The organism is Cytobacillus oceanisediminis, from assembly GCF_003182355.1.
Classification (GTDB): domain Bacteria; phylum Bacillota; class Bacilli; order Bacillales; family Cytobacillaceae; genus Cytobacillus; species Cytobacillus oceanisediminis_A.
Genome location: NZ_QGTW01000015.1, coordinates 1 through 57,504, shown reverse-complemented (window position 1 = coordinate 57,504; position 57,504 = coordinate 1). Strand labels below are relative to the sequence as shown.

Annotated in this window: 57 protein-coding genes, 1 rRNA gene, 4 pseudogenes and 2 riboswitches; of the genes and pseudogenes, 38 read left to right on the top strand and 24 right to left on the bottom strand. The window is 40.2% G+C overall.

All coding sequences use genetic code 11. From position 1 onward, the window contains the following. Positions 1-30: 30 nt before the first annotated feature. The 18 genes from DFO73_RS22805 to gvpU all read left to right on the top strand — a co-directional run bounded on the left by DFO73_RS22805 (position 31) and on the right by gvpU (position 13,297). Complete coding sequence (locus tag DFO73_RS22805; protein WP_110066999.1) at positions 31-1,140, top strand: alpha-hydroxy-acid oxidizing protein; 1,110 nt, start codon at positions 31-33, stop codon at positions 1,138-1,140. 341 nt (positions 1,141-1,481) lie between these two features. Continuing rightward, positions 1,482-1,598: riboswitch (TPP riboswitch) on the top strand. 116 nt (positions 1,599-1,714) lie between these two features. Further along, on the top strand, positions 1,715-2,203 hold the full coding sequence (thiW, locus tag DFO73_RS22795; protein ID WP_110066997.1) for an energy coupling factor transporter S component ThiW: 489 nt from the start codon (positions 1,715-1,717) through the stop codon (positions 2,201-2,203). Between the two features lie 252 nt (positions 2,204-2,455). Then, a riboswitch (TPP riboswitch) is annotated at positions 2,456-2,557 on the top strand. Between the two features lie 56 nt (positions 2,558-2,613). Then, positions 2,614-3,303 (top strand): thiaminase II, encoded by a 690-nt coding sequence (tenA, locus tag DFO73_RS22790; RefSeq protein WP_110066996.1) that lies wholly within the window; start codon positions 2,614-2,616, stop codon positions 3,301-3,303. A gap of 820 nt (positions 3,304-4,123) precedes the next feature. After that, on the top strand, positions 4,124-4,384 hold the full coding sequence (gvpA, locus tag DFO73_RS22780) for a gas vesicle structural protein GvpA (protein WP_110066995.1): 261 nt from the start codon (positions 4,124-4,126) through the stop codon (positions 4,382-4,384). 41 nt (positions 4,385-4,425) lie between these two features. After that, a complete protein-coding gene (locus DFO73_RS22775) occupies positions 4,426-4,959 on the top strand; it encodes a gas vesicle protein GvpP (protein WP_258309702.1) in 534 nt (177 codons plus the stop codon). Positions 4,960-4,995: 36 nt separating this feature from the next. After that, entirely contained in the window at positions 4,996-5,466 is a 471-nt protein-coding gene (gene gvpQ, locus DFO73_RS22770; RefSeq protein ID WP_110066994.1) for a gas vesicle protein GvpQ, read from the top strand. Between the two features lie 27 nt (positions 5,467-5,493). Continuing rightward, a complete protein-coding gene (gene gvpJ, locus DFO73_RS22765; protein WP_110066993.1) occupies positions 5,494-5,754 on the top strand; it encodes a gas vesicle protein GvpJ in 261 nt (86 codons plus the stop codon). Positions 5,755-5,822: 68 nt separating this feature from the next. Then, a complete protein-coding gene (gene gvpO, locus DFO73_RS22760; protein ID WP_110066992.1) occupies positions 5,823-6,089 on the top strand; it encodes a gas vesicle protein GvpO in 267 nt (88 codons plus the stop codon). Positions 6,090-6,114: 25 nt separating this feature from the next. Further along, positions 6,115-7,035, top strand: a complete 921-nt coding sequence (gene gvpN / locus DFO73_RS22755; protein WP_110066991.1) for a gas vesicle protein GvpN — start codon at positions 6,115-6,117, stop codon at positions 7,033-7,035. Positions 7,036-7,049: 14 nt separating this feature from the next. After that, a complete protein-coding gene (locus tag DFO73_RS22750; RefSeq protein WP_110066990.1) occupies positions 7,050-7,817 on the top strand; it encodes a GvpL/GvpF family gas vesicle protein in 768 nt (255 codons plus the stop codon). Further along, positions 7,817-8,071 carry a gas vesicle protein GvpG gene (locus tag DFO73_RS22745; protein ID WP_110066989.1) on the top strand — a complete coding sequence of 85 codons (255 nt, stop codon included), beginning with the start codon at positions 7,817-7,819 and terminating at the stop codon, positions 8,069-8,071. The genes DFO73_RS22750 and DFO73_RS22745 overlap by 1 nt, the downstream gene beginning before the upstream one ends. Before the next feature lie 13 nt (positions 8,072-8,084). Then, positions 8,085-8,891 carry a GvpL/GvpF family gas vesicle protein gene (locus tag DFO73_RS22740; RefSeq protein ID WP_110066988.1) on the top strand — a complete coding sequence of 269 codons (807 nt, stop codon included), beginning with the start codon at positions 8,085-8,087 and terminating at the stop codon, positions 8,889-8,891. A gap of 14 nt (positions 8,892-8,905) precedes the next feature. Beyond that, a complete protein-coding gene (locus DFO73_RS22735) occupies positions 8,906-9,187 on the top strand; it encodes a gas vesicle protein (RefSeq protein WP_110066987.1) in 282 nt (93 codons plus the stop codon). Continuing rightward, positions 9,147-9,431, top strand: coding sequence for a gas vesicle protein K (locus tag DFO73_RS22730; RefSeq protein ID WP_110066986.1), 285 nt, complete (start codon positions 9,147-9,149; stop codon positions 9,429-9,431). Before DFO73_RS22735 ends, DFO73_RS22730 begins: the two co-directional genes overlap by 41 nt. 25 nt (positions 9,432-9,456) lie before the next feature. Then, a complete protein-coding gene (gene gvpJ, locus DFO73_RS22725; protein WP_110066985.1) occupies positions 9,457-9,789 on the top strand; it encodes a gas vesicle protein in 333 nt (110 codons plus the stop codon). Between the two features lie 18 nt (positions 9,790-9,807). After that, entirely contained in the window at positions 9,808-10,413 is a 606-nt protein-coding gene (gene gvpT, locus DFO73_RS22720) for a YtxH domain-containing protein (RefSeq protein ID WP_110066984.1), read from the top strand. Positions 10,414-10,478: 65 nt separating this feature from the next. After that, the gene (gene gvpT / locus DFO73_RS22715) at positions 10,479-12,890 is read left to right on the top strand and encodes a YtxH domain-containing protein (RefSeq protein ID WP_110066983.1); all 2,412 of its coding nucleotides are present in this window, start codon (positions 10,479-10,481) and stop codon (positions 12,888-12,890) included. 2 nt (positions 12,891-12,892) lie between these two features. Further along, a complete protein-coding gene (gene gvpU / locus DFO73_RS22710; protein ID WP_110066982.1) occupies positions 12,893-13,297 on the top strand; it encodes a gas vesicle accessory protein GvpU in 405 nt (134 codons plus the stop codon). Positions 13,298-13,792: 495 nt separating this feature from the next. On the opposite strand, the gene DFO73_RS22705 is transcribed toward gvpU, so the two are convergent. The 9 genes from DFO73_RS22705 to DFO73_RS22665 all read right to left on the bottom strand — a co-directional run bounded on the left by DFO73_RS22705 (position 13,793) and on the right by DFO73_RS22665 (position 22,369). Then, positions 13,793-14,473 (bottom strand): type 1 glutamine amidotransferase domain-containing protein, encoded by a 681-nt coding sequence (locus DFO73_RS22705; RefSeq protein WP_110066981.1) that lies wholly within the window; start codon positions 14,471-14,473, stop codon positions 13,793-13,795. Positions 14,474-14,915: 442 nt separating this feature from the next. Continuing rightward, positions 14,916-15,632 carry a FixH family protein gene (locus tag DFO73_RS22700; protein WP_110066980.1) on the bottom strand — a complete coding sequence of 239 codons (717 nt, stop codon included), beginning with the start codon at positions 15,630-15,632 and terminating at the stop codon, positions 14,916-14,918. Between the two features lie 130 nt (positions 15,633-15,762). After that, positions 15,763-16,911, bottom strand: coding sequence for an MGDG synthase family glycosyltransferase (locus tag DFO73_RS22695; protein ID WP_110066979.1), 1,149 nt, complete (start codon positions 16,909-16,911; stop codon positions 15,763-15,765). 18 nt (positions 16,912-16,929) lie between these two features. Then, positions 16,930-17,517: a DedA family protein gene (locus tag DFO73_RS22690; protein WP_110066978.1), complete on the bottom strand. Its 588-nt coding sequence runs from the start codon at positions 17,515-17,517 to the stop codon at positions 16,930-16,932. A 6-nt stretch (positions 17,518-17,523) separates the two neighbouring features. Next, positions 17,524-18,318, bottom strand: a complete 795-nt coding sequence (locus tag DFO73_RS22685; RefSeq protein ID WP_258309700.1) for a polysaccharide deacetylase family protein — start codon at positions 18,316-18,318, stop codon at positions 17,524-17,526. Positions 18,319-18,411: 93 nt separating this feature from the next. Then, complete coding sequence (locus DFO73_RS22680; protein WP_110066977.1) at positions 18,412-19,419, bottom strand: FecCD family ABC transporter permease; 1,008 nt, start codon at positions 19,417-19,419, stop codon at positions 18,412-18,414. Then, positions 19,416-20,423, bottom strand: coding sequence for a FecCD family ABC transporter permease (locus DFO73_RS22675; protein ID WP_110066976.1), 1,008 nt, complete (start codon positions 20,421-20,423; stop codon positions 19,416-19,418). The genes DFO73_RS22680 and DFO73_RS22675 overlap by 4 nt, the downstream gene beginning before the upstream one ends. Before the next feature lie 223 nt (positions 20,424-20,646). Continuing rightward, complete coding sequence (locus DFO73_RS22670; protein WP_110066975.1) at positions 20,647-21,573, bottom strand: iron-hydroxamate ABC transporter substrate-binding protein; 927 nt, start codon at positions 21,571-21,573, stop codon at positions 20,647-20,649. After that, on the bottom strand, positions 21,524-22,369 hold the full coding sequence (locus tag DFO73_RS22665) for an ABC transporter ATP-binding protein (RefSeq protein WP_110066974.1): 846 nt from the start codon (positions 22,367-22,369) through the stop codon (positions 21,524-21,526). Before DFO73_RS22665 ends, DFO73_RS22670 begins: the two co-directional genes overlap by 50 nt. Before the next feature lie 209 nt (positions 22,370-22,578). On the opposite strand from DFO73_RS22665, the gene DFO73_RS22660 reads away from it, so the two are divergent. Further along, complete coding sequence (locus DFO73_RS22660; RefSeq protein ID WP_110066973.1) at positions 22,579-23,628, top strand: NAD(P)/FAD-dependent oxidoreductase; 1,050 nt, start codon at positions 22,579-22,581, stop codon at positions 23,626-23,628. A 188-nt stretch (positions 23,629-23,816) separates the two neighbouring features. Here the strand turns inward: DFO73_RS22660 and DFO73_RS22655 are convergent, their stop codons facing one another. The 3 genes from DFO73_RS22655 to DFO73_RS22645 form a co-directional block, all read right to left on the bottom strand. Next, on the bottom strand, positions 23,817-25,031 hold the full coding sequence (locus tag DFO73_RS22655; protein WP_110066972.1) for an MFS transporter: 1,215 nt from the start codon (positions 25,029-25,031) through the stop codon (positions 23,817-23,819). A 147-nt stretch (positions 25,032-25,178) separates the two neighbouring features. Further along, entirely contained in the window at positions 25,179-25,400 is a 222-nt protein-coding gene (locus DFO73_RS22650) for a hypothetical protein (protein WP_110066971.1), read from the bottom strand. Positions 25,401-25,800: 400 nt separating this feature from the next. After that, positions 25,801-27,534, bottom strand: coding sequence for an ABC transporter ATP-binding protein (locus DFO73_RS22645; protein WP_110066970.1), 1,734 nt, complete (start codon positions 27,532-27,534; stop codon positions 25,801-25,803). Between the two features lie 319 nt (positions 27,535-27,853). Between DFO73_RS22645 and DFO73_RS22640 the strand changes: the two genes are divergently transcribed. The 5 genes from DFO73_RS22640 to DFO73_RS22620 all read left to right on the top strand — a co-directional run bounded on the left by DFO73_RS22640 (position 27,854) and on the right by DFO73_RS22620 (position 32,869). Next, entirely contained in the window at positions 27,854-28,843 is a 990-nt protein-coding gene (locus tag DFO73_RS22640) for an SIS domain-containing protein (RefSeq protein ID WP_110066969.1), read from the top strand. 70 nt (positions 28,844-28,913) lie between these two features. Beyond that, a complete protein-coding gene (locus tag DFO73_RS22635) occupies positions 28,914-30,200 on the top strand; it encodes an ABC transporter substrate-binding protein (protein WP_110066968.1) in 1,287 nt (428 codons plus the stop codon). Positions 30,201-30,268: 68 nt separating this feature from the next. After that, on the top strand, positions 30,269-31,147 hold the full coding sequence (locus DFO73_RS22630) for a carbohydrate ABC transporter permease (RefSeq protein ID WP_110066967.1): 879 nt from the start codon (positions 30,269-30,271) through the stop codon (positions 31,145-31,147). Between the two features lie 46 nt (positions 31,148-31,193). Then, positions 31,194-32,033, top strand: coding sequence for a carbohydrate ABC transporter permease (locus DFO73_RS22625; RefSeq protein ID WP_375137344.1), 840 nt, complete (start codon positions 31,194-31,196; stop codon positions 32,031-32,033). 14 nt (positions 32,034-32,047) lie between these two features. Then, positions 32,048-32,869 (top strand): PfkB family carbohydrate kinase, encoded by an 822-nt coding sequence (locus DFO73_RS22620; RefSeq protein WP_110066965.1) that lies wholly within the window; start codon positions 32,048-32,050, stop codon positions 32,867-32,869. A gap of 44 nt (positions 32,870-32,913) precedes the next feature. Here the strand turns inward: DFO73_RS22620 and DFO73_RS22615 are convergent, their stop codons facing one another. Continuing rightward, complete coding sequence (locus DFO73_RS22615) at positions 32,914-33,642, bottom strand: UTRA domain-containing protein (protein WP_110066964.1); 729 nt, start codon at positions 33,640-33,642, stop codon at positions 32,914-32,916. Positions 33,643-33,827: 185 nt separating this feature from the next. Here DFO73_RS22615 and DFO73_RS22610 point away from each other — a divergent pair, with 185 nt between their 5' ends. The 4 genes and pseudogenes from DFO73_RS22610 to DFO73_RS22595 all read left to right on the top strand — a co-directional run. After that, entirely contained in the window at positions 33,828-34,445 is a 618-nt protein-coding gene (locus DFO73_RS22610) for a DUF3298 and DUF4163 domain-containing protein (RefSeq protein WP_181396107.1), read from the top strand. Positions 34,446-34,997: 552 nt separating this feature from the next. Next, a complete protein-coding gene (locus DFO73_RS22605) occupies positions 34,998-35,927 on the top strand; it encodes an L-lactate dehydrogenase (protein ID WP_110066963.1) in 930 nt (309 codons plus the stop codon). Between the two features lie 35 nt (positions 35,928-35,962). Continuing rightward, a complete protein-coding gene (locus DFO73_RS22600; protein ID WP_110066962.1) occupies positions 35,963-37,534 on the top strand; it encodes an L-lactate permease in 1,572 nt (523 codons plus the stop codon). 14 nt (positions 37,535-37,548) lie between these two features. Then, positions 37,549-37,626: pseudogene (locus tag DFO73_RS22595) on the top strand (23S rRNA (pseudouridine(1915)-N(3))-methyltransferase RlmH); the annotation flags it as partial. Between the two features lie 276 nt (positions 37,627-37,902). Here DFO73_RS22595 and DFO73_RS22590 read toward each other — a convergent pair. Further along, positions 37,903-38,385 carry a hypothetical protein gene (locus DFO73_RS22590; RefSeq protein ID WP_110066961.1) on the bottom strand — a complete coding sequence of 161 codons (483 nt, stop codon included), beginning with the start codon at positions 38,383-38,385 and terminating at the stop codon, positions 37,903-37,905. A gap of 372 nt (positions 38,386-38,757) precedes the next feature. Then, complete coding sequence (locus tag DFO73_RS22585) at positions 38,758-40,212, bottom strand: aminotransferase-like domain-containing protein (protein WP_110066960.1); 1,455 nt, start codon at positions 40,210-40,212, stop codon at positions 38,758-38,760. Between the two features lie 119 nt (positions 40,213-40,331). Here DFO73_RS22585 and DFO73_RS22580 point away from each other — a divergent pair, with 119 nt between their 5' ends. The 5 genes and pseudogenes from DFO73_RS22580 to DFO73_RS22560 all read left to right on the top strand — a co-directional run bounded on the left by DFO73_RS22580 (position 40,332) and on the right by DFO73_RS22560 (position 43,674). After that, positions 40,332-40,952 carry a LysE/ArgO family amino acid transporter gene (locus DFO73_RS22580; RefSeq protein ID WP_110066959.1) on the top strand — a complete coding sequence of 207 codons (621 nt, stop codon included), beginning with the start codon at positions 40,332-40,334 and terminating at the stop codon, positions 40,950-40,952. Positions 40,953-41,157: 205 nt separating this feature from the next. Then, positions 41,158-41,657 (top strand): annotated as a pseudogene (locus DFO73_RS29875) (hypothetical protein). Positions 41,658-41,725: 68 nt separating this feature from the next. Further along, positions 41,726-42,298 carry a bifunctional transcriptional activator/DNA repair enzyme AdaA gene (locus DFO73_RS22570; protein WP_110066958.1) on the top strand — a complete coding sequence of 191 codons (573 nt, stop codon included), beginning with the start codon at positions 41,726-41,728 and terminating at the stop codon, positions 42,296-42,298. Beyond that, the gene (locus DFO73_RS22565; RefSeq protein WP_110066957.1) at positions 42,285-43,202 is read left to right on the top strand and encodes a DNA-3-methyladenine glycosylase family protein; all 918 of its coding nucleotides are present in this window, start codon (positions 42,285-42,287) and stop codon (positions 43,200-43,202) included. Before DFO73_RS22570 ends, DFO73_RS22565 begins: the two co-directional genes overlap by 14 nt. Then, complete coding sequence (locus tag DFO73_RS22560) at positions 43,186-43,674, top strand: methylated-DNA--[protein]-cysteine S-methyltransferase (RefSeq protein ID WP_110066956.1); 489 nt, start codon at positions 43,186-43,188, stop codon at positions 43,672-43,674. The genes DFO73_RS22565 and DFO73_RS22560 overlap by 17 nt, the downstream gene beginning before the upstream one ends. Before the next feature lie 164 nt (positions 43,675-43,838). Here the strand turns inward: DFO73_RS22560 and DFO73_RS22555 are convergent. From DFO73_RS22555 to ahpC, 5 genes and pseudogenes are all read right to left on the bottom strand, one after another. Continuing rightward, a pseudogene (locus tag DFO73_RS22555) lies at positions 43,839-44,562 on the bottom strand (DUF421 domain-containing protein). A 57-nt stretch (positions 44,563-44,619) separates the two neighbouring features. Then, entirely contained in the window at positions 44,620-45,324 is a 705-nt protein-coding gene (locus DFO73_RS22550) for a DUF421 domain-containing protein (protein ID WP_110066955.1), read from the bottom strand. 316 nt (positions 45,325-45,640) lie between these two features. Beyond that, the gene (locus tag DFO73_RS22545; RefSeq protein ID WP_110066954.1) at positions 45,641-46,036 is read right to left on the bottom strand and encodes a (deoxy)nucleoside triphosphate pyrophosphohydrolase; all 396 of its coding nucleotides are present in this window, start codon (positions 46,034-46,036) and stop codon (positions 45,641-45,643) included. Between the two features lie 234 nt (positions 46,037-46,270). After that, positions 46,271-47,800: an alkyl hydroperoxide reductase subunit F gene (gene ahpF, locus DFO73_RS22540; protein WP_110066953.1), complete on the bottom strand. Its 1,530-nt coding sequence runs from the start codon at positions 47,798-47,800 to the stop codon at positions 46,271-46,273. Between the two features lie 14 nt (positions 47,801-47,814). Next, entirely contained in the window at positions 47,815-48,378 is a 564-nt protein-coding gene (gene ahpC / locus DFO73_RS22535; protein ID WP_110066952.1) for an alkyl hydroperoxide reductase subunit C, read from the bottom strand. Between the two features lie 763 nt (positions 48,379-49,141). Here ahpC and DFO73_RS22530 point away from each other — a divergent pair. Further along, complete coding sequence (locus DFO73_RS22530; protein WP_110066951.1) at positions 49,142-49,483, top strand: zinc ribbon domain-containing protein YjdM; 342 nt, start codon at positions 49,142-49,144, stop codon at positions 49,481-49,483. A gap of 51 nt (positions 49,484-49,534) precedes the next feature. Here DFO73_RS22530 and DFO73_RS22525 read toward each other — a convergent pair whose 3' ends face one another. Beyond that, entirely contained in the window at positions 49,535-49,987 is a 453-nt protein-coding gene (locus tag DFO73_RS22525) for a DUF305 domain-containing protein (RefSeq protein WP_110066950.1), read from the bottom strand. 407 nt (positions 49,988-50,394) lie between these two features. Between DFO73_RS22525 and DFO73_RS22515 the strand changes: the two genes are divergently transcribed. Beyond that, positions 50,395-52,023: an ATP-binding protein gene (locus DFO73_RS22515; RefSeq protein ID WP_110066948.1), complete on the top strand. Its 1,629-nt coding sequence runs from the start codon at positions 50,395-50,397 to the stop codon at positions 52,021-52,023. A 573-nt stretch (positions 52,024-52,596) separates the two neighbouring features. Here the strand turns inward: DFO73_RS22515 and DFO73_RS22510 are convergent. Next, positions 52,597-53,431: pseudogene (locus DFO73_RS22510) on the bottom strand (aldo/keto reductase). A 17-nt stretch (positions 53,432-53,448) separates the two neighbouring features. Then, complete coding sequence (locus DFO73_RS22505) at positions 53,449-54,645, bottom strand: MFS transporter (RefSeq protein WP_110066947.1); 1,197 nt, start codon at positions 54,643-54,645, stop codon at positions 53,449-53,451. 299 nt (positions 54,646-54,944) lie between these two features. Between DFO73_RS22505 and DFO73_RS22500 the strand changes: the two genes are divergently transcribed. Further along, on the top strand, positions 54,945-55,274 hold the full coding sequence (locus tag DFO73_RS22500) for a winged helix-turn-helix transcriptional regulator (protein WP_110066946.1): 330 nt from the start codon (positions 54,945-54,947) through the stop codon (positions 55,272-55,274). Between the two features lie 415 nt (positions 55,275-55,689). Here the strand turns inward: DFO73_RS22500 and DFO73_RS22495 are convergent, their stop codons facing one another. After that, positions 55,690-56,019, bottom strand: a complete 330-nt coding sequence (locus DFO73_RS22495; protein WP_110066945.1) for a hypothetical protein — start codon at positions 56,017-56,019, stop codon at positions 55,690-55,692. A 135-nt stretch (positions 56,020-56,154) separates the two neighbouring features. Between DFO73_RS22495 and DFO73_RS22490 the strand changes: the two genes are divergently transcribed. Together DFO73_RS22490 and DFO73_RS22485 are read left to right on the top strand one after the other, a co-directional pair. After that, positions 56,155-57,093 carry an alpha/beta hydrolase gene (locus DFO73_RS22490; protein WP_110066944.1) on the top strand — a complete coding sequence of 313 codons (939 nt, stop codon included), beginning with the start codon at positions 56,155-56,157 and terminating at the stop codon, positions 57,091-57,093. Positions 57,094-57,439: 346 nt separating this feature from the next. Then, positions 57,440-57,504 (top strand): 16S ribosomal RNA (locus tag DFO73_RS22485); the annotation flags it as partial.

Genomic DNA, 57,504 nt, shown 5'->3' with positions numbered 1-57,504 from the left:
AAATCTTAAGCGAGAGGCAGGACTGGAAAGATGGCAAAAGTAGAGAACATTAGCTTCGCAGAGAGTTTTCCGATTTCCTACACAGAGCTGGAAAAAGAAGCAGAGAAAAAGATGGGGACCGGCAGATTTGGGTATGTCCAATCAGGCGCGGGAGGGGAAGAAACACTGAGAAAGAATACAGAATCCTTTGCGAAATATTCAATTGTGCCAAGAATGCTCAGGGATGTTTCCGTACCGGATACAAGTGTTACACTTTTCGGGAAAACGTATCCTTATCCGATTTTTCTGGCGCCGATTGGGATGCAGCGGCTTGAACATGAAGAGGGGGAGATTGCTTCATCCAGGGCTGCGGCTGTTTACCATGTTCCTTTTATCCAGAGCACTGTTTCAAGCTATTCGATTGAAGAGATTGCTGCAGCAACAGGCAGCAGCCCGAAGTGGTTCCAGCTTTATTGGTCCAACCATGAAGAAACGGCCTTCAATATGGTGCGCCGGGCGGAGGAAGCCGGGTATGAAGCAATTGTCTTAACGGTCGATACAGTCATGATGGGATGGAGGGAAGCGGATCTCAGGAACAATTTTTCCCCATTAAAGCTTGGCTACGGAAAGGCCAACTATGAATCTGATCCGGTATTTATGAGCTCTCTTAAGGACGGCGATGTGGTTCAGGGAATTCTTGATAATATACACCATCCTACATTAAGCTGGGAGCATGTTGCGAGGTTAAAAGAGAAAACCAATTTACCGATTCTGTTAAAAGGCATTCTCCATCCGGAAGATGCGAAGCTGGCGGTTGACAAAGGGATAGACGGCATCATTGTTTCCAATCATGGCGGCAGGCAGCTGGACGGTGTAACGGCGGCAATTGATGCACTTGAACCGATTGCAAAGGCAGTCAATGGCCGAATTCCGGTGCTGTTTGACAGCGGCATCCGCCGGGGCTCAGATGCAGTAAAAGCGCTGGCCCTCGGGGCAGATGCAGTTTGCCTGGGAAGGCCGTATGTGTACGGCTTGGCTATTGGCGGACAGGCTGGCGTGGAAAAAGTGCTTGCTAATTTTATAGAAGAAACAAGGGTATCCCTTTCATTAGCCGGGGTTAGCAGCTTGAAGGAGATAGCTGGTTTAAAGCTAATAAGGTAGTCTCAATTAATAACTCCCTTGCGAAAAGGGGGCTATTTAATTAAAACAAGATGGTTGACAGAGAATCTGCTGATTGGACTGGAAGGCGCGAGAACCTTGAAAATGAAACGTATTTCCTTTGTACGGTGTTTATTCAAGGAGGCTTATTCAAAGTCCTGCGGGAGAAGATTCAAAGGGAGACTACGTTGGCGCAAGTAGCCGAGGATGCTCCCGGGACCGCCTGCGAAAAGCGAACGCCTGGAGCGGAATTCAACAGATAAGTTTAATCCTAAGCAAAAAGAATGATGACAGTACCGGAATATTTTGTTAAGCTTGAAGTAGCTTATCAAATTAAATATCTATGAAACTACTAGGGGTGCCCCGAATGTGCGGGCTGAGAGGGAAGCGCGATATAGCTTTCCGACTCTTAAAGACCTGATCTGGTTAATGCCAGCGGAGGGAAGTAGGCTTTGACGGTATGTCGCATCATTTATACTTAAACCAAGCCAGGTCCTTTCGCGGATCTGGCTTTTTTATTTTTACGTACTTCTCTTTGTGATAAGCGATCAGGCTGCCCTTAAGGAAGGAGGATAAATTGAACAGGACCCGTTTATTGACAACGATGGCTTTATTTGTGGCGATTGGAACCTTAGGATCTCATTTGCTATGGTTTCCGGCAGGAGTGGCAAAAGCCTATCCGGTCCAGCATGCGGTTAATGTGCTTGCCGCAGTAACACTTGGGCCGCTGCCGGCTGTGGGAGTGGCATTTATGATCGGCCTGATGCGGAACTTACTGGGGTTTGGTACGCTGCTTGCGTTTCCAGGCGGAATGATCGGTGCTTTCCTAGCTGGCGTGCTTTATTTAAAATTCGGCCGGAAAATCTGGGCTGCAGTTGGTGAAGTTGTGGGTACAGGCGTATTTGGTGCACTATTTGCTGTTCCATTTGCAAAGGTATTGATGGGAAGCACGGCTGGCGCATTCTTCTTTGTACCGCCATTTCTCGTCAGCAGCTTTACCGGTGCGGCAATCGGCTGGATGATTCTGACTAAAGTGAAGGAGAAGAATTTAGTGCAGAATATGTGAGGTTTTTTCAGGGTGGCGGCTGCTGAACTGGAGGGTTTGAAGCAGCTTCTTTGGGAAAAGCGATAAGAAGAGGTGGCAAAGATCTGGAATAAAGCAGCATCTCCAGCTTAAGCGAGTAGAAATGGCATCAAAGAGCAGGTATGAAGCAATTACTCCGGCATAAGCGAGAAGAAGTGGTATCTAAGCTCGCGAATGAAACAGTTTATTGGCAATAAGTAAAAAGAAACGGTATCAAATTTTAAATAACAATAAGAAAACTGCTAGGGGCGCTACGGCTGAGATAAGGAGTTTTTCCTTTGTCCCTTGGAACCTGATCTGGATAATGCCAGCGCAGGGAAGCGGTGAGGACCTCATTTTTTCCTCCATTGCTTTTTCCCCGGCAGCTTCTGAATTATAAGGAGGCTATCTTAATGTCTTTTACAGAAATTCTTCGCAAGGAAAATGATGATCTATTTCAGCTGATTTTTCAGCATCCATTTGTACAGGGAATCGGGAGAGGGGATGTGCCGAAGGAGGCGCTTGCCCATTATATCAAAGCGGATTATGAGTATTTGAATGCGTTTATGCACATCTATGGCATTGCAATCTCGAAGTCATCGGAGCGGAAGGATATTGCTTATTTCAACCAGCAAATTGAATTTGTGCTGAACAGCGAAATTCACCCCCACCATAATTTTTGCCAGCAGATTGGCGTGGATTACGAGGTGCTGCAGGGATTCCCGCTTCCTCCGACAGCAGACCATTATGTGAAGCATATGATGTACCATGCCCATACTGGCGGAATGGGCGAAATTCTGGCTGCACTATTGCCTTGCCCTTGGACTTATTGGGAAATCGGGCATGAGCTTATGAAACAGTATGAGCCTCAGGAGGACCATCCGTTTTACCCGTGGATTTCTTTTTATGCAAATTTAAGGGTTGAGACAGTTACCATAAATATGAGAAACCGTTTGGATGAGCTTGCGGAAGCGGCATCTCCGGAGGAAAGGCAGCGGATGAAGGATGCTTTCCGTAAAAGCTGCCAGCTGGAGCTGGGTTTCTGGGAAATGGCGTATACTTGTGAGGAGTGGCCAGAAGGCAACCCGGCTGTGGCACAATAAGAAGGGTGTGGAGGCTTATTTCGAAAACAGTTTCCAATTAGTACCGCCTGCTTCTGCTTTACCGCAGGGCAGGCGTTTTTTCAAAAATCCCATCTATAGTGTGCTGTAATTGGTGTTTTAAAAGAGGATAAGCTTCACTTCGGCTGAAAAAGGTGTGGAGTGTTATGGATTTTCTCTTAACTTTTTTGACTATAAAAAAGCCGCTACACTACCATCCAGGGCAGGATGGCGGCTTCATATTAATTTCGGTAAGATAATCAAATGGGTCCAAGGCTGAACGTGACGATTACAGCAGGTCTTGTTAGACAAATTCCACACCGGTACTGCTAAAATCCGTTGCAGCCGGAAAAATTAGTGACCCGCCGTTTCATGCTTGATGATATTTTGAAGGCTTATAATGTATTTCCAATACATCAAATGAAAAAACCATTAAAGGTATAAATTCCAACTTGAGGAGCAATTTATTTTGCTCCTCTTTTTATTTTGAAATATCGTCCGTGCAAATGTTAAAAAGTTAGATTGTGTTCGTTATTGTTTAACATCAATTAAGACAAAATCTCATGTTTATTCCATGTATCTATAATTTTTAGGAATAGTAATGAAATTGTAACAAATAGATGAAAAAGCGCTGGAAATGAAGCTCTAATCACTTTTCTAATATTACTAAGTGGCGTAAAGATGAAAAATTTCTTGAAATGAATGGGAATGATTAATTGAGCCCCGTTTAAGCGGGCACCGTGAAGGTATTTAAGTACTAAACCTAAAAAATATTTTTTAAGGAACCTCCCGTGCTATGAAAAAGTTGAAAGGAGACGGAGATATGAGTATTCAAAAAAGTACAGATAGCTCCAGCCTTGCAGAAGTAATAGACAGGATCTTAGATAAAGGAATCGTTATTGATGCATTTGTAAGAGTTTCGCTTGTCGGAATTGAAATACTGACTGTTGAAGCACGAGTCGTCATTGCCAGCGTCGATACATGGCTGCGTTATGCAGAGGCGGTTGGCTTATTAACAGATGAAGTACAAGAAGAAGGCCTTTTGAATAGAGGGCAAAATCAGAAACCGGAGTTCAGTATATAGTACCTAAGTTATGAAATCCATCAAAGAAATGAGGTAGGAAAATGGAAACGCAAGAAGCAAACAAAACAGTAAGTGAAAATGAGGAAAGTAACGGAAATATAGAAACAAATCAAAACAAAGAAACAAATCAAAACCAGGAAGTAAATCAGAGTAAGGAAGAAAATAAACCGCCGGAAAACACCAGTCAAACGCAAGAAAAAAAAGAAAGCTCTAATTATTCTATGAATCTGGCCATTATCGGCGGGGTTGTAGGAGCAGGAATAGGATTGCTTGCAAACCCAAAGACAAGCAAGAAATTCTTTCTTACTATAAGTGAGTCTGAATTTGCCAAAGTTGCAGGCCAGGAGTTTAGAAAAACAGCTCAGGAACTCCTTGCCGGACAGGCGCAAAACAGTGTTAAACATTTAGCTGAGGGTTATCTCAATAAAATTGAGGAAGGACTGCTTTCTCCTAAAAAGGAGAGTGGCGAAAATGGCGAGAAAAAGTATGAAGAAGTCAAGGAAGAGAACAAACACTTAAATGAGCGCCTGCAAAGAATTGAAAAAATGCTAAATGACCTGGTGGACACCAAGTAAGGCCAATTCCTTTTTCTATAAACCGGGGGTGACTGGATGGGCAATGGAGTAAGAAAAGTAGTTAAAAAGATTGCAAAAAGTGCGATTAAGAATGCCCCGGAGCCGCTGGAAGAAAAAGCAAATGAAGTAGTAGCAGAAAAAGCAAAAGAAAAATTCGTAGAGCATATTCAGAGCAAAGGGGAAGAATTTACCGAGAAGCTGGAGAATGCGAGAGACGATTTTGCAGATAAAGTCCACCATAAAGCAGGAGAAGCAAAAGAAAAAACCCAGGAGGTTTTGCTTTCAGCTAGAGAGAAGCTTGGGAAAGTCGTTGAAGCCGGGGAGAACTTCCAAAAGAAAGTATCTTCTGCAAATGAAGATGACGGCGAAAAGCGGAAAGTAAAGAGCGTCAAGAATATCAAAGGCGCAAGCAGCATAAAGACGTCAAAGGATATTAAGGGAGCTACTAAAATAAAGACTGCAGAAAATATTAAATCCTCGAATGACATAAAGACTATGGGTTCTTAAATGACATGGTGAAAGGAGAATACAGCAATGGCAGTTCAAAAAAGTACAGATAGTTCCAGCTTGGCGGAGGTTATTGACCGTATTCTGGATAAAGGAATTGTAATCGACGCATTTGTCAGGGTCTCAGTTGTTGGCATTGAAATTTTAACAGTTGAGGCAAGAGTGGTTATTGCCAGTGTGGATACATGGCTGCGTTATGCAGAGGCTGTCGGATTACTTAGTGATGAGGTGGAAGAAAACGGACTGCCACTTCAGCAAAATGACAGAAATGCACGCTTTAGTATTTAAAAGTACAAGAAACACAGCCGGGATTATTAAATCAATCCCGGCCTGTGATGCTTTAGCGGGAGGCAAGTATGGAAATTAAAAAAATTATCGGAAATGTTACTGAATTCTTTAATGAATATGTAGCCCCGGTTCATAAAATCACCTCGGTGGAAGAGAGTGAAAACAATGGCTGGAAGCTTACTGTGGAAGTGATAGAAGAAAAGGAATATATGAAAAAATACGCAAAAGATGAAATGTTGGGTGTCTACGATGTTTCTCTTAACAAGGAGAAGGAAGTCACTTCTTATAAGCGGCGGGATATCCGTTACAGAAGTGCAATTAATCAAGAAGTGTAGGACGGGGCACAGGGAGGAAAAAAGAGTGACAGTCTTAAAGAAACAGATCAGGAAGGATACTAAAGCCATCATACAAGACGAAAAGACAGAAGACTTGCTTTCCCGGTCATTGCAATATTTAAAAGCTGGGTACCCGGTCCACTTTACAGGTCCATCTGGAGCAGGAAAAACCTCTCTGGCAATAGCTCTTGCAAAGAGAAGAAAAAAACCTATCATGCTGATTCACGGAAACCATGAATTAAACAATAAGGATTTAATTGGTGATTTTACCGGATATACAAGCAAAAAGGTGGTCGACAATTATATTCGTTCAGTATACAAAAGAGACGAAAGTGTGACGGAGATTTGGAAAGACGGACGTTTGATGGAAGCAGTCAAGAATGGATACACCCTTGTTTATGATGAATTTACACGTTCGCGGCCAACTACGAATAATATCTTTTTATCCATATTAGAGGAAGGAATTCTTCCTTTGTACGGAACAAAATTGACTGAGCCTTTTGTACGCGTTCACCCGGACTTTGCTGTGATTTTCACAAGCAATCCCGAGGAGTATGCAGGTGTATATCAAACCCAGGATGCATTGCTGGATAGACTCATCACCATATTTATCGATCACAAAGACAGTGACCGCGAGGCAGAAGTTGTCTCGGAAAAATTGGATATTGACAAGAGTGAGGCTAAAGCAATTACGAGTCTTGTAGCCGATTTGCGCAAAGAATGCAAAGGTGATAGCGGGCCGAGCTTGCGGGCTTCATTAATGATTGTCAAGTTGGCCCAAGAAGAAGGAATTCCAATAGATGGGTCTCATTCAAGTTTTCAGCGGCTATGCATTGATATATTAGGCCACCAGGTAAGTCGATGCATAGAAGCGGATGAACCATTAAAAACGTCAGAAAAATTGATTATAGAAGCATGTAAAAACATGAAGGTTATTAGTGGATAAAGGAGAGTCTGAAAATGAGCCATAATGGACAATTGGGTATATATATTTTTTGCGGTATCCAGACAGAAGGGGACGAGAAGTTTGGCACTATCGAAATTGAAGGAGAGAAAAAAGAGTTATTTATGATTCCATATAAAGATGCAGCCATGGTAGCTGCCGAGGTTCCTATGAAAATTTATCATCCTAATAAAGATAATTTAATGATGCATCAAGACGCTGTGTCACTCGTGATGAAGCAGAATCAGACCGTAATACCTGTCAGTTTTGGGAATGTGTTTCATTCAAAGGAGGATGTTGGTGTACTGCTAGAAAATTTATACCCCCAATTTGAGAAGCTTTTCCCAGAAATAAATGGCAAGATTGAACTTGGGTTAAAGGTGATTGGAAAAAAAGAGTGGCTTGAATCACAAGTTAGCGGGAACCCCCAGGTTGAAAAGATGGCAAATGCCGTTAAGGGAAAATCTGAAGCCGCCAGCTATTACGAAAGAATTCAATTGGGCGGCGCTGCCCAAAGAATCGTAGCTTCCCTGCAAAACGAAATAAAGCAGGAAGTGTTTAACACTTTGAAAGAATCGGCTGAAGCTTCAAAAGTAAATGACCCAATAAGTGAAAAAATGCTTCTAAATGCATCCTTTCTCGTTGATCAAGATAAAGAAGCCGAGTTTGATCAAAAAGTTAATGAGGCGTATGAAAAATGGAAGGATAAAGTCGAATTCAGCTATAGCGGCCCTTGGCCCGCATATAACTTTGTCAATATCAGATTAACAGTCGAGGGTGCCTGATGCTGCATAAAATGGTTTCCTCACCTATCAATCTTGTCATTAAAATAGCGGAAAAGGTGAAAGAAGAGGCAGATAAGGAACTTTACGACCTTCCAACCATTCAGCAAAAGCTCATTCAGCTGCAGATGATGTATGAGCTTGGTGAAATACCTGAAGAGGCTTACAAGTCGAAGGAAGAAGAACTGATAGTAAGATACGAAGTGGCAAAACGACTGGAAATGGAACAATGGGAAGAGATGGCAAAGAAGAAATGAGGGTAGCAAGAAAATGGACGGTTTAATTTATTTATATGGATTAACCCCAACAAAGGAGGCAACAAACCAATCATTTCCATCTTTAAAAGGGTTTGACGGGGAAGGTGTCCTATACACCATTCATATAGGAAAAATCACGGCTATTGTTTGTGACCTGAATTCAGAAAATTACTCGGAAGAGAGTATTAAGGATCGAATTAACGATGATATGGAATGGCTTCAGGAAAAGGCCTTTCATCATCATGAAACAGTATTAAAACTTTCAAAAATGTTCACCATCATCCCTTTGAAATTTTGCACTATCTATAAAAATCAAAAAAGTTTGGAAAATGCTGTGCAATCCAATGAATCCAAAATGATTAGTGCATTCAATTTAATTTCCGGGAATGAAGAATGGAATTTAAAAATCTACTGTAATGACAAGATGTTAAAAAAACAAGTAAGTCAGAGCAATCCAACAATAGAAGCAAAAAGGGAAGAAATTAGTCAGATGCCTAAGGGCAAACAATTTTTCGAAAAGAAAAAACTAGACAAATTGATTGAATCCCAACTTGAAGAGGAAAAAAACAAGGTTAGTGAACAAATACATTTACATCTCAGAGAGTTTGCTCTTAAAGGAAATGTTAAAAGAAATTGGGGCAATGTTGTGACAGGAAGAAAAGACAACATGGCATGGAATGGGGTATACCTAATTCCGAAATCAAAAATAGAAATATTTTTAGAAAAAATCCAGGAATATGAAAAGAGTATGCAAAAAACCGGGTGGCAGTTTGAGGCATCTGGGCCATGGCCGGCTTACCATTTTTCTAGCTTCTCATAGGTGAGGATGAGGTTATGTCACTAAAAGAATCAATAGAAAACAAGGATATTGCCTTAATTGATATTTTGGATGTGATTCTTGATAAGGGTGTTGCTATAAAGGCAGATTTAGTGATCTCAATTGCAGGTGTCGACCTTGTTTACCTGGATTTGAGATTGCTCATAGCTTCCGTAGAATCCCTTGTTCAAACTCAGCAGGGGGATTGCAAAACGATATCTTCAGAACAATTTGATTCACAAAGGGAGGAGTTGAGTAATGCAACCGGCCAACCAAACAAATGGAAAGATTATTCTTGATCCGGACAATGCAGAGCATGGATTAGCTCAGCTTGTGCTAACCGTCATTGAGCTTCTAAGGCAAATTGTCGAAAGGCATGCCATTAGGCGTGTTGAAGGCGGGACCTTGACAGACGAACAAATCGAAAATCTAGGCGAGGCGTTAATGAATCTTGAAGAAAAAATGGAAGAATTGAAAGAAATTTTCGGCTTGGATGATGATGACTTAAATATTGATCTAGGTCCTTTAGGAAGCCTAATGTAATTCAACCGCATAGGAGGACTTTAAAATGGCAGTCGAACATTCCATGCAGTCCAGTACGATTGTAGACGTGCTTGAGAAAATATTGGATAAAGGCGTGGTAATTGCTGGTGACATCACCGTGGGAATTGCGGATATTGAGCTATTAACCATTAAGATTCGCCTTATTGTCGCTTCTGTTGATAAGGCAAAGGAAATTGGCATGGACTGGTGGGAAAATGATCCTTACCTAACGTCCAAAGCTACAGATAACAATACAAAGGCTCTCCAGGAAGAGAATAAGAGGCTTCAGGAAAGACTCGAATCTCTTGAGCAGAGCATGTCCAAAAACCGTTTGAATTCAAAAGAATTTAACTATTAAACAGGGGGGTGATGACCAATGGAAACAAAAAATGCAGAAAACCAAACCCAGGAGACAAACAATACCGAAAACAAGACACGAGATACCAGCAATACTAAGAACCAGGCACAAGACACTACTGAAAACCAAATCCAAGAAACTAACAATCACGAGACACAGACCGAGGAAACGGGTTCTAATGGCAGCCCGATTCGACGTACGATAACTGGCGGCTTGATTGGAGCCGCAATTGGGTACTTGGCTACTCCTGAAAATGGGGAAAAACTTAAGGAGAGTATAGGCGCAGATAAATTAAAAAACACAGGATCCAATTTAGGACAAACAGTGAAAGAAAAGTCAAAGAAAGCAACAGAATCTATCAAAAACGCTGCCGGAAAGCTGTTCAAGCGAGAGGATGGGCAGGTTGAAGGCTATTCAAATGAATCAGAAGAAAATACTGAAAACGAAACAACTCTTAAATCATACAACGAGAAAAATACTGATAAAAACAATCAGGAGCCATCAAGTCCAGTTAAGGAAAATGTCAATGAACGCCTTGATCGCTTAGAAGAGATGTTATCCAAGCTCCTTGAGGATAAAGAAGGTCAGGAAGAGACCTCATACAAATTAAATTCTAACGGATAAAATATGAATCTATAAGAATAGTAAGGGGCTTAGTATATCGATATTTAACAAAAGGAGGTTTTAGCATGGCAGAAAAAATTGCAAATGAGAACAAAACACAAGAAACAAAAAACGAAAATAGTTCAAATGTCAGTCAGCTTAGACGTTCGATTGTAGGAGGACTGATTGGGGCTTCTATCGGATATTTGAGTGCTCCAGAGAATGGGAAAAAGCTAGCCTTAAGCTTGAATGCCGAGAAGTTAAGCAGCAAAGGAACTGGTTTAGGCCAGAAAGTGAAAGAAAACTCTCAGAAAGCAGTGGGTTCCATCAAGGATTCAGCTTCAAAGATATTCAATAGAGGAGATTCCCAAAAGGATAGCTCTTCCGAATCAGGAGAAAACTCTGGAGATCATACAAGTCTAAAATCTAACGAAAGCAATTCAAATGAGAATAAGCAACAAACGCCAAATCAAGAAAGTGGAAGCCTTAATGACCGCTTGGACCATTTGGAAGAAATGATCACAAAACTTGCTCAAGAAAGAAAAAATAAGAGTGAAGGCCAAAAAAAGGATGAGGGAACTGGCGACTCCAATAAAAATAGTAAAGAGTCATCTTCCCCAAGCGGGTTGAAGAGTGAGCAGGGACAGAATGAGGAAAATCAGGCCAAATCTCAAAGTGAAAAAGATCACAACGATTTTCAATCGTATTTAGAAGGTCCATTTAAAAATAAAGGCTCCCAGTCCCAATCAGAGGGTGAAGGGAACAATGAGCGCTCCCAGTCCCAATCAGAGGGCGAAGGGAACAATGAACGCTCCCAGCCCCAATCAGAGGGCGAAGGGAACAATGAACGCTCCCAGTCCCAATCAGAGGGTGAAGGGAACAATGAGCGCTCCCAGTCCCAATCAGAGGGCGAAGGGAACAATGAACGCTCCCAGTCCCAATCAGAGGGCGAAGGGAATAATGAACGCTCCCAATCCCAATCAGAGGGTGAAGGGAACAATGAACGCTCCCAATCCCAATCAGAGGGTGAAGGGAACAATGAACGCTCCCAGTCCCAATCAGAGTGTGAAGGGAACAATGAACGCTCCCAGTCCCAATCAGAGGATGAAGGGAACAATGAACGCTCCCAGTCCCAATCAGAGGGTGAAGGGAACAATGAACGCTCCCAGTCCCAATCAGAAGATCAAGAGGGAAGTAATAATAATGGAACAAGCTATGACAACTCTACCCAAAAAGAATACGAATCATTAAAAAAAGAAAATGAAGAATTACAGGACCGGCTAGGTGAAATTGAACAGATGCTAACCATTTTAATTCAAGAAAAAAAGGGTGAAAGTGATCATTTAGAATTGGGTCAAAATGCTGGCCAGTCAGAAGAAACGGAAAAAGACGCGAAGAGTCAAAGTGAAAAAGTCGACGGGGAAAAAGGACCAGAAGGTGGTCAAAAGAATTTAGATGAAGAAAGTCAAAATGAAGATAAACAAGCGCTGACCAAACAGCAAAAACAAGAAAGCGAAGAAGTTAATGCGGGTCAAGAAGATGGCTCCAAGGAAGACGGGCAAGAGACGGATGACAAAGAAGCAAACCAAGTCCAGAGTGGCGAAGAGAACACAGACGAAGAAGGTCCAGAAGATAGTGAAGGAGCCTCCGAGGAAGACGGGCGAAAGACGGGGGACGAAGCAGTAAACCAAGACCAAGTCCAGAGTGGCGGAGAGAACACAGACGAAGAAGGTCAGGAAGATAGTGAAGGAGCCTCCGAGGAAGACGGGCAAGAGACGGATGATAAAGCAGCAAATCAAGATCAAGTCCAGAGTAGCATAGAGAGCAGAGACGAAGAAGGTCAGGAAGATAGTGAAGAAGCCTCCGAGGAAGACGTGCAAAAGATGGGGGACGAAGCAGCAAGCCAAGACCAAGTCCAGAGTGGAGGAAAGAGCACAGACGAAGAAGGTCAGGAGGATACAGAAGATGAATCAGTAGAAGTGACCTCGGAAGCTGAAGAGACAAGAAACCAAGATCAGAGCCAAGATGACGAAGAGGACTCTGAGAAGGAAGGTCAAGAGACGGGTGAAAAAGTAAATAGTCAACAAAAGAACCAGAATAGCGAAGAGAACACAGAGAAAGATGGACAGGAAAACAGTAGTGAAGAGCCCTCTGAGACAGAAAGCCAAGGGACTGGTGTTACAGTGAAAAGCAAACAACAAGACCAGGATGACGACAAGGACGGTGAAGAAGAAGAGGAAGATCAAGAAGATAGTGAAGTAATAAAAAGTCAAGATCAAGGCGAAGATGATTCAGATGAAGAAGATGATCAGGATAGCGAAGACGAAAAGAATCCTGAAAGTAATAAGAACAAAAATGCCAATACTAGATCTGGTAAAAACAAAAAGCGTGCCATCGGTAAGAAATCAATATCCAAGAAGACTAAAGATAAGGATTACACCGTTATCACTGATGAGGAGGAGACATATCTTCTAAATGGATTTAAAAAGGAGGAGTAAATATGAGTCTTGAGTCTGGCACAACGAAAGATAGCATTCTGGAATTTTTTGTGCAAGCAGCGAACAAACATGATTTCTCCTTAGATATTACATTAAATGTAAATGGTGCAGTTATAACAGGAACCCTGGTATCTGCCAAGGATTATTTCAATACGCTAAGTGAAACATTTGAGGGTGGGAATGAGGTTGCTCAAAAGTTCAGTGAACAGCTAGAAAAAGCAGGAGAAGCAGCCCAGTCCAATGATGATTCGCAAGCCCACTTCATTCATATGAAAGAAACCAAGGTATATTGTGGGGATAGTAAACCGACGCCCTCAAAAGGGGATATACTCTGGCGAGGTAAGTTAAGTGAAGTAGATGGTTTCTTTTTAGGGAAGATATTTGACGGCAGTAAAAAAGATTCATAGATTTTAAGTGGGATTATTAGTAAATTGTCAGTGTATGACCTGCAATTGCTAATATCCAGCATCAACGGTTATATAACCTTTCTATTTCACCTTTAAAGGTGGGGGCAGGCTGAAATATGAATGACGTAAAGAATGGCATCTCATATTTGTGTATAAGATAAGCTCGCAACATAGTAAAATTTTGCGGAGAGGAAGACAAGGATATATCCAGGCTGCCAGTAATGAAGGTTTCAACATTGCCGGGAGTGAGTTCTGTTGTTAGTGATTTTACGTACCGGCCGAGGTGCACATTTTGACTGGAAACACGACTGAAATCGATGTTCGGATCCGGTTTTCGTTTACTCGCGGATACAAATCCGTGTTCTCCCCTATATCCTTATCAATAAGATCCTTAATTTGACTGCTAATGCAAATATAAAGAAATCAGGCTCTGTTGTATTGGAGAAACTGTATCATATAAAGAGAAAAACTCGCCAAATTGACGAGTTTTTCTCTTTACCCTTTGTTTTTCAAAGCCTTCACCAGCTCTTCGCCCATTAATTCAGAAGAAAACGGGTCGCGGCTCGTGACGATTTGATCATCTGCCCACACGGCATATGCCGGCTTGTTTAAGTCACCCTGGTCGTATTCGGCAATATTGCGCATTTCCTGTTCGAGGCTGAACGGGAGGATGTCAAGCAGGCCTTCCGGTTCGATTTCGTCTGGGTAGCCTGTTACTTTTTTACCGGTGATAATGCTTTTGCCGTCCGGGCGGGTTGTCCAGATCAGTGGTGCCGGACCGTGGCATTCGGCTGCAATGATTCCGCCGTTATCATAAATTTTATTGATGATGTTGTGAAGGTCAGCATTCTTGGCCAGGTCATACATGGCACCGTGCCCCCCTACAACAAGGACCACATCATAATGATTCGGATTAACCTCTGATAGTTTTTGTGTATCATCGGCACGTCCTGATTCATAAAGAGCCTTATAAGTTCCTTGAGAATCATATTCCTCACCGATACTCATTTTATCGATTTCAGGCTTTCCGCCTAGGGGGGAGGCAAGGTCTACTTGATGGCCTGCGTTTTCGAGGGCCTGCAGCGGAGCGAAAAGTTCTTCTCCCCACCAGCCTGTATGATAGTTATTTTCTTCGTCTTTATAACCGCTTGATAATACAGCTAAAACTTTTGACATGTTATACCCTCCTATGTAAAGATTCTTTCCCGGGATGGTTCTGTTTAAAACATTTAATGGAGAAGCCGTTTTACAAATTCACATGTTCGCGACCATTATCGGGAATCTGACCAACCGGTTCCGGTTTTTGCTACATCTTGATTTCCCATCTGTACACATCCTAAGTTTTTAACAGACGGTAGAGTGGGAAGTGGTGCATAAAAGCTGAAAAAAGCATAGTTGGGCGTTGCACGCAAGTATGAGAAAGCAGTTCAAACTTAACTTTTAAAGGACGCCAATATGGCTGAAATAAACTTAGATAGGGGGCTTTCACCGGAACTAGAACACTCCAGACCGAATAGTGATCATAACCTAAATCCTTTAAGAAGAGGTGTGGTTGATAAAATCAATCAAACGTTTGATTGAACAAAAAAAGCTGGATTTTCCAGCTTTTTTGTTATTTTTATGGATTTATTGTTAATTGGCTGAGTTGGTGTTCATGAATTTCTTCTTTAGTTACGTGAACTTTAATATTGTAAGAACCTGATTTTGAAAAAGACTTACTTGCTTGATATTCACCCGAGATGCTTTCCGAAGCTTCTATATATTCAGATTGCTGCTGTCCATCCTGCCAGACTTCAAAACTAACATTTGCATTGGTTAAAGGCTGGCCTTCCTTCAGGATTTTAGCCGTTAATTTAGCTTTCTTGCTTTGTTTAAGGTCCCCATCTGTTTTCAGGTTTATCGAAATATGGCTATGTGGATGATCTTCCTCCTGAAAGACAACAGTATTTTCAGGTGTACCGGCAATGACTTGCTTTGTCGGCATGCTGTGCATATTTCTTGCTGTGACGTGGGCTACAACAAAGTAATGTCCATTTTCAGAAAACCTCTTTTTAGCTGAATAGATGCCATCGCCATGGTGTTCAGCATTGAGCATTTCCCGGTCATTCCGCCCAGATTGCCATACTTCAAAAACAACATCATTAGCATCCGTTACTTTTTCTTCTCCCTGTGTAACAAGTGCTTTTAAAGTTATTTCCTCATGGGAGGAGATTGTTTCGGGGGTCAGAATTGAAACCTCTAATGGAATTTTGTTTTCGCTTTTCCTGCTTTCTTTTTCCATGGAACAGCCGCCAAGAAGGATAGCACTTAATAAAATAACCGTATACTTTCTCATCTTTACTCCTCTTTCTATGCATTTTCCATATTAAGTATGGACAATGGAGGCAGTTTCTATAACTGAATTTATTAGGGTGCCCGATGCTAAGAAAAAGTATGTAAAAAAACAGCCTGGAATCTCCAGGCTGTTAATGATATACCGTAGGAATGGCTTTTAAAGAATGAACTGGCTCAGCACTTTTTCTGCCTTTATTTTTAATTGCAGTGTGTATGGCAGTCTCCAGCGGACAAGTGATTTCTTTCAGATAGGCATCAATGTTTTTCCTTAAAGCAAGAATAGCTGCCTCATCTTTAAGCTGTTTAATCATTTGGTCATTATTGATGACGATAGCCAGCTTCTTTTCCAGCAGAAAATCCATGTTGATTTCCTCCTGCCCTGGAAGGGAAGTGTGAATCAGGATGGGCAGTCTTTTTTGGAGGGCTTCACTTATAGTAACGCCGCCTGGTTTGGTCATGATGGCATCCGCTTCGTCATATAGCTTGTTTAATTCATGAGGATCATGGATATATCCAATAGGTATAATTTGCTCGGAATCCAGCTTTTGAAGTTCCGCGAAGAGTTCTTCATTATTTCCGCAAAGGATCCCGAACTGAATATGAGGAAGTTTTTGCATAGCACCAATTAGATCGAATGAGTTCACTAAACCGCTGTTTCCCCCGGCAACCAGAACATGGCGAATTTGTTCTGCTTTATGAGGTGAGGGGAACTGATACGTTGTGCTTACAGGAATTCCTGTGACAAAAATGTTTTCACCAGGCAGGTGATGCTTCCTTGTTAATTCTTCCTTTGCTTCATGATGGGGAACGAAATGATAGTCAATCCCTTGCTTGCCCCATATATCATTAATAAAAAAATCTGTGTACACATTCACTGCTGTGATATTCTTGTAGCGCCCTTTCTGCTTTAATGAGCTGATGATTCCGGATGGAAAGGAATGAGTGCAGAAGACTAAATCGGGCTTTTCCTCTTCAAGGAACTTCTGCATTTTTCTTTCAAAGTAATAAGATAAAACCTGCAAATCGGGCTGCATTTTAAATGGATGCTGCTTGTACATAATGGTGTAGTATAAAGCCCTGTAAAGGAAAGGCGCTCCGAGAAATCCTTTTAAATAGATTCCGGACACAAGCTTTTCAAGCTTGTCGCTGCAATAGTTTAAAAAGTCGACTACTTTAATGTCTGCATCAGGATATTGTTTCTGGATGTGTTCCTCGATTGTATCGGCAACCTTTAAATGTCCGGTAGGAAATTGGAATAATGGCAGCAGCAGAACCTTCATATTGGCCCTCCTTTCCCTTTACTTAGCTTTATTTTTTACATATTTAAAAAGCATGTAGATTAAGAAGATCGCTAATAACAGTACCCCAAGATAGGGGACGTATTTAGGATTAATGTGAAAGAGGTCTCCAGCAAAATATCCGGCTCCAATAATTGGAACCACCCAGCAAAGAGAGCCCGCCAGTGAATAAAGGAAGTACCGATGAAATGGAACTTTCGTAATTCCTGCAAAATACGGGCTTATTTGGCGTATACCAGGCATATAGAAACCGGCAAAGATCATCAGCCGATGATCGTTTAGGTAGCTTTTCTCGGCCTTTTTCCACCGGTCTTCCGTTATGCCAATATATTTGCCGTATTTTCTCAAAAAAGGCTTTCCTGCATTTTTGCCGATCCAATAAGCAGCAAGCATGCCGAGCAGTACACCCATTTCCGCACTGAAAGCTGACAGTCCAAAGGCAAGCTTATGATTTCCGATTAATACGCCAATCAGAAATAACAGCGATTCCTCGGGAGCGGGTATGCCGACAATCCCGAAAAATAAAAATAAAAAAATGATCCAATAACCATATGATGAAATGAATTCAATAATTGTTTCCGTACCCATTGAAAGTTACTCCCGAGTTCCTTCTTTTAACGTAACAAAGCGTAGTCCTTTTTCTGCTGCCTGCTGCAGATACTCATCCAAATGACGAATCATGTATTCAGGAGCATTGACGTCAGCTCCCAGGGTTTCTCCGCTGTCATGAAGGAGAAAAATCCGCCCTGGTTTTGTTTCTTTTGTTAAAGCTACTGAAAGAGTATTCCGGATATACTTGACCTTCCAATCCTGGAATATTCCTGTCCACATAACAATTTCATAGTTTCTGGCGAGCCAAAGGGAAAATAAATTAAAGTGCCCCCACGGAGGACGGTAGAGAAAGACCTCTTCATTTATCGCCCTTTCGATAATTTGTTTCGTTTGGTTAAGCTGTTTTCTTAACGAGCCGGGACCCAAGATCCAGCTTGAGATATGACGGTAGTGATGGATGCCGATTGCATGGCCTTCAGCATGCATTCTTTTAAGCAGCTCAGGCCTTTGAACAGCTTTTTCCCCGACAACAAAAAAGGTTGCCCTAACATGATGCTTCTTTAAGACATCAAGCAGGAAGGCAGTATACTTCGGATCAGGGCCGTCATCAAAGGTTAGAGCAATGGCATTGGCCTCCGATATTTCTTTCACAATTCCCCAATTTAATGTTCGTATGAGTACAGTGGGGAGAATAGCGTATGTGATAAATAAAATCAAAATGGCTGTTAAAAAATATACCATGGAAACTAGGTCCTTTCCTATGGGTAAGTCACTTACTTTTATTCCCCTTTCCCCTTTTATAGAGAGGATAACCTTAATGTCACAATAGAATGTCATGTAAATGTCCTCTTTTATGGTAAGGAGTACTAAAAAGGAAATCAAGGATAAAAGGCTGCATCCAGGAATGCAGCCTTTCTGATAAAGGAAAAATTATTTTTTTAATAATAAATACATAAAATAAGGAGCTCCAATCAGTGCAACCATGATGCCGGCAGGGAGGCCGTCCGGATCTACGAGGTTTCGGCCAAGCGTGTCGGCGAATAATAGAAGCCATCCTCCTAAAAGAATAGCGATCGGAATGAAAAGCTGATTCCGCGGGCCAACAAGCGCTTTCGCCATGTGCGGCGCAATTAAGCCGATAAAGGCAATTCCGCCGGTTACAGACACAGCGGAAGCTGCCAATGCAACGGCTGTAAGCAGAAGGATGATCCGTTCTTTTTCAATAGATACCCCTATTCCGATGGCGACAGGCTCACTTAGGCTTAATAGATTCAGCCGATTTGCTTTATAAAGAGTAAATGGTATAAGCAAAAGAAGCCATGGGAGGAGTGCCCAGATGAACGGCCAATCTGTTCCCCAGATATTCCCTGATAGCCATTTAGCAATGAAATCAACTTTCTCTCTTTCAGCTGCAGAAATCAGGACAATCATGACACCGGAAAGCGCCATGGAAAATCCGACCCCAACCAGCACCATTTTTACAGGCTGAAGCCCCTCACTTCTTTTATAGGAAAAAGCATAGATCAGAATGGCTGTAATTAATGCACCGAAAAATGCGCATAGCGGCAGCATGTATATAAAAGAGCCAGCTTCGATTGGGAAGAAAAGAAAGAAGACAGCTATAGCAACACCAGCACCAGAATTGATGCCGATAATGCCTGGATCCGCCAGGTCATTGCGGGTTATCCCTTGTAAAATGGCACCTGATAATGCAAGTGCCATGCCGGCCAGGACGGTGATAAATACTCGCGGGAGCCGAATGGAAAATAACACGAATTCTTCTTTAAATGTGCCCTGTCCCAGTATCGTCGGAATTAATCGGTCATATGAAAGGGAGGCATAGCCTAATCCCATTCCAATAACAATGGTAACGATAATAAGTGTTGATAAAACTGCCATTAAAATTCGCTGTTTTTTTACTAACTCTGGCTGGATCATGAGAAAGCCTTACCTCCTTTATGCACGATGAACAGGAAGAAAGGAAGCCCCATTACTGCAATAATAGCCGCAACGGGTGTTTCATAAGGAGCATTAATGGTTCTGCCGAGTGTATCGGCCAGAAGCATAAAAGAAGCTCCTGTGAGTGCGGACATGGGAAGAATATAACGATAATCGGTACCTACAATAGCACGGACAATATGAGGCACCATCAGCCCGATAAAAGCCATATTGCCGACCAGTGCAACGGATGCTCCTGCAAGCAGGGTCACTAAGATGAACAGAATCGTCTTAATCTGAGTGGTATTTTGTCCCAAGCCTACAGCCACTTCCTCATTTAAGCTTAAAATAGTCAGCTGCTTGGACAGAAAAAGAGTAAAAAGAATGCCAAAGGAAATGACTGGAACAATCACCTGCAGCTGGTTCCAGGATGTGCCGATGATTCCGCCAGCAGTCCACATGCTGACATCTTTTGAAATTTTAAAATAGATGCCGACTCCTTCTGCTATTGCAAAAAGGAAGGCAGAAACCGCAGCTCCGGCCAATACGATCCGAATAGGAGAAAAACCTCCTTTTTTCATGGCGCCAATGCCGAAAACCAACCCAGCTCCGACGGCTGCACCGATAAAACAGGCAAACAGAATCCCTATGTAATTTGCTGAGGGAATTAGAACAAGAGTTAATGCAAGTGCAGCATTTGCTCCAGCCGTTAATCCGAGCAGTCCTGGATCAGCAAGAGGATTTCTTGTCATTCCCTGCATAATGGCCCCGGAAATGCTAAGCGCAGCTCCAACGAAAATGGCAGCAATTTCACGAGGCAGACGGATTTCACGAATAATCGAAATTTTTTCTCCGGAAGCATTGGAAGTAAGCGCCAGCCAAACATCTCTGACCGTAACATCCGCTGCCCCAAACACACACGCGGCCACAAACATGCCTGCAAAGATAACAAAGCCTGCGGTGAGTTTAATAAATGGAATGAAGGGTTGAGCATCTTTTGTCATTGTACTCTCATCTTTCTTTATGGGATCAGAACTGCCTTAAACTACGAAATCTGTCTTGCTCCAACAAAGAGGCGGCTCCTTGTGCTTTTTTAATAATATCAGAATTTATATCTTTGTACTTCGATAACTGTCTAGCTCCAGGTCATACCCCCGTGGGCAAGGCGCTAGGGCTTTTCTAAATAGGAAAGAGGAATTCCCAAATATAAGAATCCCTCCTTAAGTATTACTTTCCTAAAAATGATTCTTTAAAGAACTCCAGCTGTGCATCAAGTGTAATTGGATCACTGAAGGAAGCACCATTGCCTTCCATTTCAAAGACGCGATTATTTTTTACAGCAGGGATATTTTTGTACGTATCAGTTTCCTGGAACGAATGGTCAGCTTCAGCGTATTTGCTCAGAACAATGTAATCTCCGGCATACTCTGGAAGGACTTCTGTAGAAATAGCGTAATAGCCATCTTTTAGAGCCATTTCCTTAACTTTTTCAGGCATTTTTAAGTCCATTGCCTGGTACAGGATTTCTGTTCCGCGTGCCCAGTTATCACCAAACACGTAAAGCTGTTTATCAAAAATCTCAAATACAGAAACGGTTGCATCTTCTCCAATTTTTGCACGGATGTCTTCACCAGCTGCTTCAGCACGCTGTTTGAAGTCTGCCACCCATTTTTTTGCTTCTTCTTCTTTATTAAGAAGCTTGCCGATCTCCTCATGCTGTGACAGATAATCTAATTTACCCCATGTATAAGTTACAGTTGGTGCAATTTCCTTAAGTTTATCGTAGTTTTTTACAGTAGATAGCGCAATGATTAAGTCTGGTTCCAATTCAATTATTTTTTCCAGGTTATCTTCGGATACTTCTTCAGCATCTTTCAATTCTTCTTTAAAACGAGGGTTATTCTTGGACCATGTATCCACTCCAACGATATTTACGCCCAACTGCATTACATTTCCTGTAAAGCCGGAAAGGAGGACAACTCGCTTAGGATCAGCAGGGACTTCGACCGGTCCAGTTTCTGACTCATAAGTAAAGGTGCCTGATTTTTTATCTTCTTTAGGTTCAGCTTCTTTGGATTCTCCTTGCTCAGTATTGCCGCAGGCGCTAATAAGCAGAAGCAGCAAGATCGTAAACGGGATCAAAAGTTTCTTCATGTTGATTTTCTCCTTTTAGTAGATTATAAGTTATGCACATTGGCTTGTTTGTACGCGGGTCGCGTCCAATGACTGCATCAATATTGAACACTTTTCTTAGAACGTCATGTGTGATGACTTCTTCATAGCTTCCTGATTTGACAATTTCGCCGTCTTTTAATGCAACAATATGGTCTGCGAAACGGGCTGCCTGATTTAAATCATGTAGGACCATCACAATGGTTCGTTCCTGTTCTTGGTTCAGTTTTTGAAGGAGCTCGAGAACCTCAAGCTGGTGTGCCATATCCAAATAGGTGGTGGGCTCATCAAGGAAAATAATATCTGTTTCCTGTGCCAGAGCCAATGCAATCCACACTCTTTGGCGCTGTCCGCCCGAAAGTGCATCCACTGGTCTGTACTTGAAATCGTTGGTGCCTGTTACTTCAAGCGCCCAGTCAATAACTTCATAGTCTTTTTTTGTTAGTCTTCCAAAGCCTTTTTGATAAGGAAAGCGGCCGTAAGAAACCAGTTCGCCAACCGTTAAACCGCTTGCACTTTCGGGTGTTTGCGGTAGAATCGCCATTTTCTTGGCAAGGACCTTCGTGTTTTCCTTTGAGATGTTCTCGCCATCCAAAATTACGGTCCCCGATTGGTGAGCGATGATCCGGGTAATGGCTTTTAGAAGGGTGGATTTACCGCAGCCATTTGGACCTATAATGGTAGTGATCTTCTTATCAGGGATCTGGACACTAAGGTCTTTCACTATCAAGCGTTCATTATACCCAATGTTCAAGCCATCTGTATAAAGGCGGACCATTATGTAACCTCCGTTTGTCAGAATTATATTTTCAGTGATAATGATTATCAGTGTCGGTTCCTTTTAACTATAAGTCTATCTGTTTTTTATGTCAACAGAATTTCCGAGAAAAGTACTCAGAAAAAATTTCATTGTAAAAGGAGAGAAAAGGTCGTATAGTTGAAGTGAGAATGATAATCAATAGTAATTGGTTATGGGAGTGAACGGAAATGAAAAATGCTGAAGTATTTGATGTTACGGTCATTGGAGGCGGACCCGCCGGGCTTTACTCCACTTTTTACAGCGGCCTAAGAAAAATGAAAACAAAGCTGATTGAGTTTCAACCTATGCTTGGCGGTAAAATTCATGTATATCCGGAGAAGATGATTTGGGATGTAGGCGGCCTGACGCCGACTCCGGGGGCAAAGCTGATCGAACAGCTGGTTGAACAGGGACTAACATTTAATCCAACGGTCGTTCTTAATGAAAAAGTAGAATCCATTGCCAAAAATGAAGATGGTCTATTTGTCTTAAAAGGGTCCTCTGGAGAAGAGCACTATTCCAAAACCGTCATTGTAGCTGTTGGAAGCGGAATTCTAAAGCCCCAGAAACTGAAGATAGAAGGGGCAGAGCGGTTTGAGGTCTCCAATCTGAATTATACAGTCAAATCGCTTAAACATTTTAAAGATAAAACTGTGGTTGTTTCTGGCGGCGGGAATTCTGCAGTAGACTGGGCGAATGAATTGGAGCCCGTTGCGAAACAGGTATATATCACTTGCAGGAGAGATGCTTTGACTGGCCATGAAGCACAGGTTTCGCAGCTGATGAATAGCTCTGTTATCTGCATCAGGAATACGTCCATCACAAAATTAATTGCGGGCGGAAATCATGAGAAAATTGAACAGGTGGAAATGACCAATAACGAAACAGGTGAGGTTTCTTATCTGGCGATTGATGAAGTGGTGATTAACCATGGCTATGAACAGGATACGGAACTCTTAAAGAATAGCAATCTGAACATTGAAATGCTGGAAGAATTCTATATTGCAGGCAATGCGAACAGTGAAACGTCTGTTGAAGGACTATATGCTGCAGGGGATATCCTTAAACATGAGGGAAAACTTCACTTGATTGCCGGGGCATTCCAGGATGCTGCTAATGCAGTAAATAAAGCGAAACAGTACATTGAACCAGATGCTGCGGCAGCAGCGATGGTCTCATCTCATAATGACGTCTTTAAAAAGCGGAACCGGGAATTGGTGAAGCAGCTGGTGCACTAGGGCGAAAATGTTTATGTGCACATAAATTTTTTTATCCGCACATAAAATTGGGTTATGCGCACAGAAAAAAATTTATCGGCACATAAATGAACGCTATCCGCACATAAACTGATATTTACTGAAAAAATGCCTGAAGTTTAGCTGAAATAGAAGCGAAAAACCGGCCCACAACGATGTGAGCCGGTTTTTTACGTGCCTACCTTTTCATTAATATGCATTTCTGTCCGCAGCTGCCTAAATTTAGCAAGGAACGCTGCTGTCATTACTAAGGATAGGATGCCAAAGATAACGACCATCAGCTGCAGGCCGACAGCGTCCAGGAGGAATCCTGTCAGCAGGAGCACAACCTGAAAAATGACACGGTCGAGCATGTTACGGAAAGAGAAGAACCTGCCGTGGAATTCTTTTGGCACTCTTGTTTGAAAAATAGTAGCTGCGGTCGGGAAGAAGCAGCCGACGGCAAAGCCGAATACAAAAAATGCCACTAGTGTTAACACCGGCACATCAGCAAAATAGAGAAGCAGTTGTGATATGCCAATGATAAAGGAGAAGAAAAACAGAATCGTATAGGGAGACCGTTTTTGGCTGATTTGTTTGACGATAAAAGCGCCAAGCATGAAGCCGATTCCTTCTGCTGTATAGATCAATCCTTTAATGGACGAGCTGTCCTGGAGTTCGCTAATGTTGATGACCATCAGGTTAAAGCCGCCAATGAACAGTAAAGGAACCAGGGTTAAAACCAATGTCATAAGTACGATTGGCAGGCCTTTAATGATTGGAAAAACATCCTTAAATCCGCCGCCTCGCTTGGCTGTTCCTTTAGATGAGCCTAGATTCTTGTCCGATTCATCGAAGTTCAGGAACCAGGTCATGGCAAACAGAACGAAATAGGCGACGAGTGAGCCTATATAAAGCATGGATAATGGCAATATCACCAATAGAATCCCTGCTACTGCTGTTCCCAGCACCCGGGATAGGGTGGAGACATTCATATGAATCCCATTCAATTGCAGTAAATCTTTTTCTTCCACTACCAGCGGAATTGCCGCTTGCAGAGCAGGAAAATAGAAGGCAGCGGAAATCTGAAGGAAAACAAGAAAAATAACCATCCACCATACAGAACCGGTCTGGATGGCAATTAACATAAAAATAACGCTCACTGTCCTGGCAAAGCCGGATGCGAGCATAACCGTTTTTTTACTAATCTGGTCTGTAATTCTGCCAGCCCAGGGGCCAACCGCAATTCCGGCAAGCAGTCCGCCAGCCAAAATAATGGACTTTACAAAGTCTGAAGGAACCTTTTCCTGCATAAATTCAAGGTTGCCGATAATCCCAAGCCACAGACCCAGGCCGGCAATAAACTCACCTGTCAGCAGTATCCACACGTTTTTATTTTTCCACATGATAATCCTCTCGTTTATGAAATATTTCGATATTCCAAAGATACTACATATAAAGGAAATAAGGTATCTATTTTTTAGAAAAAGCAGTTCTATAAATAGGATAGAAAGAGAGGGGAAATCGAAGCGTAAAGAAAGAGGCAGCTCTCTCTAATTTTTAAGAGCTTTTTCGATGGCAGCCGCAGCCGATTCAACATCAGGAAAGATTTCCTTCACAAGTGTCTCAACATACGTAACTTCAAAACACTTAGAGCTCTTCTGGTAGCACACAGACAAAAACTGTCTATAATCTTTAGAGAAGGTTTGGGTGATCTGGGTATCACAATAGTATTCTAAAGTTCGCAGCATGTTTTTCGTATGATCTAATGGCATAGTCGGCAGCCTCCTTTTTGAGTGGGCATAACTAACCTTAATTCCATTATAAGGAATAAACCTTCTCTTTTATATGGATAATTTGTCATATTTTATCACAAGATCTAGGTTAAAATAGAAGATGCCGGGAGCCCTATATTGAAGGTATTTGAATAAAATGCTGTAAGAATAAGGAATGGCACATAAAAGTGAAAAGTGGTACTTAAATCATGAAAAGTGCTGCATTTAAATAAAAAGCTGCACGTAAATGCGGAACTGACGGTTGAATGTTAAAATAACAGCCGGATTTTACATGCAATTGAAAGGTTATAGCTGCAGTCCATGAGTTTGGATCGTGTTAGAACATCATTTTATAGTTTGTAAGCTCGTAAAAGGCCAGTCTAAGTTAGACTGGCCCTTTTTATGCAAGCTGCTGCTCGGCAAACTCACGGTATAAACCATGTGATTGCGTTAATTCGTGATGTGTGCCGATGCCTGTGACACTGCCTTTTTCGATAAAAACAATCTTGTCTGCGTCGACAATTGTGGAAAGGCGGTGGGCGATGACGAAGGTTGTCCTGCCTTCCATTAAGCGGGTCAGCGCTTGCTGGACAATGCCTTCTGACTGGCTGTCCAGGCTGGCAGTTGCTTCATCCATCATCAGAATTTTGGGGTCTCGCAAAAAGGCACGCGCGATTGCGATTCGCTGCCTTTGTCCTCCCGAAAGTTTTACACCCCGTTCGCCAACCTCCGTGTCAAGCCCTTTCGGGAAAGCTTCGATAAATTGATCAGCGTAAGCCATTTTTGCGACTTCCCATAAACGCTCATCCGGAATGCTTTTAACATTTTCCAAACCATAGCATAAGTTCTCCCGGATGGTCCCCGCCATCATGGCGCTTTCCTGTGACACATAGCCGATTTGACTGCGCCATGATTTAAGGGATATCTCATGTATCAATGTATCCCCAACCCTGATTTCTCCAGTAGTAGGTTCGTAAAATCGTTCCAGCAATCCAAACAAAGTAGTTTTCCCGCTGCCGCTTGGACCGGCCAGGGCGATCATCTGGCCAGGCTGAGCTTCTAATGTAATGTTTTGGAGTACAGGTTCCTCCTCGCTATAAGAAAAAGAAACATTATCAATGGAAATCGGCTGATTGCTGATTTCCATTTCGATGCCATCCTGACCTTCTTCCAGCGGCTGATCCAAGATCTCGATTATTCGCTCTGTTGCACCTTTGGCTTTTTGCAGCTGGGTAAAGAACATAGCGAACGAGGTGATCGGCATAATGATCTGGAACAAGTAAAGCAGAAAGGCGACGAGAGATCCGGTTGACATCGTTCCGTTCGCCACGCGCATACCGCCATAGGCAATAATCATGACAATGACGCCCATCATGATCAAATACATTGTGGGACCAATTAACGAAAATATCCGTGCTTCTCTTAAACCGAAGCCAAGTAGTTTATCGATGCCGTTCATGCCTTTTTCTTCTTCATTTTGTTCCGCAGTCGAGGACTTCATTAAGCGGATTTCACTGAGCGTTTGTGTGATATGGCCGGTAAAAGTTGCTGTCTCGTCCTGTAGGCCGCGCGATATCTTTGCCATTTTTCGGCCAAGGGGCATCATAATCGCCAATGTAATTGGAACGGAGATGAGCATAAGCAGAGTCATTTTCCAATCCATCACAAGCAATATGACGATAGCACCTATAATGCTTATGATCCCAGTGATAAATTGCGGAAAATGATTGGAGATTAGGTCCCTCACAATGCTTGTATCATTAACAACCCTGCTAACCGTCTGCCCACTGGATTGTTTATCAAAATAACTTACCGGCAGCCGGATCAGCTTGCCCCACATCCGGTTGCGCAGCCGGGCCACTACTTTCTGACCGACATAGCTGAGCAGGTAGATTGAGATTCCACTGATGAGCGCCTGAATGATAAAAGCAGCTCCGATTCCGATAATCAACGGGACACTCAACGACTCGACGGAAAAACCGTCCACCAGGTTTTTGGTCAGCAATGGAACGACAAGGCCGGTCAAAGTAGTGAGAATACTTGCTGTTAACCCAATGATGAGCGCAGCCTTGGGTATTTTTATTGATAGTATGAGAGAAATGAATGGTTTTAGGCTGGTTTGCTGCTTTTCCATTTGGGGTGCTCCTGTCTATGGTCCTTTTTGAGTTTCATTTATTATCAATTGAATTATACATTATTAACCATACCTATAACCATTCTGGAATAAGGAGCTAACAACACAGAGAAGCTCAATATTATTTCATTCGACACCAGCTTAAGAATTATGTCGTTATTTGTATTTAAAATATTCAGAAAAGTGTATTGACTACTAAAACAACAGAGGATATTATATAAACAAATATAACAATATATAACGTATTATAAAGTTGTGTATTGTTTTGAGGAGGGTAGAGGTTATTTTTTTATAAAAAAATCAAGGAGGCAGTTCATTTATGACGACTGAATTAGTAGTAGATGTTAAAAATCAAATTAAACATGCGCTTGAGGAAGTACGAAAGAAAAATATAAAAAATGTTTTCTTTGTTGCTTGCGGAGGTTCATCTGCACTTATGTATCCGAGTAAATATGCGATCGACCGGGAAGCCCAAAAAATCGATGCTCACTTATATAGCTCTAATGAATTTATTCATCGCAATCATTCTAAACTAGGCCAAAGTTCTTTAGTTATCCTGTGCTCTCATTCTGGAACAACCCCTGAAACAGTGGAAGCTGCTAAGTTTGCAAGAAGTAAAGGGGCCTTGGCTGTTTCTTTAACCAACGAGCCTGGTTCTCCATTGGCTCATGCTTCTGATGTTGTTCTTAAATATGAGTGGGGACAAGACGCGAATGCTTTCACTACTAACTACTCTGTTATCTATCAGCTGGTCTTTGGAGTTCTTAAAGAGGTGGAAGGAAATAGCAAGTTTGAGGTAATTGAGAAGAGTCTCGAAAACTTGCAATCAGTATATGAAAAAGCGGCTTCACAATCGCATGACTCTGCTGTAGAATTTGGAAAACAGTATAAAGATGAGAAGGTTATTTATACGATGGCAAGCGGTGCGAACTATGGAGTTGCCTATTCATTTGCCATTTGTATCTTAATGGAAATGCAATGGATTCATTCCCATGCCATCCACGCTGGTGAATACTTCCATGGCCCGTTTGAGATCATTGACGAAGATACACCATTTATCATTCTTCTTGGACTGGATGAAACAAGATTCTTGGAAGAGAGAGCATTAGATTTCTCTAAGAAATATGGAAAAAAGCTAGTAGTACTAGATGCTGAAGATTTTGATTTTTCTGGAATTGAAGAGGAAGCTAGAGGCTATATTGCTCCGCTTGTTCTGAATTTTGTTTTAAGAAAGTATGCGGACAATTTGGCAGAGCAGCGTAACCATCCATTGTCCAAACGCAGATATATGTGGAAGGTAGAATACTAAGATAATAGAGTGGAAAAGTGATGCGGTCACTTTTCCACTGCTTTCACTCAATTATTTAGGGGGCAAAATGATGAAAAGGTTAGCAATTGCAGGTATTCTTACAGTTTTACTCCTTTCTTTAATAACTGGCTGTAATTCTTCTGCCGGTACATCTTCCAATAGTGATAGTGATACTATTGAACTCCGTTTTTTCCATCGTTGGCCTACTGAACCTAAAAAGCAGTATTTTGAAAAAGCCGTTAAGGAATTTGAAGAGCTTCATCCAAATATTAAGATTAAGACAGAAGCGGTTTTGAATGATTCATATAAAGAAAAGATTAGAGTTGTTTTAGGATCGAAGAATCCACCTGATGTTTATTTCTCCTGGAGCGGCGAATTCGCTTATAACTTTGTCCGTGCAGACCAAGCACTTGATTTAACAGATTATATTAACAGTGATACAGAGTGGTCAGGGGAAATTATCGAATCCCAATTCAAACCATTTACATTGGATGGAAAAACATATGGCATTCCTTGGTCAACGGACGGAAAAGCTTTCTTCTATAATAAAAAGATATTTAAAGATTTAAATCTTGAACCCCCTTCTACCTGGAGTGAACTTATTGAGGTTTCAGAAAAAATTAAAGAAGCCGGCATTACTCCTATTACTTTTGGAAGCAAGGCACCTTGGACGATTTCCCATTATATTGGATCTCTGAATGAACTGATTGTTCCGGAAGATGTCATTGCCAAGGATTATGATCCGAACAATCCTGAAGGTGATTTTTCACATCCTGGTTACGTTACGGCTTTGGAAAAGTTCATGGAACTTGAACCTTATTTCAATAAAGGTGTAAATTCGGTGGACCATCAATACTCCCGTGAGCTATTTAATGGAGGGAAAGCAGCAATGGGTTATTTCCAATTAGCTGAAATTGGATTAATTGAACCATCTTTAGGAGAGGATTTAGGGGTCTTTAATACACCTGGCATTGAGGGCGGTGAAGGCAATCCTAATTCAATCACTGCAGCACCAGAGGGAATTATGATTTCTTCTAAAACAAAACACCCTGAAGAGGCAATGGAGTTCATAAAGTTCTTAACTTCAAAGGAAAAGGGCACCGAACAGCTCAAAGAAGTTAGTGAATATAGCGCAGTGAAAGGGACAACAACTACAGAAAATGCCTCCAAATTACAGGAAGAAGCCATTGATTTAATTGTCAATGCAGAGAAAACCTATCTTTGGTTTGACACAGCTGTTGATATCTCTATTGTTGATGCATATCTGAATGGCACACAGCAAATGCTGGATGGAAAGAAAACGCCAAAAGAAGTGATGTCAGATGTACAAGCAGCAGCAAAAAAGGTCAAAAAATAGTAAATAATATATAGAGGAAGAGGAGGCTGGTTTTTGGCCTCCCCTTTTAAAAGAAAGAGGTGGTCAATATGCTTAGCCGAAAAGTTGTTCCCATTTTATATATTGCCCCTTGTTTACTGTTAATGGGGGTTTTTGTTTATTATCCCATTATAGAAAACTTTCGATTTAGCTTTTATGAATTCTCGGCATTTTCTCCTGATAAAGTTTTTGTTGGCTTTGAAAACTTCCTTACTCTTTTTCAAGATGAGGTTTTTTATATAGCTTTGAAAAATAATATCTGGTATGCAGTCATATCCATTATATTCCAAGTGTTTGGAGGACTCGTATTAGCAGCAATTCTGGAAGATCCTGTTACGAGGTTTGTAAGCAGTTTTTTCCGGACTGTATTCTTCCTTCCTGTTGTCATTTCCATAACAGTCATAGCCTTATTATTCAGTTTTATCTACAATCCTGATATTGGTTTATTAAATAGTCTGCTGACTCTATTAGGTCTTGAAGAATGGACAAGAGCTTGGCTGGGGGAATCGGAAACAGCTATATTCGCGGTTATTGCCGTATCTCAGTGGCAAAGTGTTGGGTATATCATGATGCTATTTATTATTGCGATCCAGGCGATCCCAAAGGAATTATATGAAGCTGCAGAAATTGACGGAGCAGGGAAGATACGTAAATTTATCTATGTAACAGTTCCGCAAGTAAAAGAAATGCTATTTGTTGCTACCTTAATCACTTTAACTGGAGCTTTCACAGTATTTAATGAACCATATATTTTAACTGGAGGAGGACCTGGAAATGCAAGTGAGGTTTTAGGGACACTTCTCTATAATTCAGCTTTCTTCAAGGATCAAATGGGTTATGCGTCGGCTATCGCAACAGTCATTCTTATTCTTACATTACTTGTCTCGCTGACGCAGATGAAACTATTTAAAACAGGGAAGGATGGTTAGGTTGGAGACAAATAGAGTAATTGCTCAACAGGAGTTTAATCCCGTTATTAAGAAACCCTTTAGATATAAATCTGCAGTTCAAGGTATTCCTTTATTCTCTATCCTAATCTTCTATTTCATCATAATCGCTTACCCGTTATTTTGGATGGTTATCAACTCATTTAAAACAACGGAAGAAATTTTCGCCAACAGCTGGGCATTGCCGCAAAACTGGCTTGTTTCTAACTACGCCCATGCATGGGAGACAGGAATATCTGGTTACTTTTTAAATAGTACAATTGTTACTATATCCACCTGCTTGCTGACTGTTTTCCTCAGCGCGCTTGGAGCGTACGGGTTAACCCGTTTTGAATTTAAAGGAAAGAACACATTGCTTATAATCTGTATGGCAGGAATGATGCTCTCACCGCAGGTAAGTCTTGTGCCTTTGTACAAGCTTATCCAGGCATTAGGAATTCATGATACCTACCTGGCATTGATTCTTCCTTATGTGGCATATCGAATTCCCATCACCATCCTTCTGATTCGGGCCGCCTTTCTTGATGTTCCAAAGGAATTAGAGGAATCAGCCTTTTTAGATGGCTGCAATACATGGACGGTTTTTACAAAAATCTTTATTCCGCTTAATTTGCCCATTTTGTTAACAGGCGTGGTTTTGACAGCCTATTTTACTTGGAATGAATTTATGTTTGCTTTAATTTTTGTTGATTCGGAGGCATTGAAAACAATACCTGCTGGGTTAATGCAATTCCGTGATGCCCTGCAGACAAACTGGGGTGTCTTATTGGCTGGACTAATGATTTCTGCGGCACCAATTATTATTCTGTTTTTATTTATGCAGAAATATTTTATCCGCGGTCCTGCTTCAGGAAGTGTAAAAGGTTAGGAGGAACAGAAAAAATGAGATTAATTGCTATAGGAGATAACGTGGTAGATGTATATAAAGATCGAAACGAAATGTTTCCTGGAGGGAATGCTCTGAATGTAGCTGTTTTATCAAAACAGTATGGAGCTGAGGAAACTGCTTTTATCGGGATTGTAGGAAACGACGCTGAAGGGGATCATATTATAAACTCCTTAAAGTTGAGTAATGTAGATATCAGCAAAATTCGCAAAGCGTATGGAGAAAGCGGCAAAGCATATGTGGACCTTAATGAAGAAGGAGACAGAATTTTTGTTTCATCCAATAAGGGCGGTATTCAATCAAAACTGAAGCTAAAACTGGCAGAAGATGATTATGATTATATAAGAAAATATGATGTGCTTCATACTAGTATCTATAGCAGTTTGGATGATCAATTAGAGAAGCTTTCTGGGGCCATTAGCATCTCGTATGATTTCTCAAATCACTTTACTGAAGAGATTATGAGCAAAGTGTGCCCCCATATCACTTTTGCATTTATTTCAGGCAGTGAATATAGTGACAAGGAGATTGAGAAGTTGATGACAAAAATTCATAAACTTGGATGTCCCAATGTTGTAATAACAAGAGGCTCAAAAGGTGTCATGATGTCTGATGGGGTAAATCAGTACCGGCAGGATATTGAAGAGGCAAGCGTTATTGATACACTTGGGGCAGGGGATTCGTTTATAGCGGGCTTTTTAACACATCATATAAATGGGAAGCCGCTGGCAGAATCTTTGCAGATAGCTGCATTTAGAGCAGCAAGAACGTGTGAAATCCATGGTGCGTTTGGACTAGGAAAAGCTTTAGTAGGATAAAAAAAGAATGGAACCAGCTAAAGTTTAAAAGCTGGTTCCATTTTTTATGTTGAGATGGTAAAGGCGATATGAGTAGTTGGAACTTTTGTAATGGAGATATGAATAGGGATTCCTTTTTCATCATAGACCGTTTTATCAATATTAAAAAGTATATCTCCCATATCACAGTCCAGGTATTCCGCTTCTTTTTCGGTAGCCGGTACGGCTGTTAGGATCTTTTTTGATGAACTTGCCTGCATATCAACATGATAAACATTTTTTAGGACATCATAGGTTGAATCGTAATCAAAAATCCTTTTTAGCAAGTTCGGAAACCTTTCAAGAGAGTAGTGCGCAACATCAATAGAAAAAGGCTCATTATCAAAATACATGATTCGTGAAAGTTTTAATACAGAAGAATCGACCTTTAATTGAAGAGCTTTCGCTATCTCCTTTGTCGCTTTAATTTCTTCGCAGCCTAATACCTTTTTTGAGGATTTTCTCCCCAGTTGTTTACTGAAATTAGAAAAGCCATCGATGGTGACTAATTCTCTGGCAAGCTTTCTTATGCACACAAAGGTGCCTTTTCCTTGTTTCCTTTCTAATAAACCTGCTTCCACTAATTCCTGAATCGCTCTTCTTACCGTTATTCGGCTGACTCCATATATCTCACAAAGCTCCCCTTCATTGGGAATCTTCTTGCCTGGAAGGTACACTTCCTTTTCAATAGCATCCTTTATATTGTGGATTAGCTGTTCGTACAATGGCCTTGAACTTGAATTATTTAATTTCATAAAGGCTCCTCCATACTTATATCGTTATATAATATTATATAACAAAATTGCTTTAAGAGTATAGGTTAAATGAGTAAAAATTTGTAAATATTCAGATGGTTACATAATAAAAGCCCAGTCCTTTTGTTACCATCTTTACAGAAATGAATAAGATAGGTAAAAAACCCAATAAAGGATGGATAGCCATGGCGATTAATTTTCCTGTAGGCATTAAAACGGTGAAAACCAGCACCGGGCCGACTAAAGTGGTCTATTACCCCCGTGTGACCGGGATGCAAAATAAGCAGCTGCAGCATTTTATTAACAGTACGATCGTTAGGGAGAACCAGGAGCTCATTAACGATCAAACAGGAAATATGGATACGACTGTGGTGGATTTGTACGGATATTATGAGATAAAAAATAATCAGCGTAATGTATTGAGCCTGTCCCTATCCAACTATGTGTATCACTATCATGCTGCACATGGGATGACCGTTATAAAATCTCTGACGTTTGATCTGCAGAAGGGGAAGCTGGTGGCGCTGAAAGATTTATTTAAACCGGGAAGTGACTATGTAAAACGAATAGCAGAGCTGATTAAGGTGCAGATAAAGGAGCGTAACATACCGCTGCTTGTTGATTTTACTGCTATCAAGCCGGACCAGGACTTTTACATTGCAGACAAAGCGCTGGTCGTCTATTTCCAGCTCTATGAAATCACGCCATATGCTTATGGATTCCCGATGTTCCCGATATCAGTTTATGACTTGCAGGATATTATTGATGAGAATGGACCGTTGGGGAGGATGGCTATGAATTGATGGTTGGAGGGAGGGTGCTGCTGAGGTGGCGTCCTTTTCGCTCTTTATATGAAAAAGCAGCTATTGATTCTTAGTAATATTTTTTAGCGAAGACTTTTTTACATATAAGGGTTTTTTAACGGTTATTATCATTACCAGAGCTTTAAGTAAGACACCGAAAAATAGCCAGCAAGTTTATTTGAAGGCAGACGGAGTGAGCGGGATCTTTGATCCTGGTTTATGATGAAATTATGTTGTACATCGATAAAGTTTTCCCATCAAACAGTCAGCCAATCAAGATAGTATTTCATAAACTGTTTTCAAACAATGTTAAACTTTTTACAAAAAGAAGTTTAAGAAAAGACTTGCGCAAAATCAAAAGACTTGGTATATTATTTTTGTGAACAATTTCACAAATAACTATTCTAATATTTTTTAAAGTTATATGTGAAATTATTCACATATAATGAATGAATCAAATTAGCTACAAGAAGTATTGTAAAAAGAATTTTTTTACGCAAATATGTGAAATATTTCACAAATATAAGAATAGAGATACTGGGGGAAATCATAATGAATATAACATTAGGAAATAAAATTGTATTAGTAGGGAACGGAGCTGTTGGATCAAGCTATGCTTATGCGTTATTAAATCAGGGTCTATGTGATGAGCTAATCATTGTAGATTTAAATGAAGAGAAAGCAAAAGGGGATGTCATGGATTTAAACCACGGCATTGCCTATGCTCCAACAGCTATGAGTATAAGGTATGGCTCATATGAGGATTGTAAGGATGCTGCTCTTGTTGTTATCTGTGCAGGTGCAGCACAAAAGCCTGGAGAAACCCGACTTGATCTGGTGAATAAAAATGTTAAAATTTTCAAATCCATTGTAGAGAGCATTATGGACTCTGGATTTAATGGCATTTTCTTAGTTGCAACAAATCCAGTCGATATTTTATCATATGTAACCTGGAAATTCTCCGGCCTGCCTAAAGAAAGAGTAATTGGTTCCGGAACCATTTTGGATTCTGCACGATTCCGATATTTATTAGGGGAAGAATTTGATACTGCAGCTGTAAGTGTCCATGGGTATATTATTGGTGAACATGGTGACACACAATTCCCGGTATGGAGTTTCGCCAATATTGCCGGAACACCAGTGGCGGAAAGGTTAACAGAAGAAAGAAAAGAAGAGATAGCTGTCAAAGTTCGTGATGCTGCGTATGAAATCATTCATGCAAAAGGTGCAACCTATTATGGTATTGCTATGGGGCTAGTCAGAATAACAAAAGCCATTTTAAGAAATGAAAATGTTGTATTGCCAGTTGGAGCACTGTTAGAGGGAGAATATGGCCATCATGATGTTTTTGTAGGGATTCCATCTGTGATTACAAGAAACGGTGTAAAGAATATTGTTGAACTGTCACTGACTGAGGTTGAAAAAAAGAAGCTTGCTAAATCTGTTCAAACCTTAAAAGACATTCAAAATTCAGCGATATAACGAGTTAGCATCTTTGATCCAAAGGGGCAGATATTATGTTAGTGGAAACATTCAATCCTTTCAATAACCTTGCTGTTTCAGCATTAGTGGCAGCAATACCGATTCTGTTATTCCTGATATGCTTAACAGTATTAAGAATGAAGGGCATCCATGCGGCACTTTTGAATTTAGCGGTTACTTTTTTAATCGCGCTTACGATATTTAAATTGCCTTTCGGTGAATCGGCGGGGAGTATTATTCAAGGTACGGCAGCAGGAATTTGGCCGATTGGCTGGATTATTGTCATGGCTGTATGGCTATATAAAATCTCCGTTGCATCAGGTAAGTTTGATATTTTGCGTGGTAGCATTGTTGGGATTTCCCAGGACCAGCGCATCCAATTTTTGCTGATAGGATTTAGTTTTAATGCATTTCTGGAAGGTGCCGCTGGGTTTGGTGTACCGATTGCCATTTGTGCAGTACTTTTAGTTTCATTAGGCTTCAAGCCTTTACAGGCAGCGATGCTCTGTTTAATAGCAAACGGCGCTTCAGGAGCTTTTGGTGCGATCGGAATACCGGTTGGAATTGTCGATACATTTGGCATTCCAGGAGTTTCTTCCATGGATGTATCAATGATGACTGCCCTGACCCTGCCGATTATTAATTTTACCATTCCATTTTTATTAATTTGGCTAATCGATGGGTTTAAAGGAATTAAGGAAATTTTCCCGGCAATTCTAATCACAGCTGGTGTGTATACCGTTACACAAGCAATCATTACAGTATTTATAGGACCGGAGCTTGCTGATATTATCCCTCCATTATTAGCAATGGGCTTATTAGCTTTATTCCTGAAAAAGTGGAGACCAGCGAACATCTTTTTGCTCAATGGGCAAGAGTGCACTTTTGAACAGCATTCATTAGGAGAAATTGTTAAGGCATGGTCACCTTTTTATCTATTGACCATATTTATCTTAATTTGGAGTTTCCCGGCATTTAAAGGTCTTTTTGCTGAAGGGGGCTTGCTTGAGTTCACTGTCATCAATTTAGGGATACCCGGATCTTCTCTTAGTGTGAGCATCAGTTTAATTGGTGCAACAGGCACAGCTATTTTATTAGCCGGATTAACGACAATAGCAACGACAAAAGCTATAAATATGGGTGAAGGATTCACTCTTTTCAAAAAGACTGTTTCAGAGTTCTGGATTCCAATTATTATGATTTGTGCCATTATAGGTATATCAAAGCTCATGACTTACGGAGGAATGACGGTAACTCTCGGCGAAGCCGTTGCAAGGACTGGAAATATATTCCCGTTGCTTTCACCGGTTTTAGGCTGGATTGGGGTATTCATGACAGGATCAGTAGTGAACAATAACACTCTATTTGCTCCAATCCAAGCGACTGCGGGCAATATTATAGGAACCAATTCTTCCTTATTGCTTTCTGCCAATACGGCTGGAGGAGTTATGGCAAAGCTAATATCTCCTCAGTCAATCGCCATTGCAACAGCAGCTGTTGGTGAGACAGGAAAAGAAGCCGATTTAACGAAAATGACATTAAAATATAGCTTTGGATTACTGGTTTTTGTATGTATTTGGACATTTATATTGTCATTTTTCTTCTAGCATTTCTATAAGGACAGGCACTTTTGCTAATACTTTTGGAACAGGTTTATAGGGCGTTTCGGATTAGTCGGGGTGAACCGTATCATAAATAGAGGCATAAGCAAGGAGTATCATTTGATTCAGAGGAGAATCCTTGTGGTAAATGCAATGATTATCACAGCTGCGGCCATCTTCGCAAAAAAAAGGCCTGGCAAGGTGCAGGCCAACCAATGAAGAATGTAACGGAATCTACTGCTTCGTACAGTCTGTGGAGCAAGGTTATCGCTATTGTGAAGTCAACGTAGACAAGTCTTCGATTCGGAAATCTCCATGTTTTCGGTTACTTCGCTTTCCTTCTCCAATGAAGGGGACGTCAAGTCAGTTCTTGGTCATTTATGAGTTTCGCTTTCAGGTTGTTTGAACACTTCGTCCTGCCACAGTTGATACAGATAGATGATAAGCGCAAAACCGACCATCATAGCAACAATAGCTATTGTAGGCAAAGTCGATTCACTCGAAACAAACCCCATCTGTTGCCATACCGGGTAAACGATGTACATAAATAACCCATCCAAAAGTATATTGACAGTCAAATACATCCAAAATTTCCCGAAAGTAAAGCGGAATACCCAGATAACTATAACTAAATATGCTCCATACACCCAAGGAACCGGGACGACTTTATCCCACCCGAACAGACTGGAACCTGTCTCTTTCCACCATCCGTAATGGTAAGCTGCTTGATATGCCAAGGTATGAATAACGGTCATAAATAGAGCGACCGGCATGTACCTGCGTACAGTATCCATTTTTAAAAAAAACAAGGACGCCCAAGGCAATATCAAGAGTGACCAGAGAATAATCTGTTTCATGTCATTAATACCCCACATTAGTTTTATGCGTAGTGTTACTCTCGGTTCATATATTTATTCGATAAAAGTAATTGCACACCGACTTGGTTAAGCAGAATAACATTCCAATTAGGACTAATGTTTGCGGTGGCTACCATTTAGAGGGTTTTATCTCATTCTTTATATACCATTTAAGATTGGTGTTTCTATTTAAATGCTGATATATACTTTATGGCCAAATAGAAATTTGTGTTTACATACATTACGGGGAACCTTATCACAAATAGTGGTAAAACAAAAGGTTGAACTTGTCCTAGATAAGGAGTTATTATATAGACTTTTATAAAAATAAGGATACCGTACTTCATTTTTTACGGTATCCTCCATGAAAATTTAATTCATAGAAGAATTTTTAATAAGTTGTGCTAAATAAACCAGCCCCTTTTCTAATTGTTCCATTGAAGCATACGAATAGGAAATACGAAGGTGCTGATAATCATTATTATCATACACACTTCCCGGATTTAATAAAATTCCTTCTCGAAGGGCTACGTCAAATAGTTTTCGGGTGGAAACAACTGTTAGTAATTTAAGCCAGATATAAAAGCCACCTTTTGGGGTGTTCCATGTTGCTATCTCAGAAAAATATTTCTTTAAAATTTGAATAGTGAAATCCCTTCTGAATCTTAATTCCTCTTTTGTTTCCTTTAAGAAATCCTCATACATACCACTACAAAGCCACTTGTCTACAGCATATTGTGATAAGGAACTTGAGCCATAATCTGTTTGCATCTTTATATCTGCCAAACGTTCAATGACAGGTTCGGGTCCCACAAGCCAACCAATTCGTAACCCGGGGCTCAATGTTTTGGACACACTTCCTATATACAGGACATTCCCTTGTGTGTCATTGGCTTTCAAAGGCTTTGGTGGAGGGTTTTCAAACCATAGATCTCCATAAACATCATCCTCAATTATAGGCATAGATGCCTTTTGGCAGACCTCTATTATTTCAATTCGCCTTCTTTCAGACATCAATGTGCCTGTTGGATTGTGAAAAGTGGGTATCGTATAGAGTAATGCCGCATGATGTTGTCGCTTCATACGTCCAATTGAGTCACATTTAATTCCTTCTTTGTCAAGTGGTATACCCAATAAATTCATTCCAGCCGATTGGAATACGTGTACTGAGTTCAAATATGAAGGTGTTTCATGAAGAATAGTTGATCCTCTATTTAATAATCCAATTGATATCAATTGCAGTGCTTGAAGTCCTCCGGAAACAATTAAAATCGATTCGGGTGATGCTTTAATTCCTTTTGTTCTTAAATAGGCACTAACCGTTTTACGTAAAGATAGACTTCCTTTAGGCTCCATGTATCCAAGCGATAAAGACTGTTCATTATCTATTTGTAGTATTTGCCCCATTTTTTTGTTGGGTAACAAGTCTGGTGAAAGTTCTCCTGTTCCAAGCCTAATCATATTAGGGTCTGCTTCGGCTTTATTAATTTCTTGAATTATCGTTATATTTGGTTTATGAATACCGGATTTTACATAACTAATCCAATCTGGAGGAGGAGTTGAAGCAAGCAGGCTCCATGTATTGTTAATCACCCTAGTACCGCTCCCAACCTTAGATTCAATTAGTCCATCGGCAGCCAGTTCTTCAAGTGCAATTACAATTGTACTGCGATTTACTTGAAATAGTTTTGCTAAATTTCTTTGTGGTGGTATTTTAGTACCTATTGTCCATTCACCGTTCATTATTTTCTTTTTCATAAAATCAGATATTTGCAGATGTAAAGGAACGGATGAATTTTTTTGTGGCTTCCACTCTAATTCAGACATAGGCTATCTCCAATCATTTTTTTAAATTATAACAAAATGGTTGGATAGATTCCCATCCAATTGGTTGGAGACATATTGGTCATCCTTCGCTATGCTAGATAAGAAGAGGGGGAATCATAGTGGAACCATTATTTCATGGAATGATATTGGCATTTGGATTAATCTTACCTTTAGGAGTTCAAAATGTATTTGTATTTAATCAAGGAGCGACACACAACAAATTCACCAATGCTTTACCTGCAATTATTACAGCAGGAGTTTGTGATACAATACTGATTTATTTGGCTGTGGCCGGGGTATCCATTATTGTTTTTAGTTTTGAATGGTTAAAGATTTTGTTATTTTTAGTAGGATTCTTTTTCTTAGCCTATATGGGTTGGATTATGTGGAAAAACACACCCGAAATAAACGCTAATCAAGAACAACATCGTTTTTCTGCACGTCGCCAGGTTACTTTTGCTGCTTCTGTCTCATTACTTAATCCTCATGCTATTATGGATACTATTGGCGTTATAGGAACTAGTTCATTGGCTTATACAGGATATGAGAAATGGGTGTTTACCGTGGCTTGTATAATGATTTCTTGGATCTGGTTCTTTTCCTTAGCGATTTCTGGCAGAAAGATTGGTCAATTTGATAAAAATGGTAAGTTCTTAAAACATATGAACCAAGTTTCCGCACTTATTATATGGGTTATGGCTATTTATATGGGATATCAACTGTATTCATTAGTAAATTAACATGAACTTTAGGATGCTTTACCATAAATGCAAAGTGAACCGTATCATAAGTAAATGAGGTTTTTCTAATAGACATTAGAAGTGGAGCATAATATTGCTTTACTTTTTTCTTGTATTAAAGACAGACCATAATAGCAAGATTGAGGACGAAATAGAGGTCGATTACTTGTTAAAATGGGTCCAATAAATAGTAGGAGGAAATAAAATGAACAAGATTAAGGTATTCAATGAGATGCATTCTTCACAGGCAACTTTATTTCTAGGAGCGCCTGGAATTGTCTTTCTGCCTCAGCTCTTGAAAAGGCAGGATTCAAAGCAATTGGTACGACCAGCGGGTATCAATATTGAAGATTCATTGAAAAAATCAAATGGATTAAGAGAGGCTTCACAGAACTATAAACTATTGGAAAAAATAAGAATAGCGTTAGATCGACATGGTTATAAAGGTTTTTATATTAACGCCAGAACCGATACTTATTTTCAAAGGCAAAATCCTCTATTGGAAAAATTTTTGTTCCTGGTTTGAAGAAGGATGATGAGATTATAGAAATCACAATAAATATAAGTGCTCCTTTAAATGTATTATCCTTACCAGGACTAACAAAATGTATTAAGCTAAAAGAATTAGGTGTGAAACCTTTTAGTTTTGGAAACGCCCTATCTAATAAAATGATTGCATATTTAGAAAAGAATGTTGGTGAATGATTAAAGTTTATGGATACAGCCCATATGGATGAGAACTAGCACAAATGCAGGAAGGATAGTGGAGTGGCATGGTGACTAATATCAACCTTTCATTTGAAGAGATGTGGGAGAAAATCATCGCTTGTGATCGTAAATATGATGGGCTATTTTTCACGGCAGTAAAAACAACCAAAATATACTGTCGTCCTTCCTGTAGATCAAGGAAGCCCAAAAAAATAAATGTTGAATTTTACCACGATATGAATGAAGTTGAAAAAGCCGGGTATCGTCCTTGTAAAAGATGTCAGCCGGAAGTTGAGCAATCCCCTCATATTGAGCTTGTCAGAAATATCATTACGTTCCTGGTCAATCATTATAAACAAAATTTGATATTAAAAGATATAGCGGATGAAGTCGGCTTAAGTCCTTTTTATTTGGAACGCTTATTTAAACAAGAGACATCTGAGACGCCGCGTACTTATTTAGAAAAAATACGTATTGATAAAGCAGCCCACCTTCTAAAATGCACAGCCTTGACGAACCTTGAGATTTGCTATGAGGTGGGATTCCAGAGCCCTTCCAATTTTTATAAAGTGTTTCGAAACTTAAAAAACTGTTCACCTAGTGAATATCGAAAGGAACTCCTAAATGAATTGGATTGATCATGAAACCTATATGGAGATTTATCCTCCCAGGGAATTTAATTTTGAAGAGTGCTTAATTTTTTTAGGCAGGTCCAACAAGGAAGTTCTTCATCAAATTAAAGAGGGCTCTGTTTATAAACTAATAAAAGTTAAAGAATCTTTGATTTTATGTAAAATTGGATCCAACCATAATTCCATAAAGGTTGAATTCCCAATAAGCCCCCCATCGATTTACGCTCGCGATAAAGTGGCAGAGTATATTTGGGAATGGTTTGATTTGGATCAGGATTTAGAGGAATTTTATCAGGTGGCTAGTCAAGATAAAGTTTTACAAACACTTGCCCACAAATATTATGGATTACGGATTATGTGCATTCCTGATTTATTTGAAGCAATAGTATGGGCGATAATGGGACAGCAAATTAATTTAACATTCGCTTATACATTAAAGAGACGCTTCGTCGAACAATATGGCGAAAGTCTAACTTTCAAAGGAGAAACGTTTTGGTTATTCCCCTCATTTGAAAAAATAACTTCAATAAAGGTGGAGGATTTAAGGAAACTTCAATTTCCTATTAGGAAGGCTGAATATATCCTTGACATCGCTAAAGCTATGACAAAAGGAGAATTATCAAAAGAATTATTGCTCCAGAAACAGGATGATCAGGAAGTACGAAAATCATTAATGATGATAAGAGGTATCGGAGCATGGACGGCAGATTATGTAATGATGAAATGCCTGCACTATACAGCTTCCTTCCCAATTGCGGATGTTGGCCTTCATAATGCATTAAAGAATCTATTAGGACTTGAGAAGAAACCGACTATAGTAGAAATAGAAGAATATGCAGCAGGCTGGGGAGGCTGGCAGGCGTATGCTACCTTTTATCTTTGGAGGTCCTTATATGACAAAAAGGTATAAATTAGACTATCAATCACCGATTGGTGTGATAAAAATAATGGGTACTCATGAAGCCATCAGTTCAATTTTGTTCTCTGAGGAGTGTAAAAAGGCCAATTTTTTAGACGCTGAAACTCCTCAGGTTATGGCAGAATGCTATAACCAACTTGACGAATATTTTAAAGGCGGTCGCTATGAATTTACATTCCCTTATAAATGTGAAGGGACTGCTTTTCAAAAAACAGTATGGAATGCTTTAATAGAAATCCCCTACGCGGAAACAGGGTCCTATAAGGATATTGCCGTTTCTATAGGAAATGAAAAAGCCATCAGAGCTGTAGGGAGTGCAAATGGGAAAAACAAGTTAAGCATTGTCATTCCTTGTCACAGAGTAATCGGTTCAAATGGGAAATTAACCGGTTATGCAGGAGGTCTATGGAGAAAAGAATGGCTGCTTCAACATGAGAGATCTTTTAAAAAGGAACATAAGTAGATGTTAAGAACTCTTAAGTACCTCATTTAGACCTGTTAGGGGGGACCGTACCATAAATAGGAAAAAATTTTTGTACGGTGAATTTTATTTATCAGGAACTTTGGAATAACTAGCTAGCGTTCGGGTTGATTTAGACTGTATTTCTAATTTGATCAATAACAAAGTTAGTGGTTTATTGGTGGGATTGTTATATTACTTTCATCTTTCAAAGAAATATGTAGCTCAAGATTTTTATTTATTGAAGCAAAAAAAACATCCTTAATATCAATAATTCCTTGATGGGATAATTGCTGTTTTATCCATGCTTCATTAAGACTAATCCCTCAGGATATTTGAGTAAATTGTTCCTTCAACAATAACAGGAAAGGAAATCGTAGATGTTGTTTTTTCAATTTTCATATCTTCTAACGTAACTGAATTTTTGTGTGGTTTTTTTAATACGCTTAAAGCCCCATTTGCTTCGACAATTGCTGTTTCAACTTCATTAATCTCAAAAATATTTTTTCCCCTAAGCATTTGAAGTATATTATCAATCGAATAACGTATTTTTTTAAGGTTTTTATTAAGAAATTTTCCATTTTGAATAATAACAGTTGGTTCAAATGTAAGTAATCTTCCTATTTTTCGATTGGAAATTTTCCATATTGCCACAACCCTTTGCAGAATTCCAATCCCAATTATAGCAATTGCAGTTGGGAGATGTTTAATACTAGGGTCAGCGATATCGGCTCCAACAACAGCTCCCAATGTGACGATAATTAAAAAGTCAAATATAGGCAACTCTCCAATTGCTCGCTTTCCCATAAATAAGGTGATAAATAATAGCAAGGGTAAAATAGTAATTATTCTCCCAAGAACCAAGAGTATTTCTTTAATAAATTCAAACATTTTCCCACCACTTTCTAACCTTTTTAATTTTTATAAAAATATTGTTTCGGAAGATATTTAGCTAGGGAAATTTTGATACTGGACTGGTTTATAAGGAATAACAATTATCCCATCGTTTTCTAACCATTCAGCAAAAAGGACGTTTTCAATTTTACTAATGCCCTTGGCTATTAACTGGTTTGTTAGCCAATGATCATCTTTGTTTATTTGTTCCAAATTTTCTTTAATTAATTCCCCGTCTTTAATTAGTGTTATGGGTAGATAAACAGCGTGATTAGGCATATTAAAGTCTTTTAAGGTTGTTTTTTGATATTTTGATTTTTTTAATACACTGATGGAGCCATTCGATTCAATCAGTGCAAATGCTACTTCTCGAATGGAGAAAATCTCACTTTGGCGAAGTAAACTTTGAAGTTGATTAATGTTCATACGACTCTTTTTTAACTGTTCAAAGTCAATCTGACCATTTCGAATAACTACTGAAGGTTTACCTTCGAACATTTGTCTCAATAATAGAGATTTTTGAGCAAGGTAATCAACTAAAAATAATAAAGCTCCCCATATAATTAAAGTGAATAACATATGAGTAATAGGTACATTTTTTTCATAGACAGCATTTCCTAACAACTCGCTTAAGACAATTGCTGAAATAAAATGAAATGGAGTATACTGGTCAATTAATTTTTTTCCTATAATTCTAACTAGGAGAAATAGCAAAAAGAATCCTATAACTAACTTAATAGACATTTGTAATAGTTCCACGTTAATCCCCTCATATAATATTTATAAAATTTAAAAATGGTATACTATCATCTTTTCCAAGATTTAATCGAACAATACATATTCATTAAAAATTTAGATTGTAAGAGACAGAATAATCTAGATATAAATAGTTTATATTCAAAATAAATATGTGTTTAGGTGAATATTCGGTGAACCGTATCATAGGTGATTTTAATTATAGTTGATAGGAGCGCCGCTATACGTACCTATTAATTGGTACGTTTTTTTATCGTTTATAAGTTTAAAAAGCGACACTGTAAATTTGTTAACTATGCAACAGGAATTCAAGGAAACCCTATTTTTCATTCATCAACTGATCAACAGCTGGCACATCCGCAGGAGCCCATACCAACGAGCAAAGATTTTCTCTTCTCAGCCAGATCAGCTTAGAGTGCTCACTCGGAGCTGGAGTGCCTTTGACAATCCTGCATTTGATGGAAATGAGGTTAATTACGAAGGTTTCGTATTCATGGATATTGTCATGGAAAAGCTCTGCGATTTCAATCTTACAGCCTAATTCCTCGTCAATTTCTCTTTTTAATGCAGAGTATAGATCCTCACCTTGTTCTACTTTTCCGCCTGGGAACTCCCACATATTAGGCATCGGCATATCTGGTGACCTGAGTGCGCAGAGGATTTCATTTTGGTCATTTTCAATAATAGCTGCGACAACTTTGAGTTCTTTTTTCAAAGGCGGTCCTCCTCATTACTGTATATGTGTTCTATGATATCACTTTTAGGCGGCGGCTAAAAATGCGCCTGGTTACAGACTTTTTAAAGGTTCAATCAAACGTTTGATTGAATTTCATATACATAAGAAAAGCCGCTTCTGTCAATAGGCAGTAAGCGGCTTTTTGTGAATGAAGGGTAACATGTCAAAACGATTAATGATAGGTAATAGTAATGTTTCGATGAGTTATTCAAATTAATTTCGGATCAGGTAGTCAAAGGCTCCCAGAGCTGCAGTTGCTCCAGATCCCATGGAGATGATGATTTGCTTGTAAGCACTGTCTGTACAATCTCCAGCAGCAAATACGCCAGGGATGCTTGTAGCGCCGTGTTTATCCACAACGATTTCGCCGAAGCGAGTTCGCTCGATCTGATCGTCTAACCAATCAGTGTTAGGAACGAGGCCGATTTGGACGAATACACCTTGCAGTTCAACGTGGTGAACTTTTTCTGTCTCGCGATCCATGTATGAAATACCGTTTACTTTGTCAGTACCGGTGATTTCTGTTGTTTGAGCGTTTGTTATAACGGTTACGTTAGGCAGGCTGTGAAGGCGTTCTTGTAGAACGGCATCAGCTTTCAATTCCGGATTGAATTCGAGAACGGTTACGTGCTTTACAATCCCTGCAAGGTCGATGGCGGCTTCAACACCGGAGTTACCGCCGCCGATAACAGCTACATCTTTACCTTCAAACAATGGACCATCACAGTGAGGGCAGTAAGCAACACCTTTATTCTTGAATTCTGCTTCGCCGGGTACGCCAACGTTTCTCCAGCGTGCACCAGTTGAAAGGATGACTGTTTTACTTTTTAAAATCGCACCGTTTTCGAGTTCGATCTCAACAAGGTCTTTCTTCTTAAGGCTCTTGGCACGCTGCAGGTTCATGACATCAATGCCATAATCCTTAACGTGTTCTTCAAGGCTTGCTACAAGCTTAGGACCTTCTGTGTGCTTCACGCTGATAAAGTTTTCTATGCCCAATGTATCCATAACTTGTCCGCCGAAGCGTTCAGCAACGATGCCTGTACGGATTCCTTTGCGTGCCGTATAAATTGCTGCACTTGCTCCTGCAGGGCCGCCGCCGATGACAAGTACATCATATGGACCTTTATCAGCGAATTCTGATGCATCAGGGCCAGTTCCCATTTTGGCAAGAATTTCTTCGAGGCTCATGCGGCCGCTGCCGAATTTTTCGCCATTTAGGAAAACAGTTGGCACTGCCATGATCTGTTTGGCGTCAACTTCCTCTTTGAAAGCAGCACCATCGATCATGGTATGTGAAATATTAGGGTTTAGAATGCTCATTACGTTTAGAGCTTGTACCACATCAGGGCAGTTGTGGCAGCTTAAGCTGACATAAGTCTCAAAATGATATTCTCCCTTAATATTTTTCACCTGGTCAATGACTTTTTGATCAACCTTAGGTGCTCTTCCGCTAACTTGAAGCAGAGCAAGCACTAAGGAAGTAAACTCATGTCCAAGAGGGATTCCGGCAAATGTAATTCCAGTATCTTCCCCTGGGTGATTCACACTGAAGCTTGGCGTTCTCTGCAACTCTGCGTGCTCAACTTTAATTTGGGAGGACATCGCGGCCAATTCGTCCACTAAAGCCAGCATGTCGCTGGATACTTTATCAGATCCAGCGCTGACTTTAAGAAGGATATCGCCCTCCATCATTTGAAGATATTGAGCTAATTGTGCTTTTATATCTGCATCAAATAACATGTTTATCTTGCTCCTTAAATTTTACCTACAAGGTCAAGGCTTGGCTTAAGTGTTTCAGATCCTTCTTTCCACTTAGCCGGGCAAACTTCCCCTGGGTTATTACGTACATATTGAGCTGCTTTAAGCTTGCTTACAACTTGGCTTGCGTCACGGCCGATACCGCCAGCGTTGATTTCAACAGTTTGGATAACGCCATCTGGATCGATGATGAATGTACCGCGTTCAGCTAGTCCTTCTTCTTCGTTTAGGACATCAAAGTTGCGGGATAGTTTTTGGTTAGGGTCACCGATCATTACGTATTCAATCTTGCCGATTGTCTCTGAATTATCGTGCCAAGCTTTGTGAGTGAAATGTGTATCAGTTGAAACTGAATAAACTTCAGCTCCCATTTCTTTTAAAGTTGCATATTCGTTTTGAAGGTCTTCTAATTCAGTAGGACATACGAATGTGAAATCTGCTGGGTAGAAGCAAACTACGCTCCACTTGCCTTTGAAGTTTTCTTCGGAAACGTCGATGAAATCACCGTTATGGTAAGCTTTTGCTGAGAATGGTAGAACTTCTTTACCGATTAATGCCATGATAAAATTCCTCCTTGAATGGGTTGAGTGATTTGATTATTAATTAAACAGTAAACTATTTAATAATAATTCTAATTCGGTAATTATTATCATATAGTATGTATTATTTTGTCAAGGGGTAAGTTTTCTAAAATAGTGCTGTTTTTTGCGGAAATAAAAGGAGATTTTCATTTCGGCTTACATAATTTCTTGTCATCCAGTTGATAGAAAAGTTTTCTGAGGCAGATCCAAATTGTAGAGAAAGTGCTTGGAGCAGGGGGCATCGCTTTGTTAAGGAGGGACTGTTTCTTTATTTTTAGGAAATAAAGATCATTTCTAAAATGATTACGTTAAAAAAATTTAGTCTAATATTACATCCTATAATCTCAACTAATATGTTTTTTTATTAATAATTGAGAATAGTCAATTTGGCCAGGAACATTGAAGGTCTCCGTGTACGACAATAAAAAGGCCAAAGGCTGCTATCTGCTTATAATTTTGTTTTAGCATCAAACCTAGGTCTTACCAAAGGGAGCAATACAAGAAGTAACGGCGTAATGGAGCCCATAATTACGGCAGAACGGTTTACTATTATGAAGCATTTTGTATTAGTGATAAATTCTTGTTTAATACCTTTGAAATACTGGATTTAGCTGTTTTCATTTAAAAACCCAAACTTGAATTTTCCAATGAAGGGAGAGCTATACATGCTTGGGGAGCTTATCAAAAGGCTCCCATTTAATTATAATAGGGTGAAACTATATCAAGTGTGGAGGAAAAGGAAATGTCTAATTTGCCAAATTGCCCGAAGTGCAGCTCGGAGTATACGTATGAGGATGGAACACTGTTTGTATGTCCGGAGTGTGCGCATGAGTGGACAGCGGAGACAGAAGCAGAAAGTCGTGAGGATGAAAAGGTAATTAAGGATTCAAATGGCAATGTACTGAGGGACGGAGATACAGTATCGGTCATTAAGGATCTTAAAGTGAAAGGATCTTCTTCCGTTATTAAAATAGGGACTAAAGTGAAAAATATCCGCCTGGTTGATGGAGACCATGATATTGATTGTAAAATTGATGGCTTTGGTGCCATGAAGCTTAAGTCCGAGTTTGTAAAGAAGGTATAATAAAAACAGCCAGTTCTACTTGGGAGACTGGCTGTTTTTATGGAGGATATATTACTTTTCGTCTTCAAGATCCTCTATCAATTTCTTCATCTCGGTAATTTCTTTTCGCTGTGCTTTGATAATTTGGTCCGCAAGCTTTTGTACGCGCGGGTCTTTAATGTTGGCTCGCTCGCTTGTGAGGATGGCAATGGAGTGGTGCGGAATCATTGCTTTCATCCAGCCGGTATCATCAACGGTTGTTTGGCTGCGCACCAGCCAGAGGGAAACAGCAAACACAAGGGCGCTGCCGGCTAGAATCATCGCATTTATTTTTGTATTCTTGTACATTTTCCACATAAACAGCAGCATTACGACTGCCATCACCGATCCCATGATCAGTGACATGAACACTCTCGTTTGGCTGTAAAAGACATGATTAAATTGGAATACATTCAGAAACATAAGCCAATACATAATAAAAGTAGAAACGGCAATCATAGCCAGGAATTTCCCATATTGCTTCATTAATATTCCTCCTTAAATACTATAGTGCGTATAAATATCGACTTCCCCAGACAGGTGTCTTTCAAACGAAATCTAAAAAATAGAAGAGCCAGTACCTGTTAACAGGCACTGGCTCTTCTATTAAGGTTGCAATGAAAAAAGGTCTATTTTGCTTAGTTAACCGCCAGGCATTACCCGAATTCGAGGTTAATGATGCCGTTGATTCCTGAATAATACTGTGGATATTTTCTATTAATAATGACATAGATTTTGCTCCCTCTTATACTTTCTTTTTCCACCAGATAATTCAATGAATAGTAAAAAAGTTCCTGCTTAAAAAAGCCTAAAATAGATGTGGTAACAGTAACATCTCTGGTTTATGATAAAGATAGAATATTAAGAAATTGATAAATATAGGTGGGAGCCCGTTGATTCTTTTAGACTACATTGTGAATCTCTCAATGCTATCCTTAATGGTCAGTACACCATTAGTGATTCGTACCTTCATTAATCATAAGCCTCTTAAGTGGCTGCGTCTTTGGGCAGCCATATATGCAGGAGTTGTATCATCGGTTCTCGTGACTCTATCAGTTCAGGAAAAAGGGTATTCCTATGATATCCGTTATGCAGTAATCCTTTTAGTTTTTGCTTATCTTGGGCCAGTGCCGGGACTTGTTACAGGGAGTATTGCGCTGGTATCCCGATTAATGGCAAGTGAAAATTGGCTGCCGGCTATCGTTGGCTGGTTGGTCATCACCCTTGTTTTTACAGTCATAGATAAGTATGCTAAAAACCTCAAATTCATAAAGAAATGTATGATTCTATTGGGATCCTATATTATTTCCTATATTATTATTGTCCCGATCATTTTTAACGTATTTAGGGATAATCCTATTTTTCACCTTCAATATCTACTGTTTATTATTTTAGGTGTGCTTATTGGAGGATTGCTCATTGAGTCCTATGAAAGGCTGCATAGGATTATAAAGGAAAAAAAGATGATGGAAAAGTCGCTGGCAGAAAGCGAATCAAAATACCGGCTCATCGCGGAGAATACATCTGACCTTATTGTTGTACTGGACAAGGAGCAATCAATTAGCTATTTCTCTCCATCTCATGAGCTGGTTTTAGGATACAAAGACTCAGAGCTTAAAAGGATGGACTTATATTGCATTCTACATTCTGCTGATGCGGACATGTTTGTTCAAATTATGAATAAGACATATGAAGACAATGTGGCTGCGGCAATGGAATTCCGCCTTAAGCATAAAGCGGGCCATTGGATTGATTTTGAATCGCGCTGCATGCCTGTTATGAATGAGAACCATGTGATCGAGCATATTGTTATGATCAGCAGAGATATTTCTGAACGCAAAAAAGCAGAGGAATTTCTCTTGCAGTCAGAAAAACTATCCATCGTTGGAGAGCTGGCAGCGGGAGTGGCGCATGAAATCCGCAATCCTCTTACAACGATTAAAGGATTCGTGCAGCTTTATAAAAGTGAAAATAGCCATATTGAATATAATGATTTGCTGCTAAATGAACTTGAGCGTATTGAAAACATCACAAGCGAAATGCTATCACTTGGAAAACCGCAGGCGATCCAAATGAACCGTGCAAATTTGCGGGAAATTATCGAGAATACAGTCGAGCTGCTATCTCCGCAAGCTAATATGAATGCTGTTCAATTTAATATAGTTCTTGAGGAGCCAGATTATTTTATCACATGCGAAAAGAACCAAATCAAACAGGTCTTCCTGAATATTTTTAAGAATGCCATGGAGGCCATGCGTGATGGCGGGGACATTAGCATTCATTTGGGGCATAGGGCAGAAGGGGAGTGTATGGTTTCTGTTCAAGACCAGGGCTGCGGAATTCCGGAAGAACTGCTTCCGCGTCTGGGTGAGCCTTTTTATTCCTTGAAAGAGAAGGGAACAGGGCTTGGATTGATGATCTGCCATAAAATTATCAAGCAGCATAATGGCAGGATCTCTTATAAAAGCAATGTAAATGAGGGCACTTTGATAGAGATTACTTTGCCATTGGCAAGTGGATAGGAGATAGAGAAGTACCTGTTTCCAGATCTGCTTCTTTTCTTAATCAAGAAGGTATTCATTGAAAGTGTGGGGGTATTTAGATCCTTCATGCCTTTATAACCCTGAGATGGATGTTTATCTCCTTGTGAACTCTAATAAACAAGGCTATCTGGGGGAAGTGTCCGTTTTATATTCAGCATACTGAGGACAATATCCAAATTGGAATAAGCAGGGGGCGCTATTGCCTCCTGCTTTCATATATTTTATGGGACGCTTCAAAAGATGAATCCATAAGCTTCCTTTTGGAAAACCGAAATACAATAATCAGCATGGCAGCTGTGATCGGATAAACTGGAATCGAATAATCATGCTTTCGCCCTGTATATTAAAGCATGAATCTTTACAGTAAGCCATTCAAAAAAAAGCGAAAATCCACTCCAGCATAGAATGTACCAAACTGTTATCTTTCCATAACGTTCCCATCTATCATGGCCAAGTAAATTAATCTTATCATTTTAATGAGAAAAAGAGACGAGGCGTTCTGGGGAGCGTCTCGTTTCTATTAATAATTGAAAGGGATTTTGTAAAGTTTTTTTAGAAATCGAAATGGTCAGGATCTGGTCCAACACGTAAATCCTCATTTAAGGAATCGATAAGGTTCATGTCTTCATCAGATAGCGCAAATCCAAATAAATCGGCATTTTCTTTGATTCGATGTGCATTCGTTGATTTGGGGATAATGATTATATCGTTTTGCTGGTGCCATCTTAAAATAATTTGAGCAACGGATTTTCCATGCTTTTTAGCGAGTCCGTTCAGAATTTCGTTTTCAAATAATCTGCCTTGCATTAATGGGGCCCATGCTTCGATTTGCATGTCATGCCGGGCAGCGAAGGAGCGGAGTTCTTGTTGAGATAAATTTTGGGTGCAATTCAATTTGATTGATCATCGGTTTAATTTCTGCTGTTTTTAATAACTTTTCAAGATGGTGTACCTGAAAGTTGCTTACGCCAATGGCTTTTATTTTGCCATCCCTATGCAACTGCTCAAGCGCTCTCCAAGTGTCAGGATATTTTCCTTCGACAGGCCAATGGATTAAATAGAGATCCAGGTATTCCAGCCCCATTTTCTCCATAGAAGTGTTAAAAGCTTGAAGTGTTTCTTCATAGCCTTGGTCTGCATTCCACACTTTTGATGTGATAAAAAGTTCCCCTCTATTGAGTCCTGACTGGCGAACAGCTTTGCCTACCCATTCTTCGTTGCCATAAATGGACGCAGTGTCGAAGCTGCGATATCCAGTTTCAATGGCTGCTTTAACCGCAGTTAAAAGCTCTTTTTCATTTTCTACTTTAAATACGCCCAGGCCGATCTTTGGCATTTTTATTCCATTTGCAAGTGTAACAGTACTTGTTAAAGATACTTTGTTCATTTCAGACACTCCTTTAATTAGTTGGATTTCTCAAACTTTCTCAGTAAGCCGGTTAATAATACTGCCCCTAATACCATTACAGCGCCAATCCAAGGTGTGTGAATAAGCCCGATTGAATCGACAATGAGACCGCCGACAAATGAACCGATAGCAATTCCGATGTTGAAGGCAGCAATGTTTAAGGCAGAAGCGACGTTGACAGCAGATGGTACATATTTTTCAGCCAGGTTTACAACAAGAACTTGAAGGCCTGGCACATTCATGAACGCGAATAAGCCCATTAAGAAAATAGCGATAAGACCTAGTGCCTTAAAAGGTGCTGCAAAGGTTAGCAGGACCAGAATAATGGCTTGCAGGACGAACATCCAGAACAAAGCCTTTAAGGGATTTTTATCAGAAGCTTTACCGCCAATGACATTTCCGATAGCTACCGCGACGCCGTAGGCAAGCAAAATGATGCTGACCCATTTAGGGCTAAAGCCTGTCACGTCTTCCAGAAGCGGAGTCAGGTACGTAAATGCCACAAAGGTTCCTCCGTATCCAAGGGCCGTAATGCTAAATGCTAAAAGCAGTTTTTCGCTGCCTAATATTTTCAGCTGTTCACTGAATTTGGAAGGCGGTGCTTCTTTAAGGTTTTTTGGAACCAGAATGGCACTAGAGATAATCCCGACTGCACCAAGCAGCGCCACTCCCCAGAAAGTAGCTCTCCAGCCGTACATTTGACCGATAAAAGTTCCCAAAGGAACGCCTGTAACGGTCGCAACGGTTAAGCCGGTGAACATAAAGGCAATCGCGCTGGCCCGTTTGTTTTCAGGAACTAAATCTGCGGCAATCGTGGAACCGATCGAGAAGAAGATTCCGTGTGAAAAGGCTGTGATAAAGCGTGCTGCTAGTAAAAGACTGAAAGACGTGGACATCGCTGCAACGGAATTCCCGACAATAAATAAAACCATTAAAGATATGAGTAAGGATTTTCGGTTCATTTTACTGGTCAAAGCCGTCAGAATAGGTGCCCCTATGGCGACTCCGACTGCATAACCGGAAATTAATAAGCCGGCTAGGGTAATCGATATTCCTAAATCATTGGACATGGTGGACAATAAACCGACGGGCACAAATTCTGTGGTACCAATTCCGAATGCGCTGATCGCCAGTGCGAGCAGGGCAGGAGTGCCGCCTTTTTCTTTTTGAGTATTTATTGCAATGGAACTCATATGAATGATTCCTCCTTATATTTAAAAAAGTTGATGAAGAAAAGACTTCATAGCCTGGCGCCATTTAAATTTTGGCTATGCTTCCTTGATGAATGTCATTATGAAGCATAAAAGATAAAGTGAATAGTACGTACTTTAAAGTGATATAGGCACTAAAAAGTACCCTATGGTCAATTTCACCATTTTGTTTCGTGCTTCCTTATGCTATTATGGATGGCATGCAATGAAATGAATAGTACGTACATTAAAGTAATTTAGGTACTTTTAAGTGCCTATACGATATAAAGGGAGGAATGAAGATGGCTTACAATATTCCTGTAGAAGCGACGCTCGATGTAATTGGGGGGAAGTGGAAAGTCGTCATCATGTGCCATTTGATTAAAGGAGAGAAAAGAACAAGCGAGCTAAAAAGGCTGATGCCTGGAATTACTCAAAAAATGCTGACCCAGCAGCTCCGTGAACTTGAATCAGATGGTGTTGTCAACCGTACTGTTTATGATCAGGTTCCTCCGAAGGTTGTCTACTCTTTAACAGATTACGGATGGTCTCTCCGTCCGATTCTGGATGCCATGTGCAGCTGGGGAGAAGGGCATATTGAACTTACAGGCGGGGAGCTTGTGGGACAATAATTATGTAAGGATTCGTTTGCAGGCTGCAGGCGGATCTTTTTTATTGTCTTTCTGCCAATTCGTTCGTTCATATGACGTCAACACATAGGGAAAAAATTAATTTAAAAGGGGAGGTGAAAATGAACCCCCGCTTTTTATGTGATTTATCTATAGGATTAAAAATTATCGGAATACCCAGGGGAATTAAGAAAAAATAAAAAAATGTACATATGGTCTTAAGATGAGCTCAGTATCGCTGGGGCACACTCTGTTGCCCGGTCCTTTATCACTAAACTCGGAACTATCAGGCTTATACCGAAAAGGGAGTACCAGATCCTTATATTCTATCTAAAATAAATTATTTTGATTCATGGTTTTATATACAGCCCCCTCGTTCTGAAATAAACAGCATTCTTCAAACTAAGGAATGTACAGATTAATTCTTTTTCTCCTTTATCTGTTCCCGGATGCTTTCAAGCTCCTCCAAAGACAGTGAACCCAGAGATTTCTTTATTTCTTCCTCGATTTGTTTTTTATTGTTTTCCCGATATTGATCCCACCACTCTCGAAGGCCTTCTGTATGAGTAAGAAGGTATTCGATATCGATTTCTTCAACTTCGTCATCTGACAGATAATTTAATACAGCAGCTAACATTCGATTTAGTTTAGCAATTTCATCTTCCTTTTTTTCGCTGGCCGGTGCAGGTCCTTCCGTATCCTTTACTTTTTCTTCTTCTTGACTGGCTGCGGCAGATTTCCGTGGCATGGCATATCCCTCCAAAAACATTTGAGATTTGCCTTTAGTATTGCTTAAAAGTCCTTATAGAATTAGCTTAAAAAAATGAACGTTTTTTCCGCATAAGCGTCTTATCATAAAAAGCATAAGTTTGGGGTGCTAAAGATGAAAGAACGTGATATTCAGTTTGAAACAGATGTAATTCTAAAGGGAACGGTAAGCCTGCCAGAGCAATCTGATGGGAAACTCCCGCTTGTCGTCATTTTTCATGGATCAGGGCCTGTTGACCGGGATGCCAATGTGAAGCATATGAAAATGAATGCTTATAAAATGCTCGCTGAATTTTTTACTTCATTTGGAGTAGCGGTACTTAGATATGACAAACGGGGAGCAGGCGAGAGCGGTGGCTGCTATTTTGAAACTGGCATGTGGGATTTGGTTTACGATGGTGCGGCTGCTGTTGGGGCAGCACGCGAGTTTCCGGAAATTGATCCCGAAAGAATTTTTCTGCTGGGGCATAGCGAAGGGTGCTCATTGATTCCTCCTATTAATAAGCAAGTAAACGCAGCAGGTATAATTCTTCTTGCCGGGCAAGCGGATAATGTGCGGAAAGCGTCTGAAATGCAGACAATGCTGCTTGAAAAGGAAGTAACCAAAATGAAAGGATTTAATGGTCTGTTGCTAAGAGCTTTAAAAGTGCACAAAACTACTGTTGCCAAACAAAAAAAGTTATTCGATGAAATGGTGGAGTCTGATGAGACGGTGATGAAAAAAGGCTTTACAAAGATTAACGCAAAATGGGCACGCGAACATTTTCAATATGAGATGGAAGAGGATTTGGCTGCCATTACTTGTCCGGTGCTAGCGATTACGGGAAATAAAGATGTCCAGGTGAATCCTGAACACGTGCGCCTTTTTCCTGAAAAAGTAAATGCACCTGCAGAGGCTTATAATGTAAGAGATATGAATCATCTTCTAAGAGATCAGGAAGAGCCTGTATCCATGATCAAGCTTAAATCTATTTATAAAAAAAGCCTCCATAAACCGCTGAGCCCTGAAATGCTATCTTTTATTAAGCAGTGGGCTGAAAAATATATTCTATAATAGAAGAAAAGGAGTGTGCTCCTTCAGTGTTGTAGTGTTATAAATAGGGCATGCACTTTTTTTATATTAGGTGTTGACTTTACCTATCAAATTATTGTAAGATAGTTTTTGTCGCTAAGAGGTAATCGCTCATCGGCAACAAAAAACTTTTAAATCTGCTGAATATCTAACAGAAAAAGTTGAAAAATGAAGTTGACTTCTTCGGAAGAAGATGATACAATGAATACCGTTGTCACTTCGAAAGAAGCTCAACAAAATAGTTCTTTGAAAACTAAACAAAGCAGAAACGTCAACGTTAATTCTTTAGTCTTTTATGAAAAGACAACTTATGAGCTTAATCAACTCTTATATGGAGAGTTTGATCCTGGCTCAGGACGAACGCTGGCGGCGTGCCTAATACATGCAAGTCGA

Coding starts and splice junctions, on each gene's coding strand:
- DFO73_RS22805 (WP_110066999.1), top strand. CDS start 31: ATGGCAAAAGTAGAGAACATTAGCTTCGCAGAGAGTTTTCCGATTTCC.
- tenA (WP_110066996.1), top strand. CDS start 2,614: ATGTCTTTTACAGAAATTCTTCGCAAGGAAAATGATGATCTATTTCAG.
- gvpA (WP_110066995.1), top strand. CDS start 4,124: ATGAGTATTCAAAAAAGTACAGATAGCTCCAGCCTTGCAGAAGTAATA.
- DFO73_RS22775 (WP_258309702.1), top strand. CDS start 4,426: ATGGAAACGCAAGAAGCAAACAAAACAGTAAGTGAAAATGAGGAAAGT.
- gvpQ (WP_110066994.1), top strand. CDS start 4,996: ATGGGCAATGGAGTAAGAAAAGTAGTTAAAAAGATTGCAAAAAGTGCG.
- gvpJ (WP_110066993.1), top strand. CDS start 5,494: ATGGCAGTTCAAAAAAGTACAGATAGTTCCAGCTTGGCGGAGGTTATT.
- gvpO (WP_110066992.1), top strand. CDS start 5,823: ATGGAAATTAAAAAAATTATCGGAAATGTTACTGAATTCTTTAATGAA.
- DFO73_RS22750 (WP_110066990.1), top strand. CDS start 7,050: ATGAGCCATAATGGACAATTGGGTATATATATTTTTTGCGGTATCCAG.
- DFO73_RS22745 (WP_110066989.1), top strand. CDS start 7,817: ATGCTGCATAAAATGGTTTCCTCACCTATCAATCTTGTCATTAAAATA.
- DFO73_RS22740 (WP_110066988.1), top strand. CDS start 8,085: ATGGACGGTTTAATTTATTTATATGGATTAACCCCAACAAAGGAGGCA.
- DFO73_RS22735 (WP_110066987.1), top strand. CDS start 8,906: ATGTCACTAAAAGAATCAATAGAAAACAAGGATATTGCCTTAATTGAT.
- DFO73_RS22730 (WP_110066986.1), top strand. CDS start 9,147: ATGCAACCGGCCAACCAAACAAATGGAAAGATTATTCTTGATCCGGAC.
- gvpJ (WP_110066985.1), top strand. CDS start 9,457: ATGGCAGTCGAACATTCCATGCAGTCCAGTACGATTGTAGACGTGCTT.
- gvpT (WP_110066984.1), top strand. CDS start 9,808: ATGGAAACAAAAAATGCAGAAAACCAAACCCAGGAGACAAACAATACC.
- gvpT (WP_110066983.1), top strand. CDS start 10,479: ATGGCAGAAAAAATTGCAAATGAGAACAAAACACAAGAAACAAAAAAC.
- gvpU (WP_110066982.1), top strand. CDS start 12,893: ATGAGTCTTGAGTCTGGCACAACGAAAGATAGCATTCTGGAATTTTTT.
- DFO73_RS22705 (WP_110066981.1), bottom strand. CDS start 14,473: ATGTCAAAAGTTTTAGCTGTATTATCAAGCGGTTATAAAGACGAAGAA.
- DFO73_RS22700 (WP_110066980.1), bottom strand. CDS start 15,632: ATGAGAAAGTATACGGTTATTTTATTAAGTGCTATCCTTCTTGGCGGC.
- DFO73_RS22695 (WP_110066979.1), bottom strand. CDS start 16,911: ATGAAGGTTCTGCTGCTGCCATTATTCCAATTTCCTACCGGACATTTA.
- DFO73_RS22690 (WP_110066978.1), bottom strand. CDS start 17,517: ATGGGTACGGAAACAATTATTGAATTCATTTCATCATATGGTTATTGG.
- DFO73_RS22685 (WP_258309700.1), bottom strand. CDS start 18,318: ATGACATTCTATTGTGACATTAAGGTTATCCTCTCTATAAAAGGGGAA.
- DFO73_RS22680 (WP_110066977.1), bottom strand. CDS start 19,419: ATGATCCAGCCAGAGTTAGTAAAAAAACAGCGAATTTTAATGGCAGTT.
- DFO73_RS22675 (WP_110066976.1), bottom strand. CDS start 20,423: ATGACAAAAGATGCTCAACCCTTCATTCCATTTATTAAACTCACCGCA.
- DFO73_RS22670 (WP_110066975.1), bottom strand. CDS start 21,573: ATGAAGAAACTTTTGATCCCGTTTACGATCTTGCTGCTTCTGCTTATT.
- DFO73_RS22665 (WP_110066974.1), bottom strand. CDS start 22,369: ATGGTCCGCCTTTATACAGATGGCTTGAACATTGGGTATAATGAACGC.
- DFO73_RS22660 (WP_110066973.1), top strand. CDS start 22,579: ATGAAAAATGCTGAAGTATTTGATGTTACGGTCATTGGAGGCGGACCC.
- DFO73_RS22655 (WP_110066972.1), bottom strand. CDS start 25,031: ATGTGGAAAAATAAAAACGTGTGGATACTGCTGACAGGTGAGTTTATT.
- DFO73_RS22650 (WP_110066971.1), bottom strand. CDS start 25,400: ATGCCATTAGATCATACGAAAAACATGCTGCGAACTTTAGAATACTAT.
- DFO73_RS22645 (WP_110066970.1), bottom strand. CDS start 27,534: ATGGAAAAGCAGCAAACCAGCCTAAAACCATTCATTTCTCTCATACTA.
- DFO73_RS22640 (WP_110066969.1), top strand. CDS start 27,854: ATGACGACTGAATTAGTAGTAGATGTTAAAAATCAAATTAAACATGCG.
- DFO73_RS22635 (WP_110066968.1), top strand. CDS start 28,914: ATGAAAAGGTTAGCAATTGCAGGTATTCTTACAGTTTTACTCCTTTCT.
- DFO73_RS22630 (WP_110066967.1), top strand. CDS start 30,269: ATGCTTAGCCGAAAAGTTGTTCCCATTTTATATATTGCCCCTTGTTTA.
- DFO73_RS22620 (WP_110066965.1), top strand. CDS start 32,048: ATGAGATTAATTGCTATAGGAGATAACGTGGTAGATGTATATAAAGAT.
- DFO73_RS22615 (WP_110066964.1), bottom strand. CDS start 33,642: ATGAAATTAAATAATTCAAGTTCAAGGCCATTGTACGAACAGCTAATC.
- DFO73_RS22610 (WP_181396107.1), top strand. CDS start 33,828: ATGGCGATTAATTTTCCTGTAGGCATTAAAACGGTGAAAACCAGCACC.
- DFO73_RS22605 (WP_110066963.1), top strand. CDS start 34,998: ATGAATATAACATTAGGAAATAAAATTGTATTAGTAGGGAACGGAGCT.
- DFO73_RS22600 (WP_110066962.1), top strand. CDS start 35,963: ATGTTAGTGGAAACATTCAATCCTTTCAATAACCTTGCTGTTTCAGCA.
- DFO73_RS22590 (WP_110066961.1), bottom strand. CDS start 38,385: ATGAAACAGATTATTCTCTGGTCACTCTTGATATTGCCTTGGGCGTCC.
- DFO73_RS22585 (WP_110066960.1), bottom strand. CDS start 40,212: ATGTCTGAATTAGAGTGGAAGCCACAAAAAAATTCATCCGTTCCTTTA.
- DFO73_RS22570 (WP_110066958.1), top strand. CDS start 41,726: ATGGTGACTAATATCAACCTTTCATTTGAAGAGATGTGGGAGAAAATC.
- DFO73_RS22565 (WP_110066957.1), top strand. CDS start 42,285: ATGAATTGGATTGATCATGAAACCTATATGGAGATTTATCCTCCCAGG.
- DFO73_RS22560 (WP_110066956.1), top strand. CDS start 43,186: ATGACAAAAAGGTATAAATTAGACTATCAATCACCGATTGGTGTGATA.
- ahpF (WP_110066953.1), bottom strand. CDS start 47,800: ATGTTATTTGATGCAGATATAAAAGCACAATTAGCTCAATATCTTCAA.
- ahpC (WP_110066952.1), bottom strand. CDS start 48,378: ATGGCATTAATCGGTAAAGAAGTTCTACCATTCTCAGCAAAAGCTTAC.
- DFO73_RS22530 (WP_110066951.1), top strand. CDS start 49,142: ATGTCTAATTTGCCAAATTGCCCGAAGTGCAGCTCGGAGTATACGTAT.
- DFO73_RS22525 (WP_110066950.1), bottom strand. CDS start 49,987: ATGAAGCAATATGGGAAATTCCTGGCTATGATTGCCGTTTCTACTTTT.
- DFO73_RS22505 (WP_110066947.1), bottom strand. CDS start 54,645: ATGAGTTCCATTGCAATAAATACTCAAAAAGAAAAAGGCGGCACTCCT.
- DFO73_RS22500 (WP_110066946.1), top strand. CDS start 54,945: ATGGCTTACAATATTCCTGTAGAAGCGACGCTCGATGTAATTGGGGGG.
- DFO73_RS22495 (WP_110066945.1), bottom strand. CDS start 56,019: ATGCCACGGAAATCTGCCGCAGCCAGTCAAGAAGAAGAAAAAGTAAAG.
- DFO73_RS22490 (WP_110066944.1), top strand. CDS start 56,155: ATGAAAGAACGTGATATTCAGTTTGAAACAGATGTAATTCTAAAGGGA.